General features: G+C 66.5%; 59 protein-coding genes. 28 read left to right on the top strand and 31 right to left on the bottom strand.

Annotated features, from left to right (window positions below; translation table 11 throughout):
- Positions 1-142 precede the first annotated feature (142 nt).
- The gene (gene lexA / locus ASE31_RS17880) at positions 143-817 is read right to left on the bottom strand and encodes a transcriptional repressor LexA (protein WP_057203161.1); all 675 of its coding nucleotides are present in this window, start codon (positions 815-817) and stop codon (positions 143-145) included.
- A gap of 83 nt (positions 818-900) precedes the next feature.
- Between lexA and ASE31_RS17875 the strand changes: the two genes are divergently transcribed.
- From ASE31_RS17875 to ASE31_RS17860, 4 genes are all read left to right on the top strand, one after another.
- Positions 901-1,854: an asparaginase gene (locus ASE31_RS17875; RefSeq protein ID WP_057203160.1), complete on the top strand. Its 954-nt coding sequence runs from the start codon at positions 901-903 to the stop codon at positions 1,852-1,854.
- Positions 1,855-1,882: 28 nt separating this feature from the next.
- Complete coding sequence (locus ASE31_RS17870; RefSeq protein ID WP_057203159.1) at positions 1,883-2,302, top strand: hypothetical protein; 420 nt, start codon at positions 1,883-1,885, stop codon at positions 2,300-2,302.
- A 20-nt stretch (positions 2,303-2,322) separates the two neighbouring features.
- Entirely contained in the window at positions 2,323-2,802 is a 480-nt protein-coding gene (locus ASE31_RS17865; RefSeq protein WP_057203158.1) for a DUF6152 family protein, read from the top strand.
- Positions 2,803-2,938: 136 nt separating this feature from the next.
- Positions 2,939-3,436 carry a DUF3617 family protein gene (locus tag ASE31_RS17860; protein ID WP_162261406.1) on the top strand — a complete coding sequence of 166 codons (498 nt, stop codon included), beginning with the start codon at positions 2,939-2,941 and terminating at the stop codon, positions 3,434-3,436.
- 104 nt (positions 3,437-3,540) lie between these two features.
- On the opposite strand, the gene adk is transcribed toward ASE31_RS17860, so the two are convergent.
- The 6 genes from adk to ASE31_RS17830 form a co-directional block, all read right to left on the bottom strand.
- The gene (gene adk / locus ASE31_RS17855; protein ID WP_057203156.1) at positions 3,541-4,197 is read right to left on the bottom strand and encodes an adenylate kinase; all 657 of its coding nucleotides are present in this window, start codon (positions 4,195-4,197) and stop codon (positions 3,541-3,543) included.
- A 323-nt stretch (positions 4,198-4,520) separates the two neighbouring features.
- Positions 4,521-5,312, bottom strand: coding sequence for a 3-deoxy-manno-octulosonate cytidylyltransferase (gene kdsB, locus ASE31_RS17850; RefSeq protein WP_057203155.1), 792 nt, complete (start codon positions 5,310-5,312; stop codon positions 4,521-4,523).
- Positions 5,309-5,491 (bottom strand): Trm112 family protein, encoded by a 183-nt coding sequence (locus ASE31_RS17845; RefSeq protein WP_057203154.1) that lies wholly within the window; start codon positions 5,489-5,491, stop codon positions 5,309-5,311. The genes kdsB and ASE31_RS17845 overlap by 4 nt, the downstream gene beginning before the upstream one ends.
- A gap of 33 nt (positions 5,492-5,524) precedes the next feature.
- Positions 5,525-6,583, bottom strand: coding sequence for a tetraacyldisaccharide 4'-kinase (gene lpxK / locus ASE31_RS17840; RefSeq protein WP_057203153.1), 1,059 nt, complete (start codon positions 6,581-6,583; stop codon positions 5,525-5,527).
- A 5-nt stretch (positions 6,584-6,588) separates the two neighbouring features.
- A complete protein-coding gene (locus tag ASE31_RS17835) occupies positions 6,589-7,029 on the bottom strand; it encodes a biopolymer transporter ExbD (RefSeq protein WP_057203152.1) in 441 nt (146 codons plus the stop codon).
- Between the two features lie 10 nt (positions 7,030-7,039).
- Positions 7,040-7,681 (bottom strand): MotA/TolQ/ExbB proton channel family protein, encoded by a 642-nt coding sequence (locus ASE31_RS17830; protein WP_057203151.1) that lies wholly within the window; start codon positions 7,679-7,681, stop codon positions 7,040-7,042.
- Between the two features lie 353 nt (positions 7,682-8,034).
- On the opposite strand from ASE31_RS17830, the gene xseA reads away from it, so the two are divergent.
- Together xseA and ASE31_RS32685 are read left to right on the top strand one after the other, a co-directional pair.
- Positions 8,035-9,348, top strand: a complete 1,314-nt coding sequence (xseA, locus tag ASE31_RS32690; protein ID WP_057203150.1) for an exodeoxyribonuclease VII large subunit — start codon at positions 8,035-8,037, stop codon at positions 9,346-9,348.
- A 159-nt stretch (positions 9,349-9,507) separates the two neighbouring features.
- Positions 9,508-10,089 (top strand): superoxide dismutase, encoded by a 582-nt coding sequence (locus tag ASE31_RS32685; RefSeq protein WP_057203271.1) that lies wholly within the window; start codon positions 9,508-9,510, stop codon positions 10,087-10,089.
- Between the two features lie 84 nt (positions 10,090-10,173).
- Here ASE31_RS32685 and ASE31_RS17815 read toward each other — a convergent pair whose 3' ends face one another.
- Together ASE31_RS17815 and ASE31_RS17810 are read right to left on the bottom strand one after the other, a co-directional pair.
- Entirely contained in the window at positions 10,174-10,599 is a 426-nt protein-coding gene (locus ASE31_RS17815) for a DUF192 domain-containing protein (protein ID WP_235514598.1), read from the bottom strand.
- Between the two features lie 201 nt (positions 10,600-10,800).
- Complete coding sequence (locus tag ASE31_RS17810) at positions 10,801-11,010, bottom strand: hypothetical protein (protein WP_057203148.1); 210 nt, start codon at positions 11,008-11,010, stop codon at positions 10,801-10,803.
- A gap of 196 nt (positions 11,011-11,206) precedes the next feature.
- Between ASE31_RS17810 and icd the strand changes: the two genes are divergently transcribed.
- A complete protein-coding gene (gene icd, locus ASE31_RS17805; RefSeq protein ID WP_057203147.1) occupies positions 11,207-12,466 on the top strand; it encodes an NADP-dependent isocitrate dehydrogenase in 1,260 nt (419 codons plus the stop codon).
- Positions 12,467-12,592: 126 nt separating this feature from the next.
- On the opposite strand, the gene ASE31_RS17800 is transcribed toward icd, so the two are convergent.
- Positions 12,593-13,546 carry an aldo/keto reductase gene (locus ASE31_RS17800; protein WP_057203146.1) on the bottom strand — a complete coding sequence of 318 codons (954 nt, stop codon included), beginning with the start codon at positions 13,544-13,546 and terminating at the stop codon, positions 12,593-12,595.
- 307 nt (positions 13,547-13,853) lie between these two features.
- Here ASE31_RS17800 and ASE31_RS17795 point away from each other — a divergent pair, with 307 nt between their 5' ends.
- The gene (locus ASE31_RS17795) at positions 13,854-14,870 is read left to right on the top strand and encodes a hypothetical protein (protein WP_157412540.1); all 1,017 of its coding nucleotides are present in this window, start codon (positions 13,854-13,856) and stop codon (positions 14,868-14,870) included.
- Here the strand turns inward: ASE31_RS17795 and ASE31_RS17790 are convergent.
- Entirely contained in the window at positions 14,858-15,457 is a 600-nt protein-coding gene (locus tag ASE31_RS17790; RefSeq protein ID WP_057203144.1) for a chromate transporter, read from the bottom strand. The two genes, ASE31_RS17795 and ASE31_RS17790, sit on opposite strands and share 13 nt — an antisense overlap.
- Positions 15,454-16,056 (bottom strand): chromate transporter, encoded by a 603-nt coding sequence (locus ASE31_RS17785; protein WP_057203143.1) that lies wholly within the window; start codon positions 16,054-16,056, stop codon positions 15,454-15,456. Before ASE31_RS17785 ends, ASE31_RS17790 begins: the two co-directional genes overlap by 4 nt.
- 129 nt (positions 16,057-16,185) lie before the next feature.
- Between ASE31_RS17785 and ASE31_RS17780 the strand changes: the two genes are divergently transcribed.
- The 4 genes from ASE31_RS17780 (at position 16,186) to ASE31_RS17765 (ending at position 20,504) form a co-directional block, all read left to right on the top strand.
- On the top strand, positions 16,186-17,031 hold the full coding sequence (locus ASE31_RS17780; RefSeq protein WP_057203142.1) for a fumarylacetoacetate hydrolase family protein: 846 nt from the start codon (positions 16,186-16,188) through the stop codon (positions 17,029-17,031).
- Positions 17,032-17,114: 83 nt separating this feature from the next.
- Positions 17,115-19,034, top strand: a complete 1,920-nt coding sequence (locus ASE31_RS17775) for an adenylate/guanylate cyclase domain-containing protein (RefSeq protein ID WP_235514588.1) — start codon at positions 17,115-17,117, stop codon at positions 19,032-19,034.
- Between the two features lie 16 nt (positions 19,035-19,050).
- Positions 19,051-19,566 carry an SH3 domain-containing protein gene (locus tag ASE31_RS17770; RefSeq protein ID WP_057203140.1) on the top strand — a complete coding sequence of 172 codons (516 nt, stop codon included), beginning with the start codon at positions 19,051-19,053 and terminating at the stop codon, positions 19,564-19,566.
- The gene (locus tag ASE31_RS17765) at positions 19,563-20,504 is read left to right on the top strand and encodes a M48 family metalloprotease (RefSeq protein WP_057203139.1); all 942 of its coding nucleotides are present in this window, start codon (positions 19,563-19,565) and stop codon (positions 20,502-20,504) included. The genes ASE31_RS17770 and ASE31_RS17765 overlap by 4 nt, the downstream gene beginning before the upstream one ends.
- Positions 20,505-20,634: 130 nt before the next feature.
- Here the strand turns inward: ASE31_RS17765 and ASE31_RS17760 are convergent, their stop codons facing one another.
- The gene (locus tag ASE31_RS17760) at positions 20,635-20,919 is read right to left on the bottom strand and encodes a DUF6150 family protein (RefSeq protein ID WP_057203270.1); all 285 of its coding nucleotides are present in this window, start codon (positions 20,917-20,919) and stop codon (positions 20,635-20,637) included.
- A gap of 174 nt (positions 20,920-21,093) precedes the next feature.
- Positions 21,094-21,711, bottom strand: a complete 618-nt coding sequence (locus tag ASE31_RS17755) for a hypothetical protein (protein WP_057203138.1) — start codon at positions 21,709-21,711, stop codon at positions 21,094-21,096.
- Positions 21,712-21,853: 142 nt separating this feature from the next.
- On the opposite strand from ASE31_RS17755, the gene ASE31_RS17750 reads away from it, so the two are divergent.
- Positions 21,854-23,224: a sorbosone dehydrogenase family protein gene (locus ASE31_RS17750; protein ID WP_057203137.1), complete on the top strand. Its 1,371-nt coding sequence runs from the start codon at positions 21,854-21,856 to the stop codon at positions 23,222-23,224.
- A gap of 8 nt (positions 23,225-23,232) precedes the next feature.
- Here ASE31_RS17750 and ASE31_RS17745 read toward each other — a convergent pair whose 3' ends face one another.
- The 5 genes from ASE31_RS17745 to ASE31_RS17725 form a co-directional block, all read right to left on the bottom strand.
- On the bottom strand, positions 23,233-23,907 hold the full coding sequence (locus ASE31_RS17745) for a hypothetical protein (RefSeq protein ID WP_057203136.1): 675 nt from the start codon (positions 23,905-23,907) through the stop codon (positions 23,233-23,235).
- A gap of 64 nt (positions 23,908-23,971) precedes the next feature.
- Positions 23,972-24,388: a cupin domain-containing protein gene (locus ASE31_RS17740; protein ID WP_082604226.1), complete on the bottom strand. Its 417-nt coding sequence runs from the start codon at positions 24,386-24,388 to the stop codon at positions 23,972-23,974.
- A gap of 17 nt (positions 24,389-24,405) precedes the next feature.
- Complete coding sequence (locus ASE31_RS17735) at positions 24,406-25,446, bottom strand: phytanoyl-CoA dioxygenase family protein (RefSeq protein WP_082604225.1); 1,041 nt, start codon at positions 25,444-25,446, stop codon at positions 24,406-24,408.
- Positions 25,447-25,539: 93 nt separating this feature from the next.
- Positions 25,540-26,535 carry a tripartite tricarboxylate transporter substrate-binding protein gene (locus ASE31_RS17730; protein WP_057203135.1) on the bottom strand — a complete coding sequence of 332 codons (996 nt, stop codon included), beginning with the start codon at positions 26,533-26,535 and terminating at the stop codon, positions 25,540-25,542.
- 30 nt (positions 26,536-26,565) lie between these two features.
- Positions 26,566-27,234 carry a DJ-1/PfpI family protein gene (locus ASE31_RS17725; protein WP_057203134.1) on the bottom strand — a complete coding sequence of 223 codons (669 nt, stop codon included), beginning with the start codon at positions 27,232-27,234 and terminating at the stop codon, positions 26,566-26,568.
- 104 nt (positions 27,235-27,338) lie between these two features.
- Between ASE31_RS17725 and ASE31_RS17720 the strand changes: the two genes are divergently transcribed.
- Positions 27,339-28,355 carry a GlxA family transcriptional regulator gene (locus ASE31_RS17720; RefSeq protein ID WP_057203133.1) on the top strand — a complete coding sequence of 339 codons (1,017 nt, stop codon included), beginning with the start codon at positions 27,339-27,341 and terminating at the stop codon, positions 28,353-28,355.
- Positions 28,356-28,383: 28 nt separating this feature from the next.
- On the opposite strand, the gene ASE31_RS32265 is transcribed toward ASE31_RS17720, so the two are convergent.
- The 4 genes from ASE31_RS32265 to ASE31_RS17700 form a co-directional block, all read right to left on the bottom strand.
- Positions 28,384-29,142: a DUF2628 domain-containing protein gene (locus tag ASE31_RS32265; protein ID WP_200961127.1), complete on the bottom strand. Its 759-nt coding sequence runs from the start codon at positions 29,140-29,142 to the stop codon at positions 28,384-28,386.
- Between the two features lie 340 nt (positions 29,143-29,482).
- Entirely contained in the window at positions 29,483-29,686 is a 204-nt protein-coding gene (locus ASE31_RS17710) for a YjfB family protein (protein WP_057203132.1), read from the bottom strand.
- Between the two features lie 97 nt (positions 29,687-29,783).
- Positions 29,784-31,199 (bottom strand): dihydrolipoyl dehydrogenase, encoded by a 1,416-nt coding sequence (locus ASE31_RS17705; protein WP_057203131.1) that lies wholly within the window; start codon positions 31,197-31,199, stop codon positions 29,784-29,786.
- Positions 31,200-31,282: 83 nt separating this feature from the next.
- Positions 31,283-31,876: a YigZ family protein gene (locus ASE31_RS17700; protein WP_057203130.1), complete on the bottom strand. Its 594-nt coding sequence runs from the start codon at positions 31,874-31,876 to the stop codon at positions 31,283-31,285.
- 296 nt (positions 31,877-32,172) lie between these two features.
- On the opposite strand from ASE31_RS17700, the gene ASE31_RS17695 reads away from it, so the two are divergent.
- Entirely contained in the window at positions 32,173-32,379 is a 207-nt protein-coding gene (locus ASE31_RS17695; protein WP_057203129.1) for a hypothetical protein, read from the top strand.
- A gap of 29 nt (positions 32,380-32,408) precedes the next feature.
- On the opposite strand, the gene ASE31_RS17690 is transcribed toward ASE31_RS17695, so the two are convergent.
- Together ASE31_RS17690 and ASE31_RS17685 are read right to left on the bottom strand one after the other, a co-directional pair.
- Entirely contained in the window at positions 32,409-32,939 is a 531-nt protein-coding gene (locus tag ASE31_RS17690) for a GNAT family N-acetyltransferase (RefSeq protein WP_057203128.1), read from the bottom strand.
- Positions 32,936-33,880, bottom strand: a complete 945-nt coding sequence (locus ASE31_RS17685; RefSeq protein WP_057203127.1) for a bifunctional helix-turn-helix transcriptional regulator/GNAT family N-acetyltransferase — start codon at positions 33,878-33,880, stop codon at positions 32,936-32,938. The genes ASE31_RS17690 and ASE31_RS17685 overlap by 4 nt, the downstream gene beginning before the upstream one ends.
- A gap of 171 nt (positions 33,881-34,051) precedes the next feature.
- Between ASE31_RS17685 and ASE31_RS17680 the strand changes: the two genes are divergently transcribed.
- From ASE31_RS17680 to ASE31_RS17670, 3 genes are read left to right on the top strand one after another with little or no spacing between them, the layout of a single operon-like run.
- Complete coding sequence (locus ASE31_RS17680) at positions 34,052-36,439, top strand: YgiQ family radical SAM protein (protein WP_057203126.1); 2,388 nt, start codon at positions 34,052-34,054, stop codon at positions 36,437-36,439.
- A gap of 15 nt (positions 36,440-36,454) precedes the next feature.
- Complete coding sequence (locus tag ASE31_RS32260) at positions 36,455-37,225, top strand: helix-turn-helix transcriptional regulator (protein ID WP_057203125.1); 771 nt, start codon at positions 36,455-36,457, stop codon at positions 37,223-37,225.
- A 52-nt stretch (positions 37,226-37,277) separates the two neighbouring features.
- A complete protein-coding gene (locus ASE31_RS17670; protein WP_082604224.1) occupies positions 37,278-38,237 on the top strand; it encodes a DMT family transporter in 960 nt (319 codons plus the stop codon).
- Here the strand turns inward: ASE31_RS17670 and ASE31_RS17665 are convergent.
- The 4 genes from ASE31_RS17665 to ASE31_RS17650 form a co-directional block, all read right to left on the bottom strand.
- A complete protein-coding gene (locus ASE31_RS17665) occupies positions 38,186-40,603 on the bottom strand; it encodes an EAL domain-containing protein (RefSeq protein WP_057203124.1) in 2,418 nt (805 codons plus the stop codon). The genes ASE31_RS17670 and ASE31_RS17665 overlap by 52 nt on opposite strands.
- Before the next feature lie 293 nt (positions 40,604-40,896).
- Positions 40,897-41,361 carry a hypothetical protein gene (locus ASE31_RS17660; RefSeq protein ID WP_057203123.1) on the bottom strand — a complete coding sequence of 155 codons (465 nt, stop codon included), beginning with the start codon at positions 41,359-41,361 and terminating at the stop codon, positions 40,897-40,899.
- 110 nt (positions 41,362-41,471) lie between these two features.
- Positions 41,472-42,164: a DUF1294 domain-containing protein gene (locus ASE31_RS17655; RefSeq protein ID WP_057203122.1), complete on the bottom strand. Its 693-nt coding sequence runs from the start codon at positions 42,162-42,164 to the stop codon at positions 41,472-41,474.
- Positions 42,165-42,178: 14 nt separating this feature from the next.
- A complete protein-coding gene (locus tag ASE31_RS17650) occupies positions 42,179-43,072 on the bottom strand; it encodes a CoA transferase (protein WP_057203121.1) in 894 nt (297 codons plus the stop codon).
- 132 nt (positions 43,073-43,204) lie between these two features.
- Here ASE31_RS17650 and ygiD point away from each other — a divergent pair, with 132 nt between their 5' ends.
- On the top strand, positions 43,205-44,107 hold the full coding sequence (gene ygiD, locus ASE31_RS17645) for a 4,5-DOPA dioxygenase extradiol (RefSeq protein WP_057203120.1): 903 nt from the start codon (positions 43,205-43,207) through the stop codon (positions 44,105-44,107).
- On the opposite strand, the gene ASE31_RS17640 is transcribed toward ygiD, so the two are convergent.
- Both ASE31_RS17640 and ASE31_RS17635 read right to left on the bottom strand, forming a co-directional pair.
- A complete protein-coding gene (locus ASE31_RS17640) occupies positions 44,076-44,684 on the bottom strand; it encodes a nucleotidyltransferase family protein (protein ID WP_369819468.1) in 609 nt (202 codons plus the stop codon). The two genes, ygiD and ASE31_RS17640, sit on opposite strands and share 32 nt — an antisense overlap.
- A gap of 1 nt (position 44,685) precedes the next feature.
- Positions 44,686-45,882 (bottom strand): amino acid aminotransferase, encoded by a 1,197-nt coding sequence (locus ASE31_RS17635; RefSeq protein WP_057203119.1) that lies wholly within the window; start codon positions 45,880-45,882, stop codon positions 44,686-44,688.
- Positions 45,883-45,987: 105 nt separating this feature from the next.
- Between ASE31_RS17635 and uvrB the strand changes: the two genes are divergently transcribed.
- The 9 genes from uvrB to dnaQ all read left to right on the top strand — a co-directional run bounded on the left by uvrB (position 45,988) and on the right by dnaQ (position 54,653).
- Positions 45,988-48,078 carry an excinuclease ABC subunit UvrB gene (gene uvrB / locus ASE31_RS17630; protein WP_057203118.1) on the top strand — a complete coding sequence of 697 codons (2,091 nt, stop codon included), beginning with the start codon at positions 45,988-45,990 and terminating at the stop codon, positions 48,076-48,078.
- Positions 48,079-48,366: 288 nt separating this feature from the next.
- Entirely contained in the window at positions 48,367-48,903 is a 537-nt protein-coding gene (iscR, locus tag ASE31_RS17625) for a Fe-S cluster assembly transcriptional regulator IscR (protein ID WP_057203117.1), read from the top strand.
- A gap of 108 nt (positions 48,904-49,011) precedes the next feature.
- Complete coding sequence (locus ASE31_RS17620; RefSeq protein ID WP_057203116.1) at positions 49,012-50,226, top strand: IscS subfamily cysteine desulfurase; 1,215 nt, start codon at positions 49,012-49,014, stop codon at positions 50,224-50,226.
- A 36-nt stretch (positions 50,227-50,262) separates the two neighbouring features.
- Complete coding sequence (iscU, locus tag ASE31_RS17615) at positions 50,263-50,661, top strand: Fe-S cluster assembly scaffold IscU (protein ID WP_057203115.1); 399 nt, start codon at positions 50,263-50,265, stop codon at positions 50,659-50,661.
- 6 nt (positions 50,662-50,667) lie between these two features.
- The gene (gene iscA / locus ASE31_RS17610) at positions 50,668-50,991 is read left to right on the top strand and encodes an iron-sulfur cluster assembly protein IscA (protein WP_057203114.1); all 324 of its coding nucleotides are present in this window, start codon (positions 50,668-50,670) and stop codon (positions 50,989-50,991) included.
- A gap of 97 nt (positions 50,992-51,088) precedes the next feature.
- On the top strand, positions 51,089-51,607 hold the full coding sequence (gene hscB, locus ASE31_RS17605) for a Fe-S protein assembly co-chaperone HscB (protein WP_057203113.1): 519 nt from the start codon (positions 51,089-51,091) through the stop codon (positions 51,605-51,607).
- Positions 51,608-51,690: 83 nt separating this feature from the next.
- Positions 51,691-53,559, top strand: coding sequence for a Fe-S protein assembly chaperone HscA (hscA, locus tag ASE31_RS17600; RefSeq protein WP_057203112.1), 1,869 nt, complete (start codon positions 51,691-51,693; stop codon positions 53,557-53,559).
- A gap of 40 nt (positions 53,560-53,599) precedes the next feature.
- Positions 53,600-53,938, top strand: a complete 339-nt coding sequence (gene fdx, locus ASE31_RS17595; RefSeq protein WP_057203111.1) for an ISC system 2Fe-2S type ferredoxin — start codon at positions 53,600-53,602, stop codon at positions 53,936-53,938.
- Position 53,939: 1 nt separating this feature from the next.
- Positions 53,940-54,653, top strand: coding sequence for a DNA polymerase III subunit epsilon (gene dnaQ, locus ASE31_RS17590; protein WP_057203110.1), 714 nt, complete (start codon positions 53,940-53,942; stop codon positions 54,651-54,653).
- Positions 54,654-54,692 lie beyond the last annotated feature (39 nt).

Genomic DNA, 54,692 nt, shown 5'->3' with positions numbered 1-54,692 from the left:
GGATGTGCATGGGCCCAGGGCTGACCAGTGGGTTGCAGAAAATCCCGCATCCCACCTGTCAAACGCCCGCCACCTGGGCCATGCACGTCGGGTCCTTTGTGGCATCCCTGCCTTGCGCAGGGGGTGCCGCGGACCCGTGGCGCTACATGAGCATGGTGTTGCGGATCAGGCCGACCGCCAGGCCTTCGATCTCGAAGGGCTCGCCGGGCTGCACGGTGATTACCGGGTAATCGGGGTTCTCGGGCAGCAGCTCGATGCCGGTGGCCGTGCGGCGCAGGCGTTTGACGGTGACGTCATCCCCCAGGCGGGCCACGATGATCTGGCCATTGCGCGCCTCGCGCGTGGACTGTACGGCCAGCAGGTCGCCATCCATGATGCCGGCGTCGCGCATGGACATGCCGCGCACCTTGAGCAGGTAATCGGGCTTGTGCTGGAAAAGGCTGTTTTCCACGCTGTAGGTCTGATCGACATGCTCCTGCGCGAGAATGGGCGAGCCCGCCGCGACCCGGCCGATCAGCGGCAGCATCAGCTGCGACAGGCCGGGAATGGGCAGGCTGAACTGGGTGCCGCGCGCTGCGTTGATGGAGCGCACGGTTTCGCCGCGCAGGCGGATGCCGCGCGACGTGCCGCTGACCAGTTCGATCACGCCCTTACGGGCCAGGGCCTGCAGGTGCTCTTCGGCAGCGTTGGCGGACTTGAAGCCCAGCTCGGTCGCGATCTCGGCGCGGGTAGGGGGGGCGCCGGTGCGCGCAATGGCGGTCTGGATCAGGTCCAGAATCTGTTGCTGGCGGGCCGTGAGCTTGGGGTTGTCGAGCATGGTGGTTTCCAGTGTGTGCCGGTAAAGTGGCAAATGACTGTTTTTTAATCCAGTAGCTGTATTTTTCACCAGTTTTTCGGAGTATGCAAGTGAGTGCGCAAAAAATTGTGGTTCTGGGTACGGGCGGCACCATTGCCGGCACCGCTGCGCAGGCGGGGGACAACATCGGCTACACGGCCGCACAGGTGGGGGTGGGCGAGCTGCTGGCGGCGGTTCCCGGGCTTGAAGCGGTGGCTGGCGGGCCCCTGGTGGTCGAGCAGGTGGCCCAGATCGACAGCAAGGACATGGAGATGGGCGTGTGGCGTGCCCTGGCGCTGCGCTGCGCCGAGTGCATGCGGGACCCGGCCGTGCGCGGTGTCGTCATCACCCATGGCACCGACACCATCGAAGAGACGGCCTGGTTCCTGCATTCGGTGCTCCATGCCTCGAAGCCCGTGGTGCTGACCTGCGCCATGCGCCCATCGACCGCGCTGGTGCCCGATGGCCCGCAGAACCTGCTCGACGCCGTGGCCGTGGCCGCCACCGCCGGTGCGCAGGGCGTGGTGGTGGTGGCTGCCGGCACCATCCATGGCGCGCAGCGTGTGCAGAAGGTGCACCCCTACCGGGTGGATCCGTTCAGCTCCGGTGATGCCGGGCCCTTGGGGTGGGTCGAAGAGGGCGCGGCCCGCCTGGTACAGGCATGGCCCCAGGCGCCTGGCGGCAAGGCTGCCGCAGCGGTCGCAAGCATGCAGGCCGACGCCTCCTGGCCCTGGGTGGAGCTGGTCGTGAGCCATGCAGGGGCCAGTGGCCGCGCGGTGGATGCCTTGGTGCGCGAGGGTGTGCAGGGGCTGGTGGTGGCCTGCACAGGCAATGGCACCGTCCATCATGCGCTGGGGGGCGCGCTGGCGCGTGCGCAGGCGGTGGGCGTGCGTGTGGTGCGCTCCACGCGCTGCGCCGAAGGGCAGTTGCTGCCCACGGCCGGCGACGCCTTTGAGGCCGCGCCCGGCTTGTCGCCCGTGAAGGCCCGCGTGAGCCTGGTGCTCGATCTTCTTCATTGACCAGAACGTTCAGAGACGAGGCCGCAGCATGTTCACCGCACTCCGCTCCCACGTATGGGCCTATCCCGCGCTGGAGGTGGTGCACATCGTGGGCATCGCGCTGCTGCTGGGCAATCTGGTGCTGCTGGAGCTGCGGGTGTTCGGCCTGGGGGGCGCGCTGCCACCCCGGGATCTGGCGCGTCTGAGCCTCTCGCTGGCACTGTGCGGCTTTTGCATGGCGGCTCTGTCGGGCCTGGTGATGTTCGCCACCCAGCCGCAGGAGCTGCTCGCCAACCGGGCCTTCACCCTGAAGATGCTGTTGTTGATGCTTGCCGGCTGCAACGCGGCGTGGTTTCATGGGCGTGGTTCGCTCGCACGGCTGGATGGTCTGGCGCGGGCGCAGATGCTGCTGTCCACCCTCATCTGGCTCGCCATCGTCGCCTGTGGCCGCTGGATCGCGTACCTCTGACATTCGAAAGGAAAAATCCCATGCTTTTGCAGCGTCGCCAGGTTCTCGCCGTGGCCAGTGTTCTTCCCTTGGTTCCCCTGGCGGCCCATGCGCACCACGGCTGGAGCAGCTTCGACGCGGACCGCCCGATCTATCTCGAAGGCACCGTGCGCAAGGTGCGCTGGCAGAACCCGCATGCCGAGCTGGAGCTGGAGCTGCCCGCCAACCTGGCGTTGCCGCCCAACCTGGCGCAGCGCGCCTTGCCCGCGCAGACGGCTCCGGTCGATGGCAAGGCCCTGCTGGCCCGTGCCGTGCTGCCCACGCGCAAGGACCGCAAGTGGGAGATTGAGCTGGCCCCGCTGACCCGCATGCAGGCCTGGCAGGTGGCCGAGATCAAGCCGGGCACAGCGATCTCGTTGCTGGGCTTCACGCTGCGCGAGGAAAAGGGCGATGCGGTGCTGCGGGCTGAGTACCTGTTTGTGGACGGCAAGGTCTACGGGCTGCGCTCAAGCCCGGCTTGAGCGCTGATGGGCCGACGGGTGGGCGCCGGGATCGTCGAATAGTGCACGTTTCGTTTCCTTGATGTGCTTTGCTGCGTGCAGCGCTGGGGTTTGCCGCCACTATCATCCGGCACATTACTTTGCAGGAGTCGTCGTCATGCGCTTTGTATCCCTTTCTCTCGTAGCCGCTGCCGTGGCGCTGGCCACCCTGCCCGCACAGGCCCTGGAGTTGCCCAAGCGCAAGCCGGGGCTGTGGGAGATGAAGTCCACCTCCGGTGAGGGTGCGCCCCCCATGGTCATGCAGCAGTGCACCGATGAGGCCTTCGAAACACAGATGCAGAAGATGGCCCTGGAGACGTCCAAGACCATGTGCAGCAAGAATGACATGAAGCGTGAGGGAAACACCATCACCGGCAGCGCGGAGTGCAAGATGGGTTCGATCAGTGTCACCTCCAAGAGCGTGGCCACGGGCGATTTCACCAGCGCCTACAAGGTCGTGGTCAACAGTACCTTCAATCCGCCGATGATGGGCAAGTCCAGCGACACCTCGGTGATCGAGGCGCGCTGGGTGGGAGCCTGCGCGCCAGGCCAGAAGCCCGGCATGCCAACCATGCCGAACATGCCCGTGCCTGCCACGCCGGCCCCCAAGAAGTAAGCATGTCGGGTGCGAAGCACCCGTGAGAAAACGACAAAGCCGGGCATGCCCGGCTTTGTCGTTGGTGCCGCTGAAAAATCAGCAGGTCAGCAGGTCACAGCGGGTCAGCTGGAAAGGGCCGTGAAGGCGCGCTGCGTGATGTCGTCCACGCTGCCCATGCCGCTGATGGCGTGGTACTTGGGGGCGGCGGCCGGGTCGGCCTTGGCCCACTGGCTGTAGTAGTCCACCAGGGGGCGGGTCTGGTCGCTGTAGACCTGCAGGCGCTTCTTGACGGTCTCTTCCTTGTCGTCGTCGCGCTGGATCAGGTCTTCACCGGTCACGTCGTCCTTGCCTTCCACCTTGGGCGGGTTGAACTTGACGTGGTAGGTGCGGCCGCTGGCGGGGTGTGAGCGGCGGCCGCTCATGCGTTCGACGATGGCCTCGAAGGGCACATCGATCTCCAGCACGTGGTCGAGCTTCACGCCCGCAGCCTTCATGGCATCGGCCTGGGGGATGGTGCGGGGGAAGCCGTCGAACAGGAAGCCCTTGGCGCAGTCGGGCTGGGCAATGCGTTCCTTGACGAGGTTGATGATCAGGTCGTCGCTGACCAGGGCGCCCGACTTCATGATGGCATCGGCCTGCAGGCCCAGCGGAGTGCCTGCCTTGACGGCTGCGCGCAGCATGTCTCCGGTGGAGATCTGCGGAATGCCGTACTTCTGGCAGATGAACGTGGCTTGCGTGCCCTTTCCGGCGCCAGGCGCGCCCAACAGAATCAGTCTCATGAAGGTCCTCGAAGGTTAGAAATCGGCTGGCAATGCTGGCTGGGGCTGCACCACGCGCGGGCGCTCGATCACGGCCATGGCAGCAAAAAAAGACCGCAGTGCTCCACGGATGGGGCGGGGCCTGCGGGGGTGTGCTGCAACGGCAGTGCTCGCGCAGGCGCTTGTGGGGCCCGGGATGCAATGCTCTCGTTGCGGTCGAGGATAGCATGTGACCGCCTTGCACTGGCTTACACGCGCGATATGACATGCGTATAAATGCGTAGGATGGCCCGTTTGCGCACCAGCATGGGGCATTTGCCGGCCCCTGCGGGGCATCCGCCGGCCTACGCCAACAGGGCGCGCACGCGCTCCAGGTCTTGCGGCGTGTCCACGCCGGGGCCGGGCGCGGTATCGGTGACGTGCACGGCAATGCGGTGGCCATGCCACAGCGCGCGCAGCTGCTCCAGCGCTTCCATCACCTCGGTGGGGGCCTGCGTCAGCGTGGGAAAGGCGCGCAGAAAACCCGCGCGGTAGCTGTAGATACCGATGTGGCGCAACGGGGCAAAGCCGGCGGGCACGGCGCCCGTGGCGTTGTCCCACCACGCAGTGCCCGCATGGTCACGTGCGAGCGGGATGGGCGCGCGGCTGAAGTAGTGCGCCAGGCCGCGTGCATCGAGCACGACCTTCACCACGTTCGGGTTCTCGTAGTCAGCCAGGGTGGCGATGGCGTGGGCCGCCGTGCCCATGCTGGCCTCGGGCCGCGCCGGCAGCAGGGCCGCCACGGCGTCGATGAGGCCGGGGTCCATCAGCGGCTCGTCGCCCTGCACATTGACCACGATGTCGTCGCCAGACAGACCCAATTGCTCGCAGGCCTCGGCCAGGCGGTCGCTGCCGCTGGCGTGGTTGGTGCGGGTCAGGATGGCAGGTACGCGATGCGCCTGGCAGGCCTGCAGCACACGGGCGTCATCGGCGGCCACCACCACGCGGGCGGCGCCACTCAGCGCGGCGCGCTGCGCCACGCGCACCACCATGGGCAGGCCGGCGATGTCGGCCAGGGGCTTGTCCGGCAGGCGGCTCGAGGCCATGCGCGCCGGAATCACGACGGTGAAGGCTTCGGATGCGGCCACCGCGCTCATGCCTCGATTTCTTCGTCGGTCAGCGTGCGCGCCTCGTTTTCGAGCAGCACCGGGATGCCGTCGCGCACCGGGTACGCCAGGCGCGCGCTGCGCGAGACGAGTTCCTGGTGCTCGCGGTCAAAGGTCAGCGGGCCCTTGGTGACGGGGCAGACCAGCAGTTCAAGCAGTTTGGGGTCCATGGCGGCAGCTTTCCAGCAAACGTTCGTTCAATCCTAGGGGGCGGGCAGGGGCGATGATAGCGAGAGTGGCGGTACCAATGTGGCCAACCGGGCGTCCAGTGCCGCGAAAAAGGCCGGGTCCAGGCCCACCTCCAATGGCACCGCCAGGGCGTCGGGGCGCAGTGGCCAGAGCTTCACGGCATCCTTGGCCGTGCACAGCAGGGGCAACTGTCCGCCCTGCGTTGCGCCAGTCCCTTCGGTCCAGCCGGTGAAGTCGTGGTGGTCTGGCAGGGCGCTGGTGCGCGCCAGGGTCAACCCCCGGGCCCGCAGCATGCCAAAGAAGTCCTCGGGCCGGGCGATTGCCGCCAGGGCATGCACGGGCTGGCCGCGCAGCGACTGCAGGGGCAGGCTGCTGCCGTCGGCGCGCACGGCATGGTCGGCCAGGCCGCGCTGCAATGCAAACGCGGCTGCCGTGCCGGCAGGGGCTGCCGTGGTATCGGGGTGCAGCACCCAGTCCACCGCACGCGGCCAGGGCTCGCGCAGCGGCCCGGCGGGCAGCAGAAAGCCGTTGCCCACACCCTGGTCGTTGAAGACGCAGACCTCCAGGTCGCGCTGCAGCGCCAGGTGCTGCAGGCCATCGTCGCAGACGATCACGTCGGTACCCGGGTAGCGCGCCAGCAGCGCGCGCGCTGCGGTTGTGCGCTGGCGGTCCACGAAGACCGGCACCCCGCAGCTGCGGGCGATCAGGGCGGGCTCATCGCCGACCTCGCTGGCCGGGCTGTCGGCCAGCACCTCGCGGCAATCGGTGGTGCTGCGGCCATAGCCGCGCGAGATGACGCCTGGCTTGAGTCCCCGGGCCTTGAGGTGCTGCACCAAGGCCATGACTACCGGGGTCTTGCCGGCGCCGCCGGCAATCACGTTGCCCACCACGATGGTCGGGCGCCCAGGGTGTTCAGAGCGCAGTGTGCCGTGGCGGTAAAGGGCCCGGCGAAGCCGCACCAGGAGGCTGTAAGGCAGGGAGACGGGCCACAAAGCCCAGGCCGCAAGGCCCCGGGATTGCCAGGCCTGCACCAGGCCGGCAGACGAGGGCGGCTGCGGCCCCGCGGCAGCCATGTCCGCTAGCGGCCGCTGCCTGCGCTCGCGCCAGCCGATGACTGGGTGGCAAACGTGATCTGCGTCAGGCCCACGCGGCGCGCGGCCTCCATCACCGTCACCACGGCCTGGTGGGGCGACATCGCATCGGCGCTGATGATGACCACGCTGTCCTTGCCGATGGCGGCAGACGCCTCGCGCAGTGCGCGGGCCACGGCGTCGACGCTCTTGCCTTCCACGCCAGTCTTGTTGACCGCATAACGGCCATCCGCCGCCACCGCGACCACCACTTCCTTGGGGTGGTCGCGTTGCTGGTCGGCATCGGCCACGGGCAGGGTCAGCTGCAACTCGGTGAACTTGCTGTAGGTGGTGGTCAGCATCAAAAAGATGAGGATCACCAGCAGCACGTCGATGAACGGGATCAGGTTGATCTCGGGCTCTTCCTTGGCGCGGGGGCGGAAGTTCATGGCCGCCCCGTCACTTCTTGTGGCGCAGGATGTGGCGCACGAACTGTTCCGAGGCCAGTTCCAGGGTCAGCAGGTAGGCATCGACGCGGCCACGGAAGTAGCGCCAGAAGATCAGCGCCGGGATGGCCACGATCAGGCCGAAGGCCGTGTTGTACAGGGCGATCGAGATCCCGTGCGCCAGCCGGGCAGGGTTGCCCCCGCCCATGGCCTGCCCCACGCCACCGCTGCCGGTCTGCGAGCCGAAGATCTCGATCATGCCGATGACCGTGCCCAGCAGGCCGAGCAAGGGGGCCGCCGAAGCAATGGTGGCCAGGGCGCTGAGGTATTTTTCGAGCCGGTGGGCGACGGAGCGTCCCGTGCCCTCCATGGCGGCACGCAGATCGGCCTCGCTGCACTGAGGGTTGCTGTTGAGCGTGCGCAGGCCACTGGCCAGCACCTCGCCCAAAGCAGAGTTCTGCGCCAGCTGGTTCACCACGTCGGGTGTGGGCAGGCTTTTCGACGAAACGGTGATGGCTTCGTCGAGCAGCTTGGGCGGCGCGACACGGGCCGTCTTGAGGGCCACGAAACGTTCGATAACCAGGGCCATACCGAGGATGGAACACACGATCAGCGGCCAGATGGGCCAGCCTGCGGCTTGTATGATGGACAGCAAATCTCTCTCCGCGCAGATGAGGGGCAATCGGCGATTATGGCCCAGCTTGCTGGCCACTTTTCGTCACAAACCGTTACCTTGGCGGATGCTCCGGGTGACCGCAGCGTCACCCACAAAATCTGTGGATAACTTTGTGGGCAACCGGGTCGCTCAGGCCCGCAAAGTGGCTTGGCGCCGTGCTTGCAACAGATTGATGAAAAATTGCGCAGTGAAAAATACATATAAATCAATGACTTGCACGTGCTCTCGTGATTTGCCGTGGGTAAATGGTTCTCAGACACTGGTGGCCGCTGCATCGCCGCTTCTGTGGAAGACTTGGCCCTCCAATGGGGCGCCAATGGCCGCCGTTGCTCATGTTTGAGCGTGGAAACCCCACAGTGGCGCCCCGTGTGTGGGAAGTTGGCGCGCTGTGCCGCGCCATTGCTGATGCGCTGGAGGCGCGCTTCAATCCTGTCGCGGTGCGCGGCGAGATCACGGGCTTCTCGCGCGCATCCAGCGGGCATTGCTACTTCTCGGTAAAAGACGCCCAGGGCCAGTTGCGTTGCGCCATGTTCCGCCGCGCCGCCAGCCTGCTTGACTTTTCGCCGCGCGATGGCGAATTGGTGGAAGTGCGCGGCAAGCTCGGCGTGTACGAGGCCCGGGGCGACCTGCAGTTCATTGTGGAAAGCATGCAGCGCGCCGGCCAGGGCGCGCTGTTCGAGCAGTTCCTGCGCCTGAAGGCCCAGCTGGAGGCCGAAGGCCTGTTCGATGGCGCCCGCAAGCGGCCACTGCCCGTGCAGCCGCGTGGCATTGGCCTGGTCACCTCGCTGGGTGCTGCCGCACTGCACGACGTGGTCACGGCACTGCGCCGCCGGGTGCCGCACATCCCCGTGGTGCTGGCACCCGCCCAGGTGCAGGGCGCAGCCGCGCCGCAGTCCATCATTTCCGCGCTCAACCGGCTGTACCGGCTGGCGGAGCAGGGGCCTTCGGCCAGCCAGCCGGCCATCGACACCATCTTGCTGGTGCGCGGCGGCGGCTCCATCGAGGACCTGTGGGCCTTCAACGACGAACACCTGGCCCGCACCATCGTGCAAAGCCCGGTGCCGCTGGTCAGCGGCGTGGGGCACGAGACCGACTTCACCATTGCCGACTTCTGCGCCGACCTGCGCGCACCCACGCCCACGGCTGCGGCCGAGCTGGTGGCGCAGCCGCGCGAGGTGTGGCTGGGTGCCCTGGAACTGATCGAAGGCCGCATTGCCGACGGACTGCAGCGCCAGCTCGACGCCCGCCACCAGCGCCTGGACCAGGCCGCCGCCCGCCTGGGCCGCCCCTCGGGCCTGGTGGCACGCGAGCAGATGCAGATGGCGCGCATGGCCCAGCGCATGCGCCACGCCGTGCTGCTGCGCCTGCAGCGCATGGAGCAGGCGCAGCAGGCTGCCGCTGCGGCACTGCCCGTGCAGGTGCAGCGCCGCATCGACGGCCTGCGCGACCGGGTCGACCGCGCCGCGCTGCGCCTGGAGCTGCTCGACCCGCGCCTGGTGCTGCAGCGCGGCTATGCGCTGCTGGCCGATGCGGATGGCCACGCAGTCACCAGCGTGCGCCAGGTGCATCCTGGCGACGCCTTGCGCGCCACGCTGGCCGACGGCATCGTGGACGTCACCGCCGCATCGCAGCCTCGTTTGCTGTAGGACAATCGCGGCATTGTCATGGACTTGCACGAATCGTTGCACCCTTCGCTGCACAGGTCACATGTTCTTCCTACAATGCCCGTTCACCCACAGGCACGCCGCGTGGAACTCATGGCGCAGCGGGCCCACCACAATTCAAACCACCACGAGGAAAACACCATGGAACATACCCTTCCCCCGCTGCCCTACGCCATCGACGCCCTGGCCCCGAACTACAGCCAGGAAACGCTGGAGTACCACCACGGCAAGCACCACAATGCCTACGTGGTGAACCTCAACAACCTGCAAAAGGGCACGGAATTCGAGACGATGACCCTTGAGGAGATCATCAAGAAGGCCAGCGGCGGCATCTACAACAACGCCGCCCAGATCTGGAACCACACCTTCTTCTGGAACTGCATGGCACCCGCCGGCGGCGGCGAGCCATCGGGCGCGCTGGCTGCGGCCATCACCGCCAAGTGGGGCAGCTACGCCGCCTTCAAGGAAGCCTTCGTCAAGAGCGCCGTGGGCAACTTCGGTTCGGGCTGGACCTGGCTGGTGAAGAAGGCCGACGGCAGCGTCGACATCGTGAACACCGGCGCCGCCGGCACGCCTCTGACCACCGCCGACAAGGCCCTGCTGACGGTGGACGTGTGGGAACACGCGTACTACATCGACTACCGCAACATGCGCCCCAAGTTCGTCGAAACCTTCCTGGACAAGCTGGTCAACTGGAAGTTCGCCGAAGCCAACTTCGCCTGATTGCCGGCTACCGGCCTGCCTGCCCTTGCCGGGTGGGCACAAAAAAAACGGCCTTCGGGCCGTTTTTTTATGGGCGCAGCAGGTTCACTTGCGCGAGAAGGGCGCGCCACCTAGCTTGAAGCCCGCCTTGATACCCTTTTTGGCAAACCAGCCCTGGTTCATCTCCAGCACGAAGCGCACGGGCTTCTTGGAGCAGTGCGAATCCAGCGTCTGGGGCTTCATGTCTTCCAGATTGACGATGGTGCCGTCGTCCGCGACGAAGGCGGCCGTCAGCGGCAGCAGCGTGTTCTTCATCCAGAAGCACTGCTCGCTGGGCTGCTCGAAGACGAACAGCATGCCCTCGTGCTGGGGCATCTCGGGGCGGTTCATCAGGCCGATCTGGCGCTCCACGGGGGCCATGGCCACCTGGGCATCGATGCGGTGCATGCCGGCAGAGAGCTCCACGCGCTGCAGGTTCAGCTGCGGGCCTTCCTGGGCCTGGACGGTGGCAGCCAGGCCAGCAAGCGACATGGCCAGTACGCCAGCGACCAGCAGGCGAAGGGGGGCAAGGGCTCGGGCGGCGGGGCGGGTACGGCTCAGGCGGGTCATGGGACTCTTTCGGCAACGGGATGACGGGACGGGCGCCAGAAACGGAAACGCCCGCGGTTGCGGGCGATTCTGAAGCAAACCAGCGGTGCAGGGGTCAGTGCAGGGCACAAACCCCCAGCCGCATCAGGCTGCGGCCTTCTTGGCGTGCTTCTTGGTCTTCTTCTGTGCCATTTTCTTGGACTGCTTGTGTGCAGGTGCCGCCTTGGCCATGGGGGCGGGGGCTGCCGCGGGAGCAGCTGCTGGAGCGGTTGCGGCAGCAGGGGCGGCTGGGGCCTGTGCGAAAGCACCGGCAGAGAACAGACCAGCCATCAGGACAGCGAGGAGTTTTTTCATATATGCCATTTCCTAGACGAACTATCGGGTTGAGGGCTTCGCAAAAAATTCACGAAGCTCCACCTGCAACGATAGCAGCCCCCGCACGGTTGACAGGGCTTTCCGGCATTTTTTTGTCTATAGAATCTTTGTGGTTGGCTGCACCCCGCACGGCCTGCCCCATTGTGTTTCAGATATCCAACGGAGACCTTCGCCCATGACCAGCTACCAGCACATCAAGGTGCCTGCCCAAGGGCAGAAAATCACCGTCAACGCCGACATGTCCCTGAATGTGCCGGACGAGCCGATCATTCCTTACATCGAAGGTGACGGTACCGGTCTGGACATCACGCCGGTCATGATCAAGGTGGTCGATGCCGCCGTGGCCAAGGCCTATGGCGGCAAAAAGAAGATCCAGTGGATGGAGGTCTACGCGGGCGAAAAATCCACCAAGGTCTACGGCCCCGACGTGTGGCTGCCCGAGGAAACGCTGGCCGTGCTGCGCGAGTACGTGGTGTCCATCAAGGGCCCGCTGACCACGCCCGTGGGCGGCGGCATCCGCTCGCTGAACGTGGCCCTGCGCCAGGAGCTCGACCTGTACGTCTGCCTGCGCCCGGTACAGTATTTCAAGGGCGTGCCTTCGCCCCTGAAAGAGCCCGAAAAGACCAACATGGTGATCTTCCGCGAGAACTCGGAAGACATCTACGCCGGCATCGAGTTCGAGGCCGAATCCGACAAGGCCAAAAAGCTCATCAAGTTCCTGCAGGACGAGATGGGCGTCAAGAAGATCCGCTTCCCCAACACCTCGGGCATCGGCGTCAAGCCCGTCTCGCGCGAAGGCACCGAGCGCCTGGTGCGCAAGGCCATCCAGTACGCCATTGACAACGACAAGCCCAGTGTGACCGTCGTGCACAAGGGCAACATCATGAAGTACACCGAGGGCGGGTTCCGCGACTGGGCCTATGCCCTGGCGCAAAAGGAATTCGGCGCCGAGCTGATTGACGGCGGCCCCTGGTGCAAGTTCAAGAGCCCCAAGTCGGGCAAGGACATCACCATCAAGGACAGCATCGCCGATGCCTTCCTGCAGCAGATCCTGCTGCGCCCCGCCGAATACTCGGTGGTGGCCACGCTCAACCTCAACGGCGACTACATCTCCGACGCACTGGCCGCCCAAGTCGGTGGCATCGGCATCGCGCCGGGCGCCAACATGTCCGACTCGGTGGCCTGCTTCGAAGCCACCCACGGCACGGCCCCCAAGTACGCCGGCAAGGACTATGTGAACCCGGGCTCCGAAATCCTCTCGGCCGAGATGATGCTGCGCCACATGGGATGGATCGAGGCGGCCAATTTGATCATCAGCTCGCTGGAGAAGTCGATTGCGTCGAAGAAGGTGACTTATGACTTCGCGCGGCTGATGGATGGGGCCACGCAGGTGAGCTGCTCGGGCTTCGGGCAGGTGATGATCGACCACATGTGATCGTGATTGACCTGGGTTCTTGAGAACCCTGGAAGCCAGCCCGTCACTGTGGTGACGGGCTTTTTTATGCATGCCAGGTTCGCATCGATTCCACGGTGTGTAATGCTTCCGTGGGTTTTGACCCTTTCACTCCGCGCTGGCGGCGCCCAGCGTGGCCAAGGCCTCGGCATCCAGCGTGAGCTGGCTGGCCTTCACCAGGTCCTGCAGCTGCGCCAGCGAGGTGGCGCTGGCAATCGGTGCGGTGATGCCCGGCTGCATGATCTGCCAGGCCACGGCCACCTGGCCGGGGGTGGCGCCAATGCGGGCCGCCACGGTATCCAGCGCGCCCAGGATGCGCAGGCCGCGCTCGTTGAGGTACTTTGCCGTGGTGTTCTTGCCGCGGGCGCTCTTGGCGGCATCGGCCTCGGTGCGGTACTTGCCGGTCAGAAAGCCGGCGGCCAGCGCATAGAAGTTGATCACGCCCACGCCTTGCTCCACGCACAGCGGCTGCAGTTCCTTTTCGAAGACGGCGCGGTCGTACAGGTTGAACAGGGGCTGCAGGCTCTCGTAGCGGGCCAGGCCCAGGCTTTCGCTGGTCTGCAGGGATTCTGCCAGGCGTGCCGCCGTGAAGTTGGAGGCGCCGATGGCGCGCACCTTGCCGGCCTTGATCAGGTCGCTGTAGGCGCCCAGCGTGTCGGCCAGCGGCACTGCGGCATCGTCGTCATGCGACTGGTAGAGGTCGATGTGGTCGGTCTGCAGGCGCTTGAGCGAGGCGTCCACCGCCTGGCAGATGTACTCGGGGCGCAGGCCCACCTTGCCGTCGCCCATGTCCTTGCCGACCTTGGTGGCCAGCACGATGCGGTTGCGTTTGCCGTTCTGCTTGAGCCAGCGGCCGATCACCGCCTCTGACTCGCCGCCCGTGTGGCCCGGCGCCCAGCGCGAGTACACGTCGGCCGTGTCGACGAAGTTGAAGCCGGCGTCCACCCAGGCGTCGAGCAGCCGGAACGAGGTGGCCTCATCGGCCGTCCAGCCGAAGACGTTGCCGCCAAAGCACAGAGGGGAAACTTGCAGGCCCGAGCGGCCCAGGGGACGGAGGTTCATGGAGTGGGGTTCCTTGGATGGGGATGCGGGGGACTGTTCGGAAGCATTGTTGCTGCTTTTTTTGAGTCCTGCTGAGGACAGCGCCCTTCGTGCGTGCGATAGGGGCAGGCCTGTGCGTGATGTTGTTCACGGCGGGGGCGCCTGCCAGCCAGTGGGCCTATGGACTTCAGTGCCCTGCAAAGAGGACACTTCGCCCAGCCTGCAGGGAACCCGTGCCTTGCAGGTGACAGGGTCTGTTCACGCGGGGATATCTGGCAAGCCGGGGTATGCAGAGCTCCTGGTCTACGCCTTCACCGGAGAAACCATGATGCGATCATCAATCAGGCGCTTTGCAGCGCTGGCACTCGGCGTATCGGTTGTCGCCACCGCCCAGGCGCAGCTGTCGGTACGCCCCTCCAGCCGCGACGCGGCGCGGCAATGGCTTGAAAGCTCGTTCCCCGCCCTTTTTCCGCCCGGTGCCGGGCAGGACGGAATGGCCGGGCCCTATGCCTACCGGTTCTACCCTTCGGTGGGCAATGCCTTTGCCTTCAGCGATGGCAAGTTTCTCGTGGCCAGCCAGACCCAGACCGCGGGGCAGATCGTGGACCTGACGGCGGCCCTGTGCCAGCTCAATGCTGCGCTGTGCGAGACCACGTCCGTGCCTCCCCCCGGCACGGGCACCGGCGCCGCGTCGGATTGCTTCAACCCGGTGCTGTTGCAGCAGGGAACGACCTACCGTTGGGATTGGCAGTCCAGTGACGGCGCCGTGCAGTTCAGCACCGAGGGGCGCATCAATGGCCCGGCCAGTTTTGCGGGGCAGACGGGCGTGATCGAAACCGAGCGCACCGTGTCGGTGGGCCGGGCCGGGGCGCCCCCATTCACATCCCGCGTGCGGGAGTACGAAAGCGTGGAGAACACGCCGCAGGGGCCCGTACTGCTGCGCTACGGAAGCATCGTGCTCATGGACGTGCCCTTGGCAGGTACCCGAACCACGATCGTGAACACCCCGGTGAACCGGATCCGCGATTTTTCGCTGGCCGTGAACGAGAGCTACACCTTGAACGAGGTGCGGCAGACCACCATGGAAATACCGGGATTGCCAACCCAGACAAGCACCGTCCGCGAAGCGCAGACCTTTACCTACCGAGGCCAGGAAAGCATCACCGTGCCGGCCGGCACCTATACGGCCTGCAAGTTCGAATGGACCAATGGCGCGCGCGTGTCGGCAGGGTGGACGGCCAAGGGCACCGGCCTGCCCCTGGTGATCACCGGCGACGATGGTGCAGGCAACCCGATCACGCTGTACATCAAGTCCAGCTCGCACATCAACGGTCAGCCCATATAACCCAGGGCACCGAGGAGCGCGCCGGCACCCAGCATCCACAGCAGGTGCAGGCGCGTCTTCCACACCAGCAGCATGGTCACCACGGTGGCCAGCCACAGCGGCCAGGCGGTGGCCAGACCGCCGTGCGCCTGGGCCAGCACCCAGGTGGTGGCCAGCAGCAGGCCGATGACCACCGGCACCATGCCCTGCTTGAAGGCGCGCACCCCGCGCCGCTCGCGGTTGCGGTGGCCCCAGCGCGTGGCCAGCCAGGTCAAGAGGCTGCTGGGCAGCATCACGCCCACCATGCACACGGCCATGCCCAGGGCGCCCAGCGCCCAGCCCAGCGGGCCGGCGCCGCCAGCGTTCAGGCCCACGTTCCAGCCCAGCAGGGCGATGAAGAGCACGTTCGGCCCGGGGGCGGCCTGGGCGATGGCGATGGAGGCGTTGAACTGCGGGTCGGTCAGCCAAGTCTGCTTTTCCACGAGAAAGCGGTGCATGTCGGGCGCGGTGGCGATGGCGCCGCCCACGGCCAGCAGCGACAGCGACATGTAGTACAGGAACAGCTGCAGCCAGTCGGCCCAGCCCAGGCTGATGGTGGCGCCGGTCATGGTGCGAGCTTTCGCCAGGTGAGCAGGCAGGCCGCGCCGCCCAGGATCGGCAGCGTCCACATCAGCGGCCAGCGCAGCACGGCCATGGCCACCACGGTCAGCACCGTGAGCACGGAGCACACCGCCGGCCCAAGCGGGTGGGTGCGCAGTGTGGCCGAGAGCTTGAGGCCCGTGCCCGCGATCAGCCCGGCCGCCACCGCGCCCATGCCACGCAGGGCGCCGGCCACGGCCGGGTGGCTGGCAAACTGGGCATACACCACGGCCAGCGACAGCACCAGCATGAGTGGAAACAGCAGCATGCCGGCCAGCGCGGCCAGCGCGCCGCGCCAGCCGAAGTAGCGGTCGCCGATGGTGATGGACAGGTTGACCACATTGGGGCCCGGCATGATCTGCGCCACGGCCCATTCCTCGACGAATTCCTCGTTCGTCATCCAGCGCTTGCGTTCCACCAGTTCGCGCTGCACCACGGCCAGCACGCCGCCAAAACCCTGCAGCGCCAGCCAGGTGAAGGACCAGAACAGGTCGGTGCAGTTGCGCGGGGCGGGGCGCGGCTCTGCCGGTACGGGCTGGATGGGAGAGGGCGGGACGGCAGGGGCCATGGGGAGCAGAGCGGGATCAGGTTCTGGGCACCGTTGCGGCGCAACCCTGCGATGTTAAACGGCTCGGTACCTGCTGGCGGCCACAGATGGGTATGCTGGCGCCTTCCCGCATCCTGAACCAATCCCGACATGAAACTCATCCGTTACGGACAACCTGGCGCCGAGCGCCCCGGCCTGCTCGACAGCGAGGGCGTGCTGCGCGACCTCTCCATGCTGCTGCCCGAGCTGGGCCCGGCCCAGCTCAACCCGCGCACGCTGGCCGCCCTGGCCGCCATCGACGCCACGCGCCTGCCGGCCGTGGAGGGCACGCCCCGCCTGGGCTGCCCCGTGGGTGGCGTGGGCAAGATCGTCTGCGTGGGCCTGAACTACGCCGACCATGCGGCCGAGGCCGGCATGCAGGCGCCGGCCGAGCCCGTGCTGTTCATGAAGGCGATCACCTCGCTGAGCGGGCCGAACGACGAGGTGCGCATTCCGCCCGGCTCGCTCAAGACCGACTGGGAGGTGGAGCTGGGCATGGTCATCGGCACCCGCGCCAGCCATGTGAACGAGGCAGCCGCGCTGCAGCACGTGGCGGGCTATGTGCTGGCCAACGATGTGTCCGAGCGCTCGTACCAGATCGAGCGCGGCGGCCAGTGGGTCAAGGGCAAGAGCTACGACACCTTCGCCCCCGTCGGCCCCTGGCTGGTGACCGCCGACGAGGTGGCCGACCCGCATGCACTGGACCTGTGGCTCGAAGTCAATGGCCAGCGCGTGCAGAACGGCAACACGCGCAACTTCATCTTCGGCCTGCCCCAGGTGATTGCGTACATCAGCCAGTTCATGACGCTGGAGCCCGGCGACATCGTGCTCACCGGCACGCCCGCCGGCGTGGGCCTGGGCCAGAAGCCCGCGCCCTGGTTCCTCAAGCCCGGCGACGTGGTCCGCCTGGGCGCGACGGGGCTGGGCGAGCAGCGGCAGGTGTGCACCGGGGGCTGATGCGCGCTGACGAGTAGGGGGAGCGCAACGCGCAGGGTAGATGCGCTTGCCGCCGGTGAAGCCGGGCGTGGATACTCTCGGTTGTGCCTTCTGCCCCTTCCCACCATTCATCGACCGTGCTCACCCGGCTGCGCCAGCGCTTTGGCCGCCGTGCGCTGTACGCCGTGCTGTGCCTCATGCTCTGCGCGCTGGCGCTGTTCGAGGTGACAACCTGGCACAAGCTCGATGCCATCGACAACCGGGTCGGGGATGCGCTGCTGCGCTGGCATGCGGACAGCCGCAAGCCGCCGGACGATATTGTCGTGATCGACATCGATCAGTTCTCGCTCGTCGATCCGCAGATGCTCGACGTTGCCGGCAAATGGGTGTGGCCACGGGTGATCCACGCGGAAATGATTTCCGCGCTGGCGGCCCAGCAACCACGAGCCATCGTTGTGGATCTGATCCTGACGCAGCCCGACCGCTTTCGTCCCGAGAACGATGCGGAATTGGCCAAGGCCCTGGCTTTTGAGCGTGCTTTCATTCCCATGGTGCTTGAGGAGGGAACTGAGCAGAAAGCGCCTCTGACGATGGCTCCACCCGCCATGGGCATTCGCCCCCTGGCGAATGCTAACCCCGACGCCGCCTACGGCATCGAAGGTCCGTTGTCGCTGCCGGTGGAGGTCTGGCGCACTGGTTACATCAACTTCATCAAGGACCGCGACGGCACAGGCCGCCGTACCGAGGTGGGCCGCGAGACGGAGGGCTGGTGGATCCCGCACATCATCGGCCGGGTGGCCGACGCCCTGCAGTTACCGCAACCCAAGAAGCCCGGCTTTCGCCTCAACTGGTATGGCACGGATTTCACGCGCATCTCCTACGCCAAGGCCTACCTGGCCACCCAAACGGGTGATCGCAAGCTGCCGTTTGACGCGCGCGGCAAGATCATCGTGATCGGCGCCACGGCCAGCGGCATCCTGGACTTCGTGCCCACGCCCATGGACGCCGCGACGCCTGGCCCTTTCGTCCTGGCGACAGGGCTGGCCAACCTGCAGAACAACGAGTGGCTGCGTGAGGCGCCAGACTGGGTGAATCCGTCCCTGGTTCTGCTGCTGGTCTGCGGGCTGGCGCTGGCTTTTGTGGTGCGCGTGTCGCCGACCTGGGTGGTCGTTGGTTACGGGGCGCTCGCTACTGCTGCCATTGGGGGCAGCGTGATCGCGCTGCAGCAGGCGCATGTGTACTGGATGCCCGTGTCCTCCCTGGTGCTGGGCGCCGTGGCGCTGCTGGCCTTCGGCCTGCTGTCTTCGCGCTTGGAGATGGGCCAGCGGCGCCATGTGCAGGCCATGTTCTCGCGCTTCGTGGACCCGCGCATCGTGCAGGATCTTTCCGAAGCAGTGGCTGAGGCCGAGGTGTCCGCCAGCCGCGAAATCACGCTGCTATTCTCGGACATCCGGGGCTTCACCAGCCTGTCGGAGCACCGCAAGCCCGAGGAAATCGTGAACATCCTCAACCGCTACTTCGAGATGCAGGTGGAGGTGATCTTTCGCTACCAGGGCACGCTGGACAAATTCATCGGCGATGCCATCATGGCCTTCTGGGGGGCTCCGATCGCCCAGCCCAACCATGCGGTGCTGGCGGTGGAGGCGGCACTGGGCATGGCCGATGCGCTGCAGCGCTTTGCCGACGACATGGCGCGCGAGGACCCCACGGCCAAATTCGACATCGGCATCGGTGTGCACACGGGGTCGGCCGTGGTGGGCTTCCTCGGTACCTCCCGGCGGCTGGACTACACCGCAATCGGCGATGCCGTCAACCTGTGCAGCCGCATCGAAGGTTGCACAAAAGGCATAGCCCGGGTTTTGGTTTCCGAGTCGACAAGGGCACAATGCGGGGAAACATTTGTTTTCATTGACCGCGGCGATTTCGAAGTAAAGGGCCGTGACCAGGCGGTGCGGCTTTTCGAGCCGCAGCGCCGTTCGTCGATGGGGGAGTCGGCACCCGCCGCAACCCCGGTTTTGACATAGAGAGAGGAGAAGGAAAGTGAACACATCATTCGTAGGCCTTTTGAAGGGCCTGCTGCTTGCGTTGCTGCTGGGGCTGGGTCTCGGTGTGCACGCCCAACAGTTGGAAGTCACCACGGCTACCCAGCTACGCGCCACACCAGCCTTTGACGGCAAAGTGCTGGTCAACCTGGCCAAAGGCAACAAGCTCGAGCAGACCGAAGCCCAGAGCGGCTGGGTCAAGGTGAAGTTCGCACGCTACGAAGGCTGGGTGCGCCTGACGCACGTGAAGTCGCTGGAGGCGACGCCTGCAGCTGCGCCGGCGAGTTCGGGAACTAACCTGGCGGGTCTGTTCTCCGCTCCGACCAATCGGGCTACTCCTACCACCGGTACCCGAGGCTTCACCAAGGAAGATCTGGCCAAGGCACAACCTGCCCCGGCTGAAATGGCACAACTGGAAAAATACGCTATCAACATGAACCAAGCGGAAACCTTTGCGCGCAATGGCAAGGTCGTGGCACAGAAGATTGATGCGTACACCGGAGCAGAAAAATGAGAATCCAACGCTTCAAAGTTGCAGCCATGGCACTGGTTACGGTCGCACTGTTAACCGGTTGTGAAACCATGCCGCAAGCCGGTGGTGCGCCTGGTGGGTTGGGCGCTATTTCTTCCGTACTGGGCGGTGGTTCTGGTGGTGGTTCGCGCATGGGCGGCGCTTTGGATGTGATTCAGGGCGTGTCCACGGCCTTCAAGGACTATTCTGCTGAAGAGCAACGCGCCATGGGCCATGACTTCGCGTCTGTTCTGTTGGGCGCGGCTCCGCTGCTGAAAAACGATCCAGTGCAGCGTTATGTCAGCCAAGTCGGCTGGTGGGTTGCTGCTCAGGCCGAAAAACCCAAGGACAAGGATGGCAAGGAGATCCAATTCGCATGGCGTTTTGGTGTCACTGAATCTGAGGCCGTGAATGCCTACGCTACGCCTGGTGGCTTTGTCTTTATTACTGTTGGCCTGATGCGCCAACTCAAGTCCGAAGCAGAGCTGGCCGGCGTGCTGGGTCACGAGATAGCCCACGTGACGCGGGGCCACTACCTGTCTGCGCTGAAGAAAGGCGGTTTCGCTCAGGCCGCAGGCGGTGTAATCCAGGCGCGCTCAGGCAATGCCATGGTGAGCTCTGCCGTTATTGGCTTGGCGAAAGATATCTACAGTAAGGGCCTGGACCAGTCGGATGAGTTCGATGCGGATCGCCAGGGTGTTCTGTATGCTGCCCGTGCTGGCTACGCACCCATTGGCCTGCCCACGGTGTTGAACATGTATGCGGCCACGGGTTCCAGTTCCAACACGGCGTATGAAATACTGTTCACAACACACCCGGCGCCTAAAGACCGCCTGGAGAAGTTGCAGCCTTTCATGACCACCAAGTTTTCGAATGTGGCAAGTACTAGCAACGAAACCCGCTACGAAGCTATCAAGCGTCAGCTTCCGAGAGCAAGATAGTACTCCTTGGGACTAGCCCGAGCCAAGGGGCGGCGCATTGTCACGGCAGCTTTGCTGCCCTTGCGAAAAAAGCCTCTGCCACGCAGTAAATGCGCGGCAGAGGCTTTTTGCTGGTGGTGGCCGAGGCCCCTCAGCCCATCTTGCCCTTGAACCTGTTACCCGCATCGCGCCAGCCCGCCTGCTCGGGCGTCTTGACCTGGAAGGCCTTGATGTCGGCCTGGCTCTCGAACTTCACCTTGAAGATCTTGAAGCTGGCCTGGGTTGCGTAGTCAACAAAGTACCAGGTGGTGTCCCCGCGCGCCTGGGGCTCGTAGGCGGCCTCGTACCAGCACAGGTCGGCCTGGCTTTCATGGGCCACTTCGCAGACGGTTGCATCGGCCTGGTGTTCGTACTTGGTGACCAGAATCTTCGCCATGGGGAGCTCCTCTTCGTGCACTGGGGACGGGGCCAAAGGTCGCGCAGGCGGCATTGCCTTGTGTCGCCAGTGCAAGGTTATCCAAAAAACCGTGAAAAATTCCACGGAACCGACAGGCGTCACATCTGGACACCTTGTCGGTGAAATTTTGTCTTTTTCAGCGCACCGAAGTGGCTACTCCACCTGCGCCGTCTCCACGAAGATCAGCTCGCACGAGTTGGCGCCCGAATCCGAGCGGGTGAGTGAGCTGGTCCAGCGCCAGCCGCCGGGGTGCGTTACCTCCACCAACTGGCCGGTGATGCGGATGAATTGCCCCGTGCGCGCCTTTTTGAGCACCCGCTCCACGGCCGCGTTGGCCGGGATCATGTGCATGTTGGCCGATGACTCGATGATCTCCTGCAGGGGGATCGGTGGCTGGCTCGACCACGAATAGCGGTACCAGCGCCCGCCCTGGGTGATGTTCAAGGGCTCGTACACCGCCGGCTCGGCCATGCGCCGCCAGCCCAAGGCAAGGTCCACGGGGGACAGATCGGCTTCGCGGCCAAAGGAGTATTCCTCGCGCCCCAGCACCCTGGCGCGTATGGCGAACTGGGCCAGTGGTTTGACCTGGTACTCCTTCAACGCAAAGGGGGCAGCGCTGGTGGAGGTCTGCTGCGGTACCTCGGCAAACACCTGCTGCGTGGCCGACTGGCCCTGCAGCCGCTTGTCCACCCGGCCCAGGCGCAGCTTCTCGACGGCGAAAAAGCCGATGAGCAAAATGATCGCCAGCAGGACAACGGTCTTGAGTCTCATGGAAGTTCTTGCGGCGGCCAATGCGTTAGGGTTGTGGAAATAAATGTAACGCGGGGCTGCGCATTTTGCGCAATTGGCTGACAGGGCGCGCGTGCCTGGCCCTCCACACTGCAGCCATCGCTCGCCACAAAGGCCCATCGCCATGCCATTTTCCTTCTCCCTGACATCGCGTCCCTGGCCGGCGCTGCTCACCGGCACGGTGCTGGCGGCCAGCCTGGCCGCCTGCGGTGACACCGCCATCCTCTCGCCCGAGCAGGGCATGGGCAAGTCGCCCACCTTGCCGGCGCCGAACCAATCGCTGATTCCCACGCTGCACATCGCCCCTGCCAAAGGCTGGCCCGAGGGATCCATGCCCACCGCCAGCCTCCCGGGCCTGTCGGTCACGCCGTTGGCCACCGGGCTCGACCATCCGCGCTGGGTGCTGGTGCTGCCCAACGGCGACGTGCTGGTGGCCGAAAGCCAGGCCCCGCCCAAGGGCGAGGGCGCGCCATCGGGTGGTGTGCTCGGCGCCATCAAGGGCTGGGTCATGAAAACGGTGATGGGCAAGGCCGGCTCGGGCAAACGCCCCTCGGCCAACCGCATCACGCTGCTGCGCGACGCCGATGGCGATGGCAGGGCCGAAACACAGAGCGTTTTTCTGCAGAACCTGAACTCGCCGTTCGGCATGGCCCTGGTGGGCAACGAACTCTACGTGGCCAATGCCGATGCGGTTGTGCGCTTTCCCTATGAGGCGGGGCAAACGAGCATCACCGCCCCGGGCACCAAGCTGGTGGACCTGCCCGGCGGCCCCATCAACCACCACTGGACCAAGAACCTGATCGCCAGCGCCGACGGCAGCAAGCTCTACGTGACCGTGGGCTCCAACAGCAACGTGGGTGAGAACGGCATGCAGGCCGAAGAGGGCCGTGCCGCTATCTGGGAGGTGGACCGCGCCAGCGGCTCCCACCGCATCTTCGCCAGCGGCCTGCGCAACCCCAACGGCCTGGGCTGGGCGCCCGGTACGGGCGCGCTGTGGACGGTGGTCAACGAGCGCGACGAGATTGGCAGCGACCTGGTGCCCGACTACCTCACCTCGGTGAAGGATGGCGCCTTCTACGGTTGGCCCTACAGCTACTACGGCCAGCATGTGGATGAGCGCGTGCAGCCGCCCCGGCCCGACCTGGTGGCCAAGGCCGTGTCGCCTGACTATGCCCTGGGCTCGCATGTGGCGCCGCTGGGCATGGCGTTTTCGCAAGGGCCGGCCCTGGCGCCACAGCTGGCCAGCGGCGCCTTCGTGGGCGAGCATGGCTCGTGGAACCGCAAGCCGCGCAGCGGCTACAAGGTGGTGTTCGTGCCGTTTGTCGATGGCCAGCCTTCGGGCCTGCCCATCGACGTGCTCGCCGGTTTTGTGAGCCCGGACGGCGATGCCTATGGCCGCCCCGTGGGTGTGGCCGTGGATGCGCGCGGTGGTTTGCTGGTGGCCGATGACGTGGGCAACGCCGTGTGGCGCGTGGGTGCAGCAGCACCCAGGTAGCCCGGAATTCAGCGCATTCCGACCGCTTGCAGTGCCTTCTGGAGCGTGATCCGGAAGACCGTGTGCTGGTAGGGGTCTGCAATGACCACCGTGTGGGTGGCCCGGCCGTCGCTCAGCGTGAAGCCGTTGGTGTACGCGCTGATATTCACCAGAGCGTTGAGCGCCAGGACAAAGGACTTGTGGTCGCCCGCGAAGATGACGCGCTCGTCGGTCACCACCAGCTCCCCGGTAGCGACGATGAGGGCCTCGTTCACTGCCATGCTGGTGGCATTGCTGTGGTGGTTGGTGCCCACGCCAAACAGTTGCGGGTGGCTGGTTCCCGCTGTCTCGGTTTCGTAGCCCACGGTGTGGACCTCTCGCAGGCCCGCCTCGACCGCTGCATAGGCGACTTCTCCGGGCCGCACCAAGGCCTGGCGCGGAACCATTGGGGTCAGGGGCTGTTCCTGCAAGCGCACGAGGGCTTGCTGTTCGCGGGCTTTGCGGATTCTGATGCCGCGCGCACTCACCACCAGAAAGAAACCCAGGGCGCCCGCGATACCCCAGCAAAGGGCCACGCCGATCACGGCCTGCAAAAGCGTGGCACTGGGGGGAATCTCCCCCTGCAGCCACAGCCGGAGCCAGTTGACCGGCACCAGCGCAAGGATCACCACGATGACCCACGAAAAAAATCTGCCGACGCCCATTGCACTCCCTCGCTTTGTTCCTGGTGCATGAAGTCTACCGGCGCGCGCTGGCGCCCTGGCGTTGTCAGGCGCCCACCGAATCGACCAGCTCGGTGGGGAACTCGCCCGGCATCACCACCTCCAGCATCTCCACGTCCTCGCTGTGCCCCAGCTCTCGGTGCCGTATGCCGGGCGGCTGGTACACGCAGGAGCCGGCCTCGAGCCGCACCACGCCCTGTCCCTCGTATTCGAACTCGATCCAGCCCTTGAGGATGTAGACTAGCTGGAAAGTGGTGCGGTGCAGGTGCGGCTGGCTCGAAAATTCGGCACCGCCCGCAGCGCGGATCACGTGGGCCACCACGCGGCCGTCGGTGGCGTCCTTGATGCCCAGGTCGCGGTACTCGAAGAACGAGCGCAGGCCGCGCGTGAAGGGGGCGTTGGTGGCGTGCGTGGCCACGAAGGTGGAGGCTGGATTGGCTGGATTGGCTGGGGTGGTGTCCATGGCGGGGTGTCTCCTTGTCAAAGCCAGGTGTCGTGGGTCGCCACCTCGGCGGGGAACATGTTGATGTACTGCACCAGGCGCGGCCGGGTTCCCCGGTTGGGGCTGGCACCGTGGGGCAGGGCCTGGTGCCAGATCACGAGATCGCCTGCGCCTGCGCCGACGGGCGTGGCACCCAGGGCCTGGAAGTCCTGGCGGCGCGGATCGGCGCCGGGCGGCAGGCGGGCCAGCCAGTCGCCCACCGTGCGGTGAAAGCCGGGCACCACGGTGAGTGCCCCCTGCTCGGGCGGTGTGTCGGTGAGGTACAGGATGCCCTGGGTGCAGAACGGGATGGGCTGGGCCAGGCTCACGTCCCAGTGCAGCCCTTGTGCACCGTAGGCATGGCCCGGGCGCTCGGGCACGTTGAAGCCGCAGCGGTCGGTGCTGCGCCACAGGTCGGCCGTGCCCCACAGCTGGGCAAAGGCCTTGTGGATGCGCAGGGAGCGGCGGTTCTTCTCGAAGGCCGGGTGCTGGAACAACTGCAGCATGATGTTGCGCGGTGCATGGGGGTACCAGGACTCCGGGTCGTCCGGCGTGGCGTTCACCGCGTCCCACACCACCTGCGCGGCGGCGGCGCTGTCGGCTGCGGGCACGGCCTGCCGCACGACCACGTAGCCATGGGTGTCCCAGTGCGCCAGATCGGCCGCGTCGAGCACGGGCGGCATGGCCTCTATCCGGGCGTGCAGTTCCCGCAGCGCATCGGGCGGCGGGCCACCGTCGACCAGGGCCTGGATGCGTGCCACGGTGGCGGCGTCGGGTGCACCCGCAGTGCGCACGATCCAGTCCTCGAAGTCGGCGAAGTCCGGTGCTTCGCGCAGCACGTGCTGCATGGTCTGCTCCAGCCCCACACCCAGTGCGGCCAGCACGATCTGGGTGCGATGTGCTTCCTGCATGCCCGAGCCCGCCTGGCCCTGGCGCGCGGCCATCCAGCTGGACCAGCAGCGCTTGAGGTAGGGCACCTGCAGCGCGCCGCGGTCATGGGGAGAGCAGAGGGTGTCGGCGGAGTGCGGTGCGGAGGACATGCAGGAGGCAAATAGCTGTGGGTGCTGGGGTTGTGCGGGCACTCCTTTGTAACAGCCTGGGCATGTCCGGCCAAGCAATGAATCCGGACCCGCTTACTGGGGTACGAACCCGCTTTGCGCGACCAGCGCTGCCAGCGCCCTGGATACCTGTGCCAGCCGCAGTGCTTGCTCGCCGGGCGTGCCTGCAGCCGGTGTCATGGCATTGGCCTGCAGCTTGGCCACCACCTCGGGCAGGGCCACCACCTGGTTCAGCGCCGTGTTGTAGCGGGCCACGGTCGCGTCGTTCAGCCCGGCAGGGGCGTACAGGCCCAGGAAGTCGCTGGTTGCGTCCAGGCTGGGCAGGCCCGCCTGCGCGAACGAGGGTACACCCGGCAGCAAGGGCGTTGTGCGGCTGACTGCCAGGATGCGCAGCCGACTCGCCTTCTGGTACTGCAGAAAATCCGAGATGCCCGACACGCCGGCCGCGATCTGCCCGGCCAGCAGGTCCGTCACCATGGGGGTGGCGCCCCGGTAGGCCACGGGCACGATGTCGGCCTTGAGCTGGCGCGCCACTTCGCCGGCAATGAACTCCGGTGCGCTGGCCGGGGCGGGCACGCCGATGCTGGCCTCGCTGCGGTGCGCGGCGAACCAGGTACCCAGTTCCGCCAGGTTCGCAGCCCCTGTCTTGGGGTGCACGGCCAGCGCCAGCTCGAAATTGGCCACGGCGCCCAGGGGCCGGAAGTCGGTGGCGGGCGCAAAGCCCGGCGCCTTCATGGTCAGCGGCACCATGGCCACGGTGTGGGTGTTGCTCATGAAGATGACGGAGCCGTCTGCGGGCGCGGCCTTCAGGGCCTGGGCGGCAATCTGCCCGCCCGCGCCGGGCTTGTTGTCCACCAGCACGGGCTGGCCCAGTTGCATAGCGAGCTTTTCGGCCACGATGCGCGCCGTGGTATCCGCAGGGCCGCCCGGCGGGTAGCCCACGAGCATGCGGATGGGGCCGCTGTAGGTTTGCGCCTGGGCGGCGCCGGCTGCGACCAGCAGTGGGAGGGCCAGCAGCGCGGCTTGCAGGCAGCGGCGGCGGGACAGAGCGAATGGGTAAGGGTGGGGCATGGCGTCCTCGTGGGGCTGGGGGGATGGTGGTCAGGCGGCCTGGCGCTGGGTCAGCAGCGCACGGCGCCGCTCGACGATGGGGTGAAGCCGGGCCCGCGCGGCCTGCACCAGGGAGGCCGGCGCCTTGTGCGGCGAGCCGGTGTCAAAGGGCGGCTCTGGGTCGTACTCGGCAAACAGCTGGATGCCCTGGGCCACTTCGGTGCTGCTGGCCAGCGCAATCGCCTGCAGCGCACAGTCGATGCCCGAGGTCATGCCGGCACCGGTGATGCGGTTGCGGTCCACCACCACGCGTTCATCGACCGGGGTGGCGCCTACCAGGGACAGCAGTTCGTGCGATCCCCAGTGGCAGGTGGCCCGGTAGCCTTGCAGCAGGCCAGCGGCGCCCAGCACCAGCGGGCCGGTGCAGATGCCCACGATCCATTGCGCTTCCTGGGCCTGGCGTGCGAGGAATGCCAGGGTCTCCTCATCGCTCAGCAGCGCCTCGATGCCCGGACCGCCGGGTACGACCAGCATGTCCAACTGGCCGCAGGTATCGAAGGACGCCGTGGGGCGGAATTCCCAGCCCAGCTCGGTGCGGACCGGGTCGGTGTGCTTCCACACCAGGTTCAATTGCGCGCCGGGTATGCGCACCAGCAGGTCGGCGGGCGCGACGTAGTCGATGGCCGTGATGTCCGGAAATACAAGCATGCCGATGTTCATGGGGGTTGGCTTTCGTGGGTGGGAGGGATGGCTCCACTGTAGGATCGGGCTGCTTGTCCGTCAGGACACAACAACCACGATTTCTGCCAACTCGCTTTGCCCCAATGGCCCACCCCGCGCACCAGGTCTGGTTTCTTGTGTTCGATCAATTCCAGCTGCTCGACGTGAGCGGGCCGCTGCAGGTGTTTGCCACGGCCAACGATGAGCTGCGTCTGGCGGGGCGGCCTGCGGTCTACGAGACCGCTGTCTATGGCCTCGAAGGTGGCGCGACCTGCAGCTCCAGCGGGGTCGAAGTGCTCGCGCGGCCCTTGCCCAAGCGGCTGGCCAGAACCGTGCAGACTCTGGTGGTGCCTGGAGGACCCGGGGTGTTTCGGCCGGCCACCCCATCATGCAAAGCGGCAGACACGCCTGCGGCGGCCGCCCTGGCGCGGTGGATCCAGCGGGCGTCACCGCGCATCGAGCGGCTGGCATCGGTGTGCACCGGTGCTTTCGTGCTGGCGCACACCGGCTTGCTTGATGGGGCCGGCGCGGTGACCCACTGGGCCGCCTGCGAGCAGCTGTCGTCCCGTTTTCCGGCAATTGCGGTGCAGCCCGATGCGATCTACTTCCGCCAGGGGCGGGTGTGGACTTCGGCCGGGGTCACGGCCGGCATCGACATGGCCCTGGGCATGGTCGAGGCCGACCTGGGCCGCGACATCGTGATGGCCGTGGCCAAGAAGCTGGTGGTGTTCTACAAGCGGCCCGGCGGGCAGTCGCAGTTCAGCAGTGCGCTGCTGGAGCAGACGGCCGGCGACGAGCGCATCACCCGGCTGCACGCCTGGATTGCCGAACACCTGCGCTCCGACCTCAACGTGGCGCGCATGGCCGACCAGATGGGCATGACCCTGCGCACCTTTGCGCGCTTTTATACCACCCACACCGGCACCACGCCCGCCCACGCGGTCGAGCGCATCCGCCTGGAGAAGGCCTGCCGCCTGATCGAGGCGCACCGGCACAGCAACAAGGCGGTTGCAGTGCAGTGCGGCTTCAATTCGGAAGAGGTGATGCGGCGCGCATTCATGCGCCACCTGAACGTGTCACCCAAGGGCTACCGCGAGCGGTTTGCGGCGGCTGGCGCCTGACGGGCGCAACCCGGGCCGCTGCCGGGTGTCACTCCCACCAGGTGATGACCGCCTTGGCGGCTGCCATGGACTTGTAGCGGGTTTCAGCACCGTGCTCATCCTTGACCACGACGGAGCCGTCCTGGTGCAGGCGGTACGTCCACTGTGTGCCTGCGAGTTTGCCCTCTTCGACGACCGTCTCGCTCAGCAGGGCGGACTGGCGGGCAGCTTCCTCCTGCTGCCGGGCTTCATTCTGTTGTTGTGCCGCGCGCTGGCTGTGTTCGGCCGCGATTCCTTTTTCGATGCCATCGACGTAGGCAATGGCATCCTCCACGGTGCCAAAGAGCTTTTCGTTGGCGACGAATTTATCGAGCGTGGTGTTCTTCTCGATGTTGTATTTCTTGACCAGGAACAGCTTGTAGGCATCGTTGTCCACGGACATCTCGCCCATGAATCGATTGGTTGCCTGGCTGGGGGACGCTGCGGGCACATCAGGCTGGTACCTGGACGAATCCAGCTTTAGCTCTGCAATGGCTGCGTTCACGCGTTCTGGCATGTCATTGAAGGTATAGCCTTTTTCCAGCAGCTTCTTGGTGTAGAAGCCGTTGTAGATGAAGGCCCAGATGATGCACATCGGGAGCCAGCTCAAGCCTGCCGTCATGGCGGCGAAGATGACGGCAACGGCGAAATATCCGATGAACGTGAGGTAGTCCGCTCGAAACAAGGCGGGGAACGGACCGAAGAAAAAAGTGGTCCATGAAAACCCATGGAATCCCGTCTTGGTGATTCCGGTGGAGTTGTTGATCATCTTGACTGCCTCAGCCATTTTTCGCCTTTCAAGTGGATATGGAATGCACTGCATCGCGCACAGCCGTTGGTGGCCAGTGCGGCACCTCCCGCCAACTGCCTTGCCACCGTGCGGTACATGGAATGCGCATTGCAGTGACAGGCAGGGCTACTCTTCATTCACCAGTCTACCTACATCTTGTAACGATGCCGGTGGCCGTTGCGCACGAGGGGCTTCTGTGCCGCCATGGCAGGGAGGCCGCCACCCGCAGGGCCAGGCAAAGGCACAAAAAAATGCCGCCTCTAGGGGCGGCTTGGGAGGGGCTTACCTTGGAGAAAAAGGGAAGATTCCGGTCCAGTGGTCAGGCAAAGGTGTTGACCTGGGTGCCCAGCGAGCCCGAGGTGGCCAGCGGTGGCTGGGGCAGGGCCTGCAGCAGCGTGGCGGCCGAAGTGGCCTGGATGTCCAGCGCCTTCTTCAGCACGGTGATGTTGATGGCGTCCGAAGTCTCGCGGCTGGCCAGGGCCGTGGCGGTGTTGACGATGCTGTTGGTGAGTGCGACATCCATGCGGGTTCTCCGAATCTTGTCTCTCTTATCGGCATTCTGCGCCTGAAATGAAGGGCGTTTGCGCACTGTTACATCCTGGGGCGCCGTGCGGCCCCCTTCATTCCAGCGCGGCAACCCCGATGGGCGTGCAGGCCGCCAGGTCCGATGCGCTGGCGTCGGGAAGATGCCGGGCGGCATTGCGCAAGGCCGTGCGCAGGCCTTCTTCCAGCACCGGGTGGTAGATGGGCATGCCCAGCAACTGGTGCACCGTGAGCTTTTGCTGCACGGCCAGCGCCAGCAGGTGGGCCAGGTGCTCGCCGCCGGGGGCGCACATCTCGGCGCCCAGCAGCCGGGCGCTGCCCTTGTCCGCATACACGCACAAGCGCCCCTGGTTGCGCAGGGCGGCGCGGGCCCGGCCCTGGCTGTCGAAGTCCACGGCGCCCACCACGGTGTGTGCCGCATCCAGTTGGGAAAAGGGCACGCCGACCACCGCCACATTGGGGTCGCAGAACACGATGGCCAAGGGCACACGGCGCACGAAGCGCGTGGGCTCGGCCGCCAGGGCATTCATGCCGGCGATATGGCCTTCGTCGGCGCCCTCGTGCAGCAGTGCGGCATCGTCGTTGGCATCGCCCGCCAGGAACACGCGCAGCTTGCCGATCTGCTGGGTCTGTCGATCAACGTGGGGCATGCCTTTTTCATCCAGCGGTTCGCCCAGGGTCTCAAGCCCCAGGTGCTCGGTGTTGGGCGTGCGGCCCATGGCTGCGATGACGTGGTCGACCACCACGCGGTTGGCGCCGCTGCTGACCTCGATGCCACCGGGCACCTCGCGCAGCTCGGCCTTGGCATGGGTGTGCAGCACCATTTCCTTTTTCAGCAGTGCCGCCAGTTCGGCATTCAGGGTCGGGTCGCTCAGGCCGCCCAGCGTGTGGCCGCTGGTGAAGGCCGCTACCTCCAGGCCCAGGCGCGCCAGGGCCTGCGACAGCTCCACGCCGATGGCGCCCATGCCGATTACCGCCACGCGCGGGCCCAGGGTCTGCTGCTCGAACAGGGTGTCGGTGGTCAGGATGCGGTCGCCAAGGGCCAGCCACTCCTCGGGCACCACGGGCCTCGAGCCGGTGGCGATGATGATGCTGTCGGCGTGGTAGCGCACGCCGCCTACGTCCACCGTGTGCGCATCCAGCAACACGGCGCGGCCCGAGAGGCTGGCGCCGCCCAGGTCGTCGGTGGCCTGCATCGCGCCGGCCACGAAATCGTCGCGCAGCGCCCGCACGCGCTGCAGCACGGCGGGGAGGTCGGCCGTAAGGCCATCTGCGCCCCGGATGCCGAATTCGCCGAAGGCGTGGCGCCGGTGGAAGGCGTTGGCCGCCTCGATCAGGGTCTTGGACGGCATGCAGCCCACGCGGGCGCAGGTGGTGCCCCAGGGCCCGTCATTGACGATCAGGTAGCGCTCGGTGCGCTTGCGCACCTCGCGCAGGGCGGCCAGGCCGGCCGTGCCTGCGCCGATGATGATGGTGTCGAGCGGCTGGCCCATGGATCGCGTCTCCCGAGGTGCATTGGAGTCGGTAGTTTGAAGGGCGTGGCACCCTGGGCTTGTAGGCGGGTTGCCCAATGTGTTCAGGCGGCGGTATCGGTCCAGCCCACCCGGCCCTGGCCTTGGTCATTGACGCGCAGCACGAAGGCGTCGGCCTGCGCTTGCGGCAACCGCATCTGCAGGGTGACCAGCGAGCCGTGCTGCACGTCGATCAGCTCGGCACCGGCGGCCTCCACCTCCCGGCGCAGCAGGCCTTCCAGCGCATAGGGCACCATGCACTGCAGCGTGGCCATGCGCTGCAAAATGATTTTGGGCGCCGTGAGCAAGGCCTGGGCGATGGTGTCGGTGTAGGCCCGCACCAGCCCGCCCGCGCCCAGTTTCACCCCGCCGAAATAGCGCACCACCGTGGCCTGTACGCCCTCCAGGTCCTGGTGGCGCAGCACGTCCAGCATGGGCCGGCCGGCCGTGCCGCCGGGCTCGCCATCGTCCACGGCGGCCGACTGGCCGCCCGCGAGCAGCGCCCAGCAGACATGTGCGGCGCCCGGGTGCTGCTTCCACAGCGCGTCCACGGCGGCCTGCGCACTGGCGCGGTCGGCCATGGGCTGCACGCAGCCGATGAAGCGGCTCTTCTTGATGATGAGCTCACTGTGGGCGGGGGCTGCAAGGGTCTGTGGCATGGGGCGCAGAGCATAAGGCACAGCGGATTGCGTTTTTGTGCGTTGCCCACGCCACTCGGCGGCAGGGCCTGTACACCGGCATCCCCCAGATGGGTGTGGTGCAAATGCTTCACCTGCGGCGCTGGAGGTGGCAGTTATGTGACGCCTGTCACAGCCGCGCGCCCGCTGGTCGGGCTCGGGCCTGTAAGTGTGCGTTCTGTCACAAGCGCAGACGCGGTGCGTTCCTACACTTGACCCCATAGCCGATAACTATTCTCGGCAAACAACAAGCAAGCAAACGTACCCAAGGACCCGCCATGTTCGCACTGCCATTGACCGCCTCCCTCCCCAGCACCCTGGCCAGCCACGTGTTCGGCCGCTTCGCTGCATCTTCCACGCCACGCATGGCCGTGCAGTCTCCTGCCGCTGCCGCCAGCGCCCTGCGGGCCGATGCGGCGACCGATTTCGAGGACGAGGAAGAGTTCGACCTGGCCCAGCGCGTGCGTGAAGTGGGTGAGTGGTAAGAACTATCGGCGCATGGGGCGGCGGCTGCTTATGCGGCCGTGCTGTCGACCGGGCGTGACATGAGCACGCTGGTGTAGTTGGTGAGCGGCCTCCAGTCGCATTCGCCGACCACTCGGTAGCCCCAGGATTCGTACATCGCAATCAAAGCATGGGCCGGTTGGGCGGTGTCCAGTGCCAGGGTGGCGGCCCCGGCATTGCGCGCCCTCTGCACCAGCTCCGCGTGAAGCAACTTCCCCAGGCCCTGGCCCTTGAAGCGGGGCGCCACGCAGAACTGCGTGATGGACCAGACAGTGCTGTCGCGGTACAGCGCTACCTTCGACTCCGGCTGCGGCGCGCGCAGCGTGGCCGTGGCCGCATAGTCCCCTTCGATTTCCATGACCAGTGCCAGGCCCGAGGCCAGGCGCTTGGCCGTGTCCTCCACCGTCTGGTGGGTGGCCCAATAGCGCAGGCCCTTGGCGGCATGCGGTGCGTAGGCCGAGTGGATGAGCGCCGTCAGCCGCTCCAGGTCATCGTGCGGGGTGAGCAGGCGCAGGGTGGGTGTCGAAGAGGGGCGGGTCATAGCTTGAGCGACCAGGTTTCTCCCACCAATTGTTGCCCGAAGTCCTCGTAGGGCTCCGACTTGACGAGGGTGAAACCCCGTTTGGCATAGATCGAACGTGCGGTAATGAGACAACTGTTGGTCCACAGCACCATTTTTTTGTAACCCTTGGCACGCGCAAAAGCGATGCATTCGTCGGTGAGTCGCGCCCCCAGGCCCAGGCCGCGGGCCTTGGGCGAAAGGATCAGCATGCGCAGCTTGGCGGTGGTGGCCGACTTGCGCACCAAAAAGATGGCGCCCACGCGCTCGCCGTCGAGCTCGGCGATCCAGCATTTTTCCCACCCGGGCTGGAACTTGCGCACGAACTGCGCCGCGATATCGGCCACCAGGGCCTCGAAGCGCATGTCCCAGCCGTATTCGCGGGCGTAGATCTCGCCATGCTGTTGCACCACCCAGCCCATGTCGCCAGGCACCGGGTCGCGCAGCACGGCCACCCTGGCAGGCCCGCTGGCGGCAGTGGCGGGCTCCAGCAGCGCCTCGATGCGTTCCATGGCCTGCACCAGCTCCGCCTGGCGGGGAGCGGGCAGGGGGGCGAGCAACGCGGCCGCCTCGTCGCGCGAGCGTTGTTGCAACGGCGCAAAGGCGGCATGCCCGGCCGGCGTCATGGTGAGCACGCTCTGGCGCGCGTCCCTGGCGCTCGGCGCCCGGCTGATCCAGCCCGCGCCCTCGAAGCGCCGCAGGATGCGGCTCAGGTACCCGCCGTCCAGCCCCAGTTCGCGGGCCAGGTCACTGGCCACCAGGGCATCGCGGTGGGCCAGTTCATAGAGCACACGCACGTCGGTGAGCGACAGCTCGCTGCCCAGGTAGGGGTCGAGCACGCCGATGCGGCGGGTGAAAAAGCGGTTGAAACGGCGCACGGCCTTCACGGCACTTGCAGGAGCTTCGGAGGCCAGGGTTTCCATGATTGATTGCTTTTGTCATGTAATTAATTGACTTTGGCAAGTGTATGCCCTGGAGCCATGGCCTGTCGATACATAGGACAAACCGACGCAAGGCGACAAAACAGGCTCGCCAACGTAAAATCGCGGGTTATCCATAACGGCCTTGCACATTCGAGGTCTCGCACCCCCCACATGAACGCCCCCGTCGACGTCTCCTTTTTCGCGCGCGCAGCCAAGCCGCTGACCAGCTATCGCCCCTATTGGGCGAAGCGCTTCGGCACGGCCAAGTTCCTGCCGATGAGCCGCGCCGAAATGGAGCAACTGGGCTGGGACAGCTGCGACATCATCCTGGTGACGGGTGATGCCTATGTGGACCACCCGAGCTTCGGCATGGCCGTGATCGGCCGCACACTGGAGGCGCAGGGCTTTCGCGTGGGCATCATCGCCCAGCCCGACTGGCAGAGCGCCGACCCCTTCAAGGCACTGGGCAAGCCCAACCTGTTCTGGGGCGTGACGGCGGGGAACATGGATTCCATGATCAACCGCTACACGGCGGACCGCAAGATCCGCAGCGACGACGCCTACACCCCGGGCGACATCGGCGGCAAGCGCCCCGACCGTGCGGCCATCGTCTACAGCCAGCGCTGCCGCGAGGCGTACAAGGACGTGCCCATCATCCTGGGCGGCATCGAAGGCAGCCTGCGCCGCATTGCCCACTACGACTACTGGAGCGACAAGGTGCGCCGCTCGGTGGTGGTGGATGCCAAGTGCGACCTGCTGCTGTACGGCAATGCCGAGCGCGCCCTGGTCGAGGTGGCGCACCGCCTGGCCGCGCGCGAGCCCGTGGAGCAGATCACCGACGTGCGCGGCACGGCCTTCGTGCGCCGGCCTGACGACGAGACCGGCAAGGGCTGGTTCGAGATCGACTCCACCAGCGTGGACGAGCCGGGCCGGGTCGAGTCGCACATCAACCCCTACATGACGACCAGCGAGCAGGCCGCTGCCCAGGGCAGCACCTGCAGCAAGGAAGACGGGACCCTGGATGCCGAGGCCGGCGCAGCCGCTGGGGCCGAGCCCAACCCCGCCATCCGGCCCATGCTGTTCGTGGCCAACCCGGCGCTCAAGGCCAAGCTCAAGGTGCCGCCGCGCGAGCGCAGCGTGATCCGCCTGCCCAGCTTCGAGCAGGTCAAGAGCGACCCGGTGCTCTACGCCCACGCCAACCGCGTGCTGCACCTGGAGACCAATCCCGGCAATGCGCGGGCCCTGGTGCAGGCGCACGGCGAGGGCGTGACCGCCCGCGATGTGTGGATCAACCCGCCACCCATCCCGCTGACCACGGCCGAGATGGACTATGTGTTCGACCTGACCTACGCCCGCGGCCCGCACCCGAGCTATGCCGACGAGAACGGCAGCCACGACGGCACGACCAAGATCCCGGCGTGGGAGATGATCCGCTTTTCGGTGAACATCATGCGCGGCTGCTTTGGCGGCTGCACCTTCTGCTCGATCACCGAGCACGAGGGGCGCATCATCCAGAGCCGCTCCGAGGACTCCATCATCCAGGAGATCGAGGACATCCGCGACAAGGTGAGCGGCTTTACCGGCACTATCTCGGACCTGGGTGGCCCCACGGCCAACATGTACCGCCTGGGCTGCAAGAGTCCCGAGATCGAGGCCGCCTGCCGCAAGCCCAGCTGCGTGTACCCGGGCATCTGCTCCAACCTGGGCACCAACCACGATCCGCTGATCAAGATCTACCGCCGCGGCCGCGCGCTCAAGGGCATCAAGAAGATCCTGATCGGCTCGGGCCTGCGCTACGACCTGGCGGTGAAGAGCCCTGAGTACGTGAAGGAGCTGGTGCAGCACCACGTGGGCGGCTACCTCAAGATCGCGCCCGAGCACACCGAGCAGGGCCCGCTCACCAAGATGATGAAGCCGGGCATCGGCAGCTATGACAAGTTCAAGCAGATGTTCGAGAAGTTCAGCGAAGAGGCGGGCAAGAAGCAGTTCCTGATTCCGTACTTCATCGCGGCGCACCCGGGCACCAGCGACGAGGACATGATGAACCTCGCCATCTGGCTCAAGAAGAATGGTTTTCGCGCCGACCAGGTGCAGACCTTCTACCCGAGCCCCATGGCCACGGCCACGGCCATGTACCACAGCAACAAGAACCCGCTGCGCAAGATCACGCGCGACAGCGAGGGCGTGGACATCGTGCGCGGCGACAAGCGCCGCCGCCTGCACAAGGCCTTTTTGCGCTACCACGACCCGAACAACTGGCCGCTGCTGCGCGACGCGCTCAAGGCCATGGGCCGGGCCGACCTGATCGGCAACGGCAAGCACCACCTGATCCCGACGTTCCAGCCGCTGACCGATGGGGGCTACCAGAGTGCACGGCGCAAGAACTCCACGCCTGGCGGTGCCAAGGCGGGCACTGCGGCCGTGGCATCCAAGCCGTCGCAGGGCGTGGCGCTCAAGTCCACGCAGCCCCAAAAGGGCCGCATGCTCACGCAGCACACGGGCCTGCCACCGCGCGTGACCGGCTCGGCCAAGCCCTCGGCCGGCCGCAAGGGCCGCTGACCCACGGCACTGCCCATGCCGCAGGACCGCATCCTCTACGCCGACACCGCTGTGTGGCGGGTGGAGCGGGTGGTCAAACCGGCGGGCGCGGCCCATCCCGGTAATCCGGTTTACCAGGTGGCCACGCCACGCTGGGTGTTCCCGGTGTGCGGCGTGTCCGAGTTCCATGTGCAGGGGCAGCAGGTGCTGCTCGACGGGCTGACCGTGGTGGCCCTGCCCACCGGGCTGCCCTACCAGATCCACGAATGGCAGGCCGCGCCGCGCAGCCACATGGTGGTCAGCATGCAGCCCGGCAGCGCATCGGCCGAGAGTCCGCAGAGCGCACTTGCCTGGACGCTGCCACCCCGGGCCCTGTGGCAGCTGCGCCTGCATTGGCGTGCGCTGGCGCAGGGGCGCGAGCAGGCCACCGGGCCTGTGCTCGGGCAGGGTGTGTTGCGCGACGACGGCATGGCCCATGCGGCGGTGGCGCGGGCGCGGCGCTTCATGGCCACGCGCACCGCGGCTGCCGACGGCCTGGCCTGGTCGCTGCACGACGTCGCCGATGCGGCCTGCTGCTCGTATTTCCACCTTGCGCGCCTGTTCCGCGCCCACACTGGCCTGGGCCTGCATGCCTACCGCGAGCAGTTGCGGCTGGCGGCCGCGCTGCAGCGCCTGGACGAGGGGGAGGGCGACCTGGCCGCCCTGGCGCATGACCTGGGCTACAGCAGCCAGAGCCACCTGGGCACGGCGTTGCGCCGCGCAGTCGGCGTGACGCCGGCGCAGGCCCGGCAGGCGCTGCAGGGCTGATCTCCGCAGGATTCTGATAGCCGCAGCAGGGCGCCGCGCCGAGACTGCGGGCATGCCTGCTTTCGCATCCTCCTTGCGCCGCCTGTATTCCTCCATTCCATCACTCGGGGTCGGCGCTCTGGCCGCATTGGCGGCCGCGCTCATCGGCAGCGGTTGGCAGCTGGCCTCGCGCCATGGCGTCACCACCACGCTGGGGCCGGTCGAGCTGGCCGTGCTGCGCTATGCCGTACCGGCCCTGGTGCTGGCGCCGCTGTGGTTGCGGCGCAGCGGGTGGCCAGCCGGCCTGTCGTACAGGCGCTGCGCGTTGCTGGTGCTGTGTGGTGGCCTGCCGTTCGGGCTGGTGGTGCTGGCGGGGGCGCAGTGGGCGCCTGCGGCGCACATGGGCATCTTCGTGGCAGGCAGCCTGCCGGTGTTCACCGCGCTGGGCGGCTGGCTGGTGTCGCGCGAGCGGCCGGCGCCTTCGCGGCTGCTGGGGCTGGCCTTGATCGTGGCGGGCATGGGGGTCTTCGGTGCCGCCGGCTGGCGCGCGGTGGAGGGTGCCTGGCGTGGTGACCTGCTGTTCCTGCTGGCAGCGCTGCTGTGGTCGGTGTATACGCTGGCGTTCCGCGGCAGCGGCCTCACGCCATGGCAGGGCGCTGCTGTGGTGAACTTGGGCTCGGCCCTGCTGTTGCTGCCCGTGCTGCTGGTGGCGGGTGCGCCGCGCCTGCTCTCGGCGCCGTGGGCCGACGTGGCCTGGCAGGCGCTGGGGCAGGGCGTGGCGGCCGGGCTGCTCGGGCTGGTGGTCTACAGCGTGGCGATTGCGCGGCTGGGCGCGGCGCGGGCGGCCCTGTCCGCCGCGTTGGTGCCTTTGCTCACGGCCGCAGGTGGGGACTGGGTGCTCGGCGAGCCGGTCTCGGGCGCCCTGGTGGTCGCCGTGCTGCTGGTGGTGCCCGGTCTTGCGCTGGGCAGCGGCGCCCTTGCTCAACTACCGCGCAGGCAGTCCGCGAGCGGCACGGGGCGCGAGAGCGCATAGCCCTGCGCATGGTCCACGCCGATGGAGCGCAGCGCATCGACGATGGCCGTGGACTCGGCAAATTCGGCGATGGTCTCCTTGCCCATGACATGGCCGATGTGGTTGATCATCTCCACCATGGCCCGGTTGGTCGGGTCGTCCAGCAGGTCGCGCACGAAGCTGCCATCGATCTTGAGGTAGTCCACCGGCAGGTGCTTGAGGTACGTGAAGGAGGACATTCCCACGCCGAAATCATCAAGCGCGAAACGGCAGCCCAGTTGCTGCAGGTCCTTCATCAGCCGCACCGCGCTGGGCAGGTGGGAGATGGCGCTGGTCTCGGTGATCTCGAAGCACAGCCTGTGCGCATCCACCCCCGACTGCTCGATTTCGCTGCGGATGTACTTGAGCAGGCTCTCGTCGCCCAGGCTGGTGCCCGAAAGGTTGATGGCACAGGTGTGCACCGGTAGGCCATCCGTGGCCTGGTGCTGCGCCAGCAGGGCGAGCGTGTGCCTTACCACCCAGCGGTCGATGGCGGGCATCATGCCGTAGTGCTCTGCTGCGGGGATGAAGCAGCCGGGGGATACGAGCTCTTCATGGTTTTCGGCAAGGCGCAGCAGCACCTCCAGGTGCATGCCCATGCTGGCACCCTGTAGGGCCGTGATGGTCTGCGCATACAGCCGAAACCGGTCGTGCTCCAGCGCGAGGCGCAGGCGCCGCACCCAATCCATGTCGCCTTCACGGCGGCTCATCTCGATGTCTTCCGCCTGGTAGATGAAGACCTGGTTGCGCCCGCCCTCCTTGGCGCGGTAGCAGGCCATGTCGGCCACGCGCATGGCTTCCTGGATGGTACTGAGCGCGGGGATCAGCTGCACCATGCCGATGCTCAGGCCGGTGGAGAGTTGCCGCCCCTCCCACAGCACGCGCAGTTCGTGCCCGGCCTGGCGCAGTTGCTCTGCAATGCGTGCCGAGGGGCCGGGCGGGCAGTCCTTGAGCAGGATGCCGAACTCGTCCCCGCCCAGCCGCGCCAACGTGTCGCCCTCGCGCAGGTGGCTTTGCAGCATGCGGCAGACCCCGCGCAGCATCTCGTCGCCAGCCTGGTGGCCGCAGGTGTCGTTGATGAGCTTGAACTGGTCCAGGTCCACGTAGAGCAGGGCGCCTTCGCGCCCCATGGCACGCGGCTGGGCGAGCAGGGCCTCCAGCCGGCGCTCGAACTCGCGCCGGTTCACCAGGCCCGTGAGTGCATCGTGGCTGGCCTGCCAGGACAGCTGCTCCACATAGTGCTGTTCGCGCGTCACGTCGTGCAGCACCAGCACCACCCCGCGAGGCTGGGCCTGGTGGTGGATGGGCGAGCCCACCAGTTTGATGGGCACCAGGCTTTGGTCGGGCCGCACCACGGTCGGCGTGAAGCCATCGCGGTGCGTGGGTCCGCCGCGCAGCACCCGCTCCACCAACTGGTCGGCGCCCAGCGGGCCCGTGCCGTCATTGAGCTGCAGCACCTGGGCCAGGGGGCGACCGGTGGCCTCCTGCGCCGCCATGCCCACCAGGGCCTCGGCGGCGGGATTGAGGTACAGCACCCTGCCATGCAGATCGGTGGTCACCACGGCATCGCCAATGGCCGCCAGCGTGACATGCGCCTGCTCGCGCTCCGCGTCGAGCGCCAGCTCCGCACGCTGTCGCTGGGCCAGCAGCGCCCTGGTGTGCCAGGTGGTCAGCAGAATCAGCACGGCGGCCATGCCCATGTTGGCCCAGAGCAGCCATTGCACGATGCGCCGGGAGCTGTCTCCCAGTGATGTACTGAAAGCGCGGGCGGCCGGCGTGGCGCCCGCATTGATGGCACGGATGCTGGCCTGCCAGCCGCGGCGCGTGGCAGCGTCCACCAGCCCTGCGGCATGGCCCTGCCGAATCTCTTCGGCCAGCAGCTGCAGGCTGGCAATGTGCTGGTCTCCGACCAGCCAGTGGGCCAGCGGCTGCTGCATGATCTCGAAGTGGTGGAACCAGCGCAGCAGCCAGATCAGGCTGTCGATGTCATCGGGGTGGTTCTCGCCGCGGGCGAATCCCTCGCGTGCGGCGTTCAGGTCGATGGGGTGAGATTCCAGCAGGGCCAGCCGGGCCGCCTTGTCGCCCAGGGGGGCCTCGACGGCCTTGCGGTACTGCGCGTAGGCGTCTGGGGAGCCGGTAGCGGCGTAGCGGTCCAGGTAGTAGATGGCGTCCTTTTGCCCCTTGGTCCAGAGGCTCTCGCCGGCCACGAAGGCCCGCACGGCGGACAGCACATACAGGCTACCCGAGGCGCAAGCGGCAAGCAAAAGCACCATCAGCAGGAAAGGCCAGGTGATCCGCAGCGTCGAACGCAGCGGTCCTTGGCCTGGTGGCTCGCGCGCGTTGGTCATGCACGGCGGCTGCTGTTGCGCTTCAGGGCCCTGCGGCCCGGTGCGCCTGGAGCGGGCTTGTGTGGCTGGACAATCCCATACCGGTTCCTCCCATGCGGTGGGCTACATCTGCTCCCCAGGCCACCGAGCCGGTGGGTGAGCGAGCGTGCGAGCCTTGGCCGCGCAAGACCACTATATCGGCAACCGGTCGGCTTGGCACCAAATCCTTGGCTGCAGGCACTGCGGCCGCAGATGTGGAAAAACCCGCGTGCCTTGCGGAGCGCGGGTTCGGGGTGGGGTGGCCGGGGGAGGGATCAGCTCGTCGCTGCGTGCGTCCCTACCACCACAGACTGGGTCTTCTCGTCCGGCACCGGCGGCGTGACCAGGTCTTCGATGATGAAGGTGCGGTAGTAGAAGGCCGTGGCAGCGCCTTCGGGAGCGATGGCCGCGACCACCGTATCGGGTTCGTCCTTGCTGTCCATCTGGATCAGCAGGCCGTGGTGGCCGGTACCTGCCAGGTCGGCAATGCGGCGCACCATGTCGCCTTCGGCGCCTACGGAGGGCAGGGGCGCATCGGCAGTGCCCAGTGTGCGCACGATGTCGGCCATGATGGCCTCGGGGCTGGCATAGGCCAGTTCGCCCTTGTGGCCGGCAGCTTCGAGTGCCGTCGCCGCCTGGCGCACGCAGTCCTCGTCGGGGAACAGGGCGAACACATGCCCTGTGGGATAGAACACGCCGCCCATATTGGTCATGGTGGAGTCAAGAATCATTGGCTTCATGGCCGTCTCCTTTGGAGGGGTGGATACTTCTTCCATTGGAGCCGTTGGCAATGTCGCCGTGTGTAGTCCCAGGGACAATTTACCTGTCATCACACATTGGGGCTGTTCCTTCAGCCGATCCAGCGCATCACCCAGGCCGCAAGGCCTGCGCAGTGCAGCACTACCGTTGCCCAGTAAACGACCCGGAACTCGGCCTTGCTCGACTTGTGTCGCAGTGTCTGCTGCGCCACCCAGGCGCCGGGCCATCCGCCCGCCAGTGCCAGCAGGTGCAGGTTCTTCTCTGGCACGCGCCACTGGCCTCTTTGCGCGGCGCCCTTGTCCATGGCGTAGACGACATAGGTCAGCAGATTGACTGCGGCGGCAGCGCCCAGCAGCCACAGGGGCAGCCGTGCGCTCCAGACGCCCCAAGCCAGCAGGGCGACCCACAGCACCATCAGGAGCAGCGCAGGCCCGGTGGATGCCGCGCTGCCCGCGTGGTTTGTGCGCATACGCTGCGGACGGCGGGGTGCGGGCGCTGGTGCCTTGCTCGGCTGGCGTGCCTGCGGTGCCTTCGGCGCGGTGCCCTTGCCGCGTGCCGTGGTGCCGGCCGCCGCCTGCGTGCCCACGGGCTGCACCGCCATGGCCCGGGGGCCTTTGCCGCCGACGTGGATCTCTTCGTAGACCACGGCCTGGCCTTCGCGCGGTGCGCCGCCGCCGCGGAAGTCGCGCACGTGGAAGAACACATCCGCATCGGTGTCCGGGCTGCGGATGAAGCCAAAGGCGCGCTCGGCGTTCCAGCGCGCCACCGTTCCCTGCTTTTGCATGCCGTGGGCTCCAATCAGGCCAAGGTGTGCAAGGGGATGTCCTGCGCCTGCGCCAGCGCATCAAGCTGCGCACGGGTCTGCGTGCGCAGGAAGCCAGCCACCGCCTCGTGCGTGGCGGGGGCGCGCAGCACCTCTGCATCGCCTGTGGCGGGCAGGCCAGCCGCTGCGCACAGGCTGGCAGCAAAGTGGGGCTCCAGCGCGGCCACGGCCACGCGGCCGTCGGCGCAGGGGTAGATGCGGTAGCCGGCGTGGTTGCCGCCCACGTCGCCGCCGGGCGTGGTCAGGCCCCAGTCGCGCGGCTGGGCCAGCCACGCGGCGGCGTCGGCCAGCGCGACTTCGATGCACACGCCGGCGCCGGTGTGGGCGCGCTCCAGCAGGGCCTGCAGCACGGCCTCGCTGGCCATCAGCGATCCGCCCATGTCGGCGTACAGGGTGGGCGGCATCTCGGTGCCGGTGACCAGGCCGGCATCGGCCAGGTAGGTGAGGTCGTGGCCCGGCTCTTCGGCGCGCTCGGCGGCGGCGCCGACGATGCGCACCAGCGACAGGCGCGGGTATTTGGCCTGCAGGGCCTCCCAGCCGAGGCCCAGCTTGGCCAGGGCCGAGGGGCGAAACGAGGTGATCAGCACGTCGGTGCGCGCCAGTTCCTCGTGCAGCGTGGCCTGGCCCTCGGCCGTCTTGAGGTGCGCGTGCAGCACGCGCACGCCCTGGTGCAGCGTGGCATAGGCCGCCGGGCTGTAGATGCCCATCGGGTCGGCGCTTGGGTAGCCGGCCACCGGTGGCGGTTCGAGCTTGGTGCATTCGGCACCCATGCGTGCGCAGCGCATCAGCGCGGCGGGGCCGGGCAGGTTCAGGGCAAGGCTCAGGACGCGGGTGTTGCGCAGGGGCTGGGGCAGGGTGGTGGTGGTCATGTCTCTTTATGGGAATGGAAGGGCGGCGATGCGCAGGCACCCGATGGCCGGAACTTTGGCCAGGCCGAGCGCTCACTCCCTGCGTTATACAAAATTTGTTACCTTCTCCCATTCATGCACCGCAGAACCTATTTGGCCACCCTCGCAGGGTTGGCTGCTTTTCCGGGAGTTACCGTGACCTCGCTCAGCAGTGCCGCCGCCTTGCCCGCGTTGCAATCCCTCAAGCCGTCGCCGCGCATGCCGGTGCTGTTCGTGGGCCATGGCAGCCCGATGAACGCCATCGAGGACAACGCCTGGCGCCGTGCCTGGGAGGCGCTGGGCACGGAGCTGATGGCGCGCGCGGTGCAACCCCAGCTCATCCTGTGCATCTCCGCCCACTGGCTTACGCAGGGTGGCTGGCAGCTCACGGGCATGGCCAGCCCCAAGACCATCCACGACTTCGGCGGCTTTCCGCAGGCGCTGTTCGACCAGCAGTACCCCGCGCCGGGCGCACCGGCCGTGGCGCGCAGCCTGGCCCGAGAGCTGAAATCACCGGCCACCGGCGCGGCGCTGGGGGTGGACGAGGGCGACTGGGGCCTGGACCATGGCACCTGGTCGGTGCTCAAGCCCATGTTCCCCAAGGCGCAGATCCCCTTGCTGCAGCTGAGCATGGACTACAGCCGTGCCCCGGCCGAACACTATGCGCTCGGCCGGCAGCTGGCGGCGCTGCGCGAGCGCGGCGTGCTCATCGTGGGCAGCGGCAACGTGGTACACAACCTGCGCGTGACGCGCCGGGGCACGGCGGCCAACGAGGCCTACGACTGGGCGCAGGAGTTCGATGTCGTGGTGCAGGACCAGATCAAGAAGGGCCAACTCGGTGCGCTGGCGGACTTTCTGAAGCTGGGCCCCGTGGCGAAGCAGGCGCACCCCACCCACGAGCACTACCTGCCGCTGCTGTATGCAGCCGGAGCGGTGCAATCGACCGAAATGCCGCGTTTCTTCAACACCGGCTTCCAGTCGGCGTCTATATCGATGCGCTCGGTGCTGTGGGGGTGAATTCCCGCACGATCTGCAACCAAGGCCAGCGCTGCTGATAGCTCGCGGCCTTGGCGTCGAACAGTGGCAGGTGCAGGCAGGCAGGGTTGGGCCGCAGGATGCCCGCGTACAGCTCATCGAGTCCGTAAGGCGCATGCAGTACCGGGCCTGAAGGCGTCGGTTGCAATCCCACGCAGGTGCAGGGCACCAGAAAGCGGCCAATGCCCTCGCGCGCCGAGGTGAGGGCGGTGTAGGGGTAGCCGAACCAGCCCTCGTACCACAGGTGCACGCGCGCCTGGTTCTTGGCTTCCACGGTGATGGGCAGGTCGGCGAACAGGGCTGCAGCACGCGCCTGCACGGCCTCTTCGGCGGCGGCCGACAGGTCGCCCGCGTCGAAGTAGAACAGGTCGTAGTCCTTGATGCGCGCCTCGGGCGTGTGGCCAGCGTGCAGGTTCCACACCGTCTGGAACAGGCAGCCCGCGACCAGCCAGGCATCGGGCAGGCCCAGCAGCGGCAAACGCCCCAGAATGGCCGCGTTGTGCGGGTTCTGGAGCGCCTGGCTCACGAAGCGGCGCCGCAGCGCCGCTTCATCATTCAACTCAGACAACCTTTGCGATGGATTGGCAGACGTAGTCGATGTTCTTGCTGTTCAGGGCGGCGACGCACATGCGGCCGGTGTCGGTGCCGTACACGCCGAACTCGGTGCGCAGGCGCACCATCTGGTCCTTGGAGAGGCCGGAGTAGCTGAACATGCCGATCTGGGTGGTGATGAAGGACATGTCCTGCTTCACGCCGGCGGCCTTCAGGCCGTCGACCAGCTTCTGGCGCATGGCCTTGATGCGCACGCGCATTTCGGCCAGTTCCTTCTCCCACAGGGCGCGCAGCTCGGGGTTGCCCAGCACGGCGGCCACCACGGCGCCGCCGTGGATGGGTGGGTTGGAGTAGTTCGTGCGGATCACGATCTTGAGCTGGCTCAGCACGCGGCTGGCTTCTTCCTTGTTGGCGCACAGCACCGACAGGCCGCCCACGCGCTCGCCGTACAGGCTGAAGCTCTTGCTGAACGAGGTGGAGACGAAGAAATTCAGGCCGGCGGCCACGAACTTGCCGATCACGGCGCCGTCTTCGGCGATGCCATGGCCAAAGCCCTGGTAGGCCATGTCCAGGAAGGGGGTGAGGTTCTTCGCCTTGACGGCGGCGATCACCTGGTCCCATTGGTCGGCGGTGATGTCGTAGCCGGTGGGGTTGTGGCAGCAGGCGTGCAGCACGACGATGGTGCCGGCCACGGCCGCGTTCAGGCTGGCCAGGAAGCCTTCGAAGTTCACGCCGCGCTTTTCGGCGTCGTAGTAGGCGTAGCTGTCGACTTCGAAGCCCGCGTTGGTGAACAGCGCGCGGTGGTTTTCCCAGCTCGGGTCGGAGATCAGCACCTTGGCGTTCGGGCTCACCTTCTTGAGGAAGTCAGCGCCGATCTTCAGGCCGCCGGTGCCGCCGATGGCCTGCACGGTGGCCACGCGGCCGGAGGTCACGGGCTCGCTGTCGGCGCCGAAGACCAGGCCCTTGACGGCATTGTCATAGGCCACGATGCCGTCGATGGGCAGGTAGCCGCGGGCCGTGGGGGTCGACATCATGGTCTTTTCAGCGGCCTGCACGCATTGCAGCAGGGGCAGCTTGCCGTTGTCGTCGAAATACACGCCCACACCCAGATTGACCTTGTTGGGGTTGGTGTCGGCAGCAAATTGCTCGTTGAGGCCCAGGATGGGGTCGCGGGGTGCCATTTCGACGGCGGTGAACAGAGACATGAAAATCCTTGAAAGGTTGTCAGTAGCGAAGAATCCGGGCGTGGTGTAACGTGCCAGGTTCCGCCGATTTTAACGGCTAGCCCCCACCAACCGTTGACCTACCCCATGCTGGAAATATCAGAAGTCATACCGGATCAGCAAGACGGCGAGTTCGTGCGCTTCCCCGATTCGCCGTTCGAGCTGTTCCAACCGTACCCTCCTGCGGGCGACCAGCCCGAGGCCATCCAAAAGCTCGTCGAGGGGCTGAACGACGGCGAAGCCTTCCAGACCCTGCTCGGGGTGACCGGCTCGGGCAAGACCTTCACCATGGCCAACGTGATCGCCCGCATGGGTCGTCCGGCCATCGTGTTCGCGCCCAACAAGACCCTGGCGGCGCAGCTGTACAGCGAGTTCCGCGAGTTCTTTCCGAAGAACGCCGTGGAGTACTTCGTGAGCTATTACGACTACTACCAGCCCGAGGCCTATGTGCCCCAGCGCGACCTGTTCATCGAGAAGGACAGCGCGATCAACGAGCACATCGAGCAGATGCGCCTGTCATGCACCAAGAGCCTGATGGAGCGCACCGACGTGGTCATCGTCGCCACCGTGTCGGCCATCTACGGCATTGGCGAGCCCGAGAGCTACCACCGCATGGTGATGACCTTGCGCACCGGCGACAAGCTGGGCCAGCGCGACGTGATCGCCCAACTCATCCGCATGCAGTACCAGCGCAACGAGGCCGATTTCTCGCGCGGCAAGTTCCGCGTGCGCGGCGACACCATCGACGTCTTCCCGGCCGAGCACTCGGAGCTGGCCATCCGTATCGAGCTGTTCGACGACGAGATCGAGAGCCTGCAGCTGTTCGACCCGCTCACCGGCCGCGTCAAGCAGAAGATCCCGCGCTTCACGGTCTACCCCAGCAGCCACTATGTGACGCCGCGCGACAAGGTGCTGGCGGCTGTGGAGACCATCAAGATCGAGCTGGCCGAGCGCCTGAAACAGTTGCTGGACGACGGCAAGCTGGTGGAGGCTCAGCGCCTGGAGCAGCGCACCCGCTTCGATCTGGAGATGCTCAGCGAAGTAGGGCACTGCAAGGGCATCGAGAACTACACGCGCCACCTTTCGGGTGCCGCGCCGGGCGACCCGCCGAGCACGCTGACCGACTACATGCCCAAGAACGCGCTGATGTTCCTGGACGAGAGCCACCAGATGATCGGCCAGCTCAACGCCATGTACAGCGGCGACCGCTCGCGCAAGACCACGCTGGTCGAGTATGGCTTTCGCCTGCCGTCGGCGCTGGACAACCGGCCGCTGAAGTTCGAGGAGTTCGAGCAGCGCATGCGCCAGGTGGTGTTCGTCTCGGCCACGCCGGCCGACTACGAAAAAACCCATGCCGGCCAGGTGGTGGACCAGGTGGTGCGCCCCACGGGCCTGGTGGACCCTATTGTGGAGGTGCGCCCCGCCACCCACCAGGTGGATGATGTGCTGCAGGAGATCCGCATCCGCGCCGAGAAGCGCGAGCGCGTGCTCATCACCACGCTGACCAAGCGCATGGCCGAGCAGCTCACTGACTACCTCACGGACAACGGCGTCAAGGTGCGCTATCTGCACAGCGACGTGGACACGGTGGAGCGCGTGGAGATCATCCGCGACCTGCGCCTGGGCGCCTTCGATGTGCTGGTGGGCATCAACCTGCTGCGCGAAGGGCTCGATATCCCCGAGGTGTCGCTGGTGGCCATTCTGGACGCCGACAAGGAGGGCTTCCTGCGGGCCGAGCGCAGCCTGATCCAGACCATAGGCCGTGCGGCGCGCAACCTGAATGGCCACGCCATCCTGTATGCCGACCGCATCACCGACTCCATGAAAAAAGCCATGGGAGAGACGGAACGCCGGCGCATCAAACAGATCGCACACAACGAGGCCCACGGAATCACGCCGCGCAGCATTGTCAAGAGGGTAAGAGACCTGATTGACGGCGTCTATAGCGAGAAAGCGGGCAAGGATGCCGAGCGCCTGGAGCAGGAAACGCTGCAGCGCGCCAAGGTCGAGGACATGTCCGAGAAGGACGTGGCGCGCGAGATCAAGCGGCTGGAGAAGGCCATGCTCGACCACGCGCGCAACCTCGAGTTCGAGCAGGCGGCCCGCGTGCGGGACCAGCTCACGCGCCTGAAGGACCAGGCCTTCGGTGCGCATGGCAATGATTCCGTGGCCTTGTGAAAGCGAGTTTGCACCCCGACATGAGGACGGGGAAGTGCATTCCTGGCGAATTGGGCGGTCCGTAAAAACGCGTATGGGGAAATAGTGACCCGCTGGTTTCTTATCCCGACTGATTCGATAGGGATTTGTGCTATACTCCTACAAACTACTCAAGAACAAAGCCCAGCGATGAAGGGCTCCGCAGCGGACAACGGTGCGGAGTAAGGGGCGGAGACGGTGTCGTTGCTGGCCAACAGTCAGCAGTCGGCAGTTTCTACAACGAACAAGCCTTAGCACAAGGAGCTTGCGATGCGTCTCACTACCAAAGGCCGTTTTGCGGTCACCGCCATGATTGACCTGGCCCTGCGCCAGAACAACGGACCCGTCACCCTGGCTGCCATCAGCCAGCGCCAGCAGATTTCGCTGTCCTACCTGGAACAGCTGTTCGGCAAGCTGCGCCGCCATGAACTGGTGGAATCCACCCGTGGCCCCGGCGGCGGCTACACCCTGGCCCGCAAGGCGGGCGACATCACGGTGGCCGACATCATCGTATCCGTGGACGAACCCATTGACGCCACCCAGTGCGGCGGCAAGGAAAACTGCCTGGGCGAAGCCGGCCGTTGCATGACGCACGAGCTGTGGGCCTCGCTGAACCAGCGCATGGTCGAGTTCCTCGACTCCGTCACGCTGCAAAAGCTGGTGGAAGAGCAACTGGCCAAGGGTGTGCAGATCGAAGACAAGCCGATCGTGCGCCGCGCCATCTCGACCACCCCTGTGGTCAAGCCGATCCGTGTGAATGCGCCGAATTCGGTGTTCGCACTCGGCAACGTGTTCGCCAAGTCCTGACCTCCAGGTCGACCATGCCGGCCCTGGGGTCGGCACCGCCCTGAACGTTTTTTACTGTACTGCCCCTTGTTGTTTGCAAGCCAGCAACCTTCCTGAGCCAGCCACGCCATGACTCCACACTTTCCCATCTATCTCGACTACGGCGCAACCACGCCGGTGGACCCCCGCGTGGTGGACGCCATGATCCCCTGGTTGCGCGAGCACTTCGGCAACCCGGCATCGCGCAGCCATGCCTGGGGCTGGGAAGCGGAAGAGGCGGTGGAAAAGGCGCGTGTGCAGGTGGCCGAGCTGATCAACGCCGACCCGCGCGAGATCGTCTGGACCAGTGGCGCCACGGAATCGATCAACCTGGCCCTGAAGGGCGCGGCCCAGTTCTACAAGGGCAAGGGCAAGCACCTGATCACGCTCAAGACCGAGCACAAGGCCGTGCTGGACACCGTGCGCGAGCTCGAACGCCAGGGCTTTGAAGCCACCTACCTCGACGTCAAGGAAGACGGCCTGGTGGACCTGGAGGCCCTGAAGGCCGCCATCCGCCCCGACACGGTGCTCGTGAGCATCCTGTTCGTGAACAACGAGATCGGCGTGATCCAGGACATCCCGGCCATCGGCGCACTGTGCCGTGAAAAAGGCGTGCTGCTGCACGTGGATGCAGCGCAGGCCACGGGCCGCGTCGAGATCGACATGAACACCCTGCCCATCGACCTGATGAGCATGACCGCGCACAAGACCTACGGCCCCAAGGGCGTGGGCGCCCTGTACGTGCGCCGCAAGCCCCGCGTGCGCCTGGAAGCCCAGATGCACGGTGGCGGCCATGAGCGCGGCATGCGCTCGGGCACCTTGCCCACGCACCAGATCGTGGGCATGGGCGAGGCCTTCCGCATCGCCAAGGAAGAAATGGCCGAGTCCAACGCCAAGGCGTACGCGCTGCAGCAGCGCCTGCTCAATGGCTTGAAGGACATCGAACAGGTGTTCATCAACGGCAGCATGGAGCGCCGCGTGCCGCAGAACCTGAACATGAGCTTCAACTTCGTCGAAGGCGAATCGCTCATCATGGGCATCAAGGGCCTGGCCGTGTCGTCGGGCTCCGCCTGCACCTCGGCCAGCCTGGAGCCCAGCTACGTGCTGCGTGCCCTGGGCCGCAGCGACGAGCTGGCCCACAGCAGCCTGCGCATGACCATCGGCCGTTTCACGACCGAGGAAGAGATCGACTACGCCATTGGCACCATCCGCGAGAACGTCGCCCGCCTGCGCGAGCTGAGCCCGCTGTGGGAGATGTACCAGGATGGCATCGACATCAGCACCATCCAGTGGGCTGCGCACTGACCGAATTGCATTTGACGAATTGAAGAGGTACACATCATGGCTTATTCAGACAAAGTGGTTGACCATTACGAGAACCCCCGCAACGTGGGTTCCTTCGACAAGGGTGACGATTCGGTGGGCACCGGCATGGTGGGCGCGCCCGCCTGCGGCGACGTGATGAAGCTGCAGATCAAGGTGAACCCCGAAACCGGCGTGATCGAAGACGCACGCTTCAAGACCTATGGCTGCGGCTCGGCCATCGCCTCGTCCTCGCTCGTGACCGAATGGGTCAAGGGCAAGACGCTGGACGAAGCGGCTGCATTGAAGAACAGCGTGATCGCCGAAGAGCTGGCCCTGCCGCCCGTCAAGATCCACTGCTCCATCCTCGCGGAAGACGCCATCAAGGCCGCAGTGCTCGACTACAAGACCAAGCACGCTGCCGCAGTGGCTGCCTGATCGACCATGGCCATCACGCTGACCGAAGCCGCTGCGCGGCACGTGACCCGCTACCTGTCCCGCCGGGGCAAGGGGCTGGGCGTGCGCCTGGGCGTCAAGACCACGGGCTGCTCGGGCCTGGCCTACCAGCTCGAGTACGTGGACGACAGCGCGCCTGAAGACGTGGTGTTCGAGAACCATGGCGTGAAGTTGCTGATCGACCCCAAGAGCCTGGCCTACATCGACGGCACCGAGCTCGACTTCGTGCGCGAGGGCCTGAACGAAGGCTTCAAGTTCAACAACCCCAACGAGCGCGACCGCTGCGGTTGCGGCGAGAGCTTCCGCGTCTAGTCGCTTGCTGTGCCGGCCCTGGTGCCGGCGCCGACTGCCCAGCCAAACCGCCATCGCACCTCTGTGCTGGCGGTTTTTTCTTGACCCTTTCCCCTCCATGAACCTGCAATCCGACGATTTCGAGCTGTTCGGCCTGGCGCAGCGCTTTGCGCAGGAGCGCAGCGCCATCGATGCGCGCTGGAAGGAGCTACAGCGCGAAGCCCATCCCGACAAGTTCGCCGCCCAGGGCGCCGCCGCCCAGCGCGTGGCCATGCAATGGTCGGTGCGCATCAACGAGGCCTACCAGCGCCTGAAGGACCCGCTGCGCCGCGCCGCCTACCTGTGCGAGCTGCGCGCTGCCCCCATCCGCGCCGAGGACAACACGGCCATGCCGGCGGCCTTTCTGATGCAGCAGATGGAATGGCGCGAAGCGCTCGAAGACGCAGAGGGTGAGGCCGCTCTGGAGGCTCTGGACGACGAGGTACAGCAGGCGCGGCGCGCAGCGCTGGCCCGCTGCGGCCAGTTGCTGGACGACGAGGGCGATGCCGCAGGCGCGGCGCGCGAGGTCAGAGCCCTCATGTTCATTGCGCGATTTGCCGACGACATCGAACGCCGCCGGGATCAACTGGGACAATAGAGGGTAGCGGGGCTTGCCCCCTTTCCTGCGGGCCGCGCGGCGGGCTTGCAGACAACGTAGAACACGACGACAAGAATCACTCCATGGCGCTTTTGCAGATCTCCGAACCCGGCCAGTCCCCCGACCCGCACCAGCGGCGCTTTGCCGTGGGCATCGACCTCGGGACCACGCATTCCCTGGTGGCGGCCGTGCGCAACGGCGTGGCCGAATGCCTGCCCGACGACCAGGGCCGGGTGCTGCTGCCCTCGGTGGTGCGCTACCTGGAGGAGGGCGGCCGCCAGATCGGGCACGACGCCGTGGCCGCGCAGGTGGAGGACCCGCGCAACACCATTGCCTCGGTCAAGCGTTTCATGGGCCGGGGCCTGGCCGACGTGGCCGATGCCGGCAAGCTGCCCTACGACTTCGTGCCCCCGGCCGACAGCGCCCTGGGCATGGTGAGTCTGGCCACCGTGGGCGGCGTGAAGTCGCCCGTGGAGGTGAGCGCCGAGATCCTGGCCACGCTGCGCTACCGCGCCGAAGACACCTTCAACGACGACCTGTACGGCGCGGTGATCACCGTGCCCGCGTACTTCGACGACGCCCAGCGCCAGGCCACCAAGGACGCGGCCCAACTGGCCGGCATCCACCTGCTGCGCCTGATCAACGAGCCCACGGCCGCAGCCATCGCCTACGGGCTGGACAATGGCAGCGAGGGCGTCTACGCCGTGTACGACCTGGGTGGCGGCACCTTCGATATCTCCATCCTGCGCCTCACGCAGGGGGTGTTCGAGGTCATCGCCACGGGCGGCGACTCTGCCCTGGGCGGCGACGACTACGATGCCGCCCTGGCCGAGTGGGTGCTGCAGCAACTGGGCCGCACGGTGGAGGCGCCCGGCGACAAGGTCGCGGCCCGCATGGCGGCACGTGCCTGCAAGGAGGCGCTGAGCGCCGCCGACAGCGCCCCCTTCACCGCACAGCTGGCAGGCGAGGGCGTGCAGTACGCCGTTTCGCGCGCGGATTTCGAGGCCGCCACGGCGCCGCTCACGGCGCGCTCCATGGTGGCAGTGCGCCGTGCGCTGCGCGATGCACACCTCACCCGCGAGGAAGTGCAGGGCGTGGTCATGGTCGGTGGCTCCACCCGCATGCCGCAGGTGCAGCAGGCCGTGGCCGACTTCTTCGGCACCACACCGCTGACCAACCTCAACCCCGACGAGGTGGTGGCCCTGGGCGCCTCGATCCAGGCCAACCAGCTGGCCGGCAACAACACGGCGGGCGACCTGCTGCTGCTCGACGTGATCCCGCTGTCGCTGGGCATCGAGACCATGGGTGGCCTGGTGGAGCGCATCGTGGCGCGCAACGAGACCATTCCCACCGCCAAGGCGCAGGACTTCACCACCTACAAGGACGGCCAGACCGCCCTGGCCATCCACGTGCTGCAAGGCGAGCGTGACCTGGTGCAGGACTGCCGGAGCCTCGCGCGCTTCGAGTTGCGCGGCATTCCGGCCATGGCGGCCGGCGCGGCGCGCATCCGCGTGACCTTCACCGTCGATGCCGACGGCCTTTTGAGCGTGAGCGCCAAGGAGCAGGGCAGCGGGGTGGAAGCACGCATCGACGTGAAGCCCTCCTACGGCCTGTCGGACGACGAGATCGCCCGCATGCTGCAGGACGGCTTTGCCACCGCAGCGCAGGACATGCGCGCCCGCGCCGTGGTCGAGGCCCGCGTGGACGCCGACCGCATGCTGCTGGCCACCCAGAGTGCGCTCGACGCCGATGGCGACGTGCTGTCGGCCGCAGAGCGCACCGAGATCGACGCCCTGATGCAGGCCCTGCGCCAGCAGCGCGAATCGGACGATGCCGCCGTGATCGAGGCCGCCACCGAAGCCCTGGCCAAGGGCACGGAAGCCTTTGCCGCGCAGCGCATGAACCGCGGCATCCAGCAGGCGCTGGCCGGCCGCAACGTGCAGTCCTTCTGACCGCCCCTTTTTCATCCCTTACAAGAACAAGACGCCCGCCATGCCCGTCATCCGAATCCTGCCCCACCCGGAATACTGTCCTGCCGGCGCCGAAATCACGGCGCCTGCCGGCACCTCGATCTGCGAGGCCATGCTGGACAACCACATCGACATCGAGCACGCCTGCGACATGAGCTGCGCCTGCACCACCTGCCACGTCATCGTGCGCCAGGGCCTGTCCTCGCTCAACGATGCCGAAGAAGAAGAGGAAGACCTGCTGGACCGCGCCTGGGGCCTGGAACCCCAATCGCGCCTGTCCTGCCAGGCCATCCTGGCGCAAACCGATGTGACCGTGGAAATCCCCAAGTACACGATCAACCACGCGAAAGAGAATCACTGACATGACACGGCAGATCGTTCTCGATACCGAAACCACCGGCCTCTCGGCCGAAGGTGGCGACCGCATCATCGAACTCGGTTGCGTGGAGCTGTTCAACCGCAAGCTCACCGGCAACAACCTGCATTTCTACTTCAACCCGGGGCGCGATAGCCACGAGGACGCGCTCAAGGTGCACGGCATCAGCAACGAGTTCCTGCGCGACAAGCCCAAGTTCGCCGAGCTGGCGCCCGACATCCTTGAGTACCTGAAGGACGCCGAGGTCATCATCCACAACGCGGCCTTCGACGTGGGCTTTTTGAACAAGGAGCTCGAACTCACGGGCCGCCCGCCGCTCAAGACCTACGTGGGCAGCGTGACCGACACCCTGGCCATGGCCAAGGAGATGTTCCCCGGCAAGCGCAACTCGCTGGACGCGCTGTGCGACCGCCTGGAGGTGGACAACTCGGGCCGCACGCTGCACGGCGCCTTGCTCGATGCCGAGCTGCTGGCCGACGTCTACATCAACATGACGCGCGGGCAGGATGCGCTGCTGGTGATCGACGACACGGACGACAGCGCCGGCGGCATCAGCGTGGCTGCCATCGACCTGAGCGCCCTGGTGCTGCCCGTGCTGCCTGCCAGCGAACAGGAAGTGGCGTCGCACGCCGATGTGCTCACGCAGATCGACAAGGCCAGCAACGGCAAGACAATCTGGCGAAAATTCCAGACGGCCTGAAAAGTTGGGCTATAATCGAAGGCTTGTCGCAGCGACAAA

The sequence above is a fragment of the Acidovorax sp. Root217 genome, assembly GCF_001428645.1.
Lineage (GTDB): Bacteria > Pseudomonadota > Gammaproteobacteria > Burkholderiales > Burkholderiaceae_C > Acidovorax.
The sequence above is the reverse complement of the archived record's forward strand: the minus strand, read 5'-3'. Positions and strand labels throughout refer to the sequence as shown.

Coding starts and splice junctions, on each gene's coding strand:
- hscA (WP_057203112.1), top strand. CDS start 51,691: ATGGCGCTTTTGCAGATCTCCGAACCCGGCCAGTCCCCCGACCCGCAC.
- ASE31_RS17785 (WP_057203143.1), bottom strand. CDS start 16,056: ATGGCCCCTGCCGTCCCGCCCTCTCCCATCCAGCCCGTACCGGCAGAG.
- ASE31_RS17660 (WP_057203123.1), bottom strand. CDS start 41,361: ATGAAGCCAATGATTCTTGACTCCACCATGACCAATATGGGCGGCGTG.
- ASE31_RS17810 (WP_057203148.1), bottom strand. CDS start 11,010: ATGAAAAAACTCCTCGCTGTCCTGATGGCTGGTCTGTTCTCTGCCGGT.
- ASE31_RS17735 (WP_082604225.1), bottom strand. CDS start 25,446: ATGTCCTCCGCACCGCACTCCGCCGACACCCTCTGCTCTCCCCATGAC.
- iscR (WP_057203117.1), top strand. CDS start 48,367: ATGCGTCTCACTACCAAAGGCCGTTTTGCGGTCACCGCCATGATTGAC.
- ASE31_RS17700 (WP_057203130.1), bottom strand. CDS start 31,876: ATGCCACAGACCCTTGCAGCCCCCGCCCACAGTGAGCTCATCATCAAG.
- ASE31_RS17720 (WP_057203133.1), top strand. CDS start 27,339: ATGGCCCACCCCGCGCACCAGGTCTGGTTTCTTGTGTTCGATCAATTC.
- ASE31_RS17860 (WP_162261406.1), top strand. CDS start 2,939: ATGCGCTTTGTATCCCTTTCTCTCGTAGCCGCTGCCGTGGCGCTGGCC.
- ASE31_RS17635 (WP_057203119.1), bottom strand. CDS start 45,882: ATGTCTCTGTTCACCGCCGTCGAAATGGCACCCCGCGACCCCATCCTG.
- ASE31_RS17695 (WP_057203129.1), top strand. CDS start 32,173: ATGTTCGCACTGCCATTGACCGCCTCCCTCCCCAGCACCCTGGCCAGC.
- ASE31_RS17620 (WP_057203116.1), top strand. CDS start 49,012: ATGACTCCACACTTTCCCATCTATCTCGACTACGGCGCAACCACGCCG.
- ASE31_RS17780 (WP_057203142.1), top strand. CDS start 16,186: ATGAAACTCATCCGTTACGGACAACCTGGCGCCGAGCGCCCCGGCCTG.
- hscB (WP_057203113.1), top strand. CDS start 51,089: ATGAACCTGCAATCCGACGATTTCGAGCTGTTCGGCCTGGCGCAGCGC.
- icd (WP_057203147.1), top strand. CDS start 11,207: ATGACCAGCTACCAGCACATCAAGGTGCCTGCCCAAGGGCAGAAAATC.
- fdx (WP_057203111.1), top strand. CDS start 53,600: ATGCCCGTCATCCGAATCCTGCCCCACCCGGAATACTGTCCTGCCGGC.
- ASE31_RS17790 (WP_057203144.1), bottom strand. CDS start 15,457: ATGACCGGCGCCACCATCAGCCTGGGCTGGGCCGACTGGCTGCAGCTG.
- ASE31_RS17670 (WP_082604224.1), top strand. CDS start 37,278: ATGCCTGCTTTCGCATCCTCCTTGCGCCGCCTGTATTCCTCCATTCCA.
- ASE31_RS32260 (WP_057203125.1), top strand. CDS start 36,455: ATGCCGCAGGACCGCATCCTCTACGCCGACACCGCTGTGTGGCGGGTG.
- ASE31_RS32685 (WP_057203271.1), top strand. CDS start 9,508: ATGGAACATACCCTTCCCCCGCTGCCCTACGCCATCGACGCCCTGGCC.
- ASE31_RS17875 (WP_057203160.1), top strand. CDS start 901: ATGCAAGTGAGTGCGCAAAAAATTGTGGTTCTGGGTACGGGCGGCACC.
- ASE31_RS17685 (WP_057203127.1), bottom strand. CDS start 33,880: ATGGAAACCCTGGCCTCCGAAGCTCCTGCAAGTGCCGTGAAGGCCGTG.
- ASE31_RS17690 (WP_057203128.1), bottom strand. CDS start 32,939: ATGACCCGCCCCTCTTCGACACCCACCCTGCGCCTGCTCACCCCGCAC.
- uvrB (WP_057203118.1), top strand. CDS start 45,988: ATGCTGGAAATATCAGAAGTCATACCGGATCAGCAAGACGGCGAGTTC.
- ASE31_RS17740 (WP_082604226.1), bottom strand. CDS start 24,388: ATGGACACCACCCCAGCCAATCCAGCCAATCCAGCCTCCACCTTCGTG.
- ASE31_RS17655 (WP_057203122.1), bottom strand. CDS start 42,164: ATGCAAAAGCAGGGAACGGTGGCGCGCTGGAACGCCGAGCGCGCCTTT.
- adk (WP_057203156.1), bottom strand. CDS start 4,197: ATGAGACTGATTCTGTTGGGCGCGCCTGGCGCCGGAAAGGGCACGCAA.
- dnaQ (WP_057203110.1), top strand. CDS start 53,940: ATGACACGGCAGATCGTTCTCGATACCGAAACCACCGGCCTCTCGGCC.
- ASE31_RS17650 (WP_057203121.1), bottom strand. CDS start 43,072: ATGACCACCACCACCCTGCCCCAGCCCCTGCGCAACACCCGCGTCCTG.
- iscU (WP_057203115.1), top strand. CDS start 50,263: ATGGCTTATTCAGACAAAGTGGTTGACCATTACGAGAACCCCCGCAAC.
- ASE31_RS17710 (WP_057203132.1), bottom strand. CDS start 29,686: ATGGATGTCGCACTCACCAACAGCATCGTCAACACCGCCACGGCCCTG.
- ASE31_RS17755 (WP_057203138.1), bottom strand. CDS start 21,711: ATGAGACTCAAGACCGTTGTCCTGCTGGCGATCATTTTGCTCATCGGC.
- ASE31_RS17725 (WP_057203134.1), bottom strand. CDS start 27,234: ATGAACATCGGCATGCTTGTATTTCCGGACATCACGGCCATCGACTAC.
- ASE31_RS17815 (WP_235514598.1), bottom strand. CDS start 10,599: ATGTCGCTTGCTGGCCTGGCTGCCACCGTCCAGGCCCAGGAAGGCCCG.
- ASE31_RS32265 (WP_200961127.1), bottom strand. CDS start 29,142: ATGATCAACAACTCCACCGGAATCACCAAGACGGGATTCCATGGGTTT.
- ASE31_RS17665 (WP_057203124.1), bottom strand. CDS start 40,603: ATGACCAACGCGCGCGAGCCACCAGGCCAAGGACCGCTGCGTTCGACG.
- ASE31_RS17765 (WP_057203139.1), top strand. CDS start 19,563: ATGAGAATCCAACGCTTCAAAGTTGCAGCCATGGCACTGGTTACGGTC.
- ASE31_RS17705 (WP_057203131.1), bottom strand. CDS start 31,199: ATGGGCCAGCCGCTCGACACCATCATCATCGGCGCAGGCACGGCCGGC.
- kdsB (WP_057203155.1), bottom strand. CDS start 5,312: ATGAGCGCGGTGGCCGCATCCGAAGCCTTCACCGTCGTGATTCCGGCG.
- ASE31_RS17680 (WP_057203126.1), top strand. CDS start 34,052: ATGAACGCCCCCGTCGACGTCTCCTTTTTCGCGCGCGCAGCCAAGCCG.
- ASE31_RS17845 (WP_057203154.1), bottom strand. CDS start 5,491: ATGGACCCCAAACTGCTTGAACTGCTGGTCTGCCCCGTCACCAAGGGC.
- iscA (WP_057203114.1), top strand. CDS start 50,668: ATGGCCATCACGCTGACCGAAGCCGCTGCGCGGCACGTGACCCGCTAC.
- ASE31_RS17835 (WP_057203152.1), bottom strand. CDS start 7,029: ATGAACTTCCGCCCCCGCGCCAAGGAAGAGCCCGAGATCAACCTGATC.
- ASE31_RS17760 (WP_057203270.1), bottom strand. CDS start 20,919: ATGGCGAAGATTCTGGTCACCAAGTACGAACACCAGGCCGATGCAACC.
- ASE31_RS17795 (WP_157412540.1), top strand. CDS start 13,854: ATGCGATCATCAATCAGGCGCTTTGCAGCGCTGGCACTCGGCGTATCG.
- ASE31_RS17730 (WP_057203135.1), bottom strand. CDS start 26,535: ATGCCCCACCCTTACCCATTCGCTCTGTCCCGCCGCCGCTGCCTGCAA.
- ASE31_RS17745 (WP_057203136.1), bottom strand. CDS start 23,907: ATGGGCGTCGGCAGATTTTTTTCGTGGGTCATCGTGGTGATCCTTGCG.
- lexA (WP_057203161.1), bottom strand. CDS start 817: ATGCTCGACAACCCCAAGCTCACGGCCCGCCAGCAACAGATTCTGGAC.
- ASE31_RS17800 (WP_057203146.1), bottom strand. CDS start 13,546: ATGAACCTCCGTCCCCTGGGCCGCTCGGGCCTGCAAGTTTCCCCTCTG.
- lpxK (WP_057203153.1), bottom strand. CDS start 6,583: ATGGCTGCCGCGGGGCCGCAGCCGCCCTCGTCTGCCGGCCTGGTGCAG.
- ASE31_RS17865 (WP_057203158.1), top strand. CDS start 2,323: ATGCTTTTGCAGCGTCGCCAGGTTCTCGCCGTGGCCAGTGTTCTTCCC.
- xseA (WP_057203150.1), top strand. CDS start 8,035: ATGTTTGAGCGTGGAAACCCCACAGTGGCGCCCCGTGTGTGGGAAGTT.
- ASE31_RS17870 (WP_057203159.1), top strand. CDS start 1,883: ATGTTCACCGCACTCCGCTCCCACGTATGGGCCTATCCCGCGCTGGAG.
- ASE31_RS17750 (WP_057203137.1), top strand. CDS start 21,854: ATGCCATTTTCCTTCTCCCTGACATCGCGTCCCTGGCCGGCGCTGCTC.